General features: G+C 73.7%; 54 protein-coding genes, 1 tRNA gene and 1 pseudogene (2 of these 56 running past the window's edge). 33 read left to right on the top strand and 23 right to left on the bottom strand.

Features of this window, described 5'->3' with window-relative positions; translation table 11 throughout:
* From ACGFIG_RS04770 to ACGFIG_RS04785, 4 genes are all read left to right on the top strand, one after another.
* A protein-coding gene (locus ACGFIG_RS04770) for a dTMP kinase (protein WP_392999158.1) crosses the window boundary here: on the top strand, positions 1-724 show its 3' portion. 17 nt of this gene lie to the left of the window's left edge; only the last 724 of its 741 coding nucleotides appear in the window; the start codon falls outside the window, past its left edge; its stop codon occupies positions 722-724.
* Between the two features lie 239 nt (positions 725-963).
* Entirely contained in the window at positions 964-1,878 is a 915-nt protein-coding gene (locus tag ACGFIG_RS04775) for a MurR/RpiR family transcriptional regulator (protein ID WP_392999160.1), read from the top strand.
* Entirely contained in the window at positions 1,875-2,831 is a 957-nt protein-coding gene (murQ, locus tag ACGFIG_RS04780) for an N-acetylmuramic acid 6-phosphate etherase (protein ID WP_392999162.1), read from the top strand. The genes ACGFIG_RS04775 and murQ overlap by 4 nt, the downstream gene beginning before the upstream one ends.
* A gap of 441 nt (positions 2,832-3,272) precedes the next feature.
* Positions 3,273-4,262 carry an RNA polymerase sigma factor RpoD/SigA gene (locus ACGFIG_RS04785; protein WP_392999164.1) on the top strand — a complete coding sequence of 330 codons (990 nt, stop codon included), beginning with the start codon at positions 3,273-3,275 and terminating at the stop codon, positions 4,260-4,262.
* A gap of 72 nt (positions 4,263-4,334) precedes the next feature.
* Here the strand turns inward: ACGFIG_RS04785 and ACGFIG_RS04790 are convergent, their stop codons facing one another.
* The gene (locus ACGFIG_RS04790) at positions 4,335-5,309 is read right to left on the bottom strand and encodes an NlpC/P60 family protein (protein WP_392999166.1); all 975 of its coding nucleotides are present in this window, start codon (positions 5,307-5,309) and stop codon (positions 4,335-4,337) included.
* 500 nt (positions 5,310-5,809) lie between these two features.
* Here ACGFIG_RS04790 and ACGFIG_RS04795 point away from each other — a divergent pair, with 500 nt between their 5' ends.
* Positions 5,810-6,325, top strand: coding sequence for a DUF6232 family protein (locus ACGFIG_RS04795; protein ID WP_392999167.1), 516 nt, complete (start codon positions 5,810-5,812; stop codon positions 6,323-6,325).
* On the opposite strand, the gene ACGFIG_RS04800 is transcribed toward ACGFIG_RS04795, so the two are convergent.
* Entirely contained in the window at positions 6,322-6,651 is a 330-nt protein-coding gene (locus ACGFIG_RS04800) for a DUF3817 domain-containing protein (protein WP_392999169.1), read from the bottom strand. The genes ACGFIG_RS04795 and ACGFIG_RS04800 overlap by 4 nt on opposite strands.
* Before the next feature lie 26 nt (positions 6,652-6,677).
* A complete protein-coding gene (locus tag ACGFIG_RS04805; RefSeq protein WP_392999171.1) occupies positions 6,678-7,088 on the bottom strand; it encodes a hypothetical protein in 411 nt (136 codons plus the stop codon).
* Between the two features lie 120 nt (positions 7,089-7,208).
* Here ACGFIG_RS04805 and ACGFIG_RS04810 point away from each other — a divergent pair, with 120 nt between their 5' ends.
* From ACGFIG_RS04810 to ACGFIG_RS04820, 3 genes are read left to right on the top strand one after another with little or no spacing between them, the layout of a single operon-like run.
* Positions 7,209-7,535 (top strand): DUF6158 family protein, encoded by a 327-nt coding sequence (locus ACGFIG_RS04810; protein ID WP_392999454.1) that lies wholly within the window; start codon positions 7,209-7,211, stop codon positions 7,533-7,535.
* Positions 7,535-7,855 (top strand): hypothetical protein, encoded by a 321-nt coding sequence (locus ACGFIG_RS04815; protein WP_392999173.1) that lies wholly within the window; start codon positions 7,535-7,537, stop codon positions 7,853-7,855. Before ACGFIG_RS04810 ends, ACGFIG_RS04815 begins: the two co-directional genes overlap by 1 nt.
* Positions 7,856-7,890: 35 nt before the next feature.
* Positions 7,891-8,427 carry a DUF1360 domain-containing protein gene (locus tag ACGFIG_RS04820; protein ID WP_392999175.1) on the top strand — a complete coding sequence of 179 codons (537 nt, stop codon included), beginning with the start codon at positions 7,891-7,893 and terminating at the stop codon, positions 8,425-8,427.
* Between the two features lie 150 nt (positions 8,428-8,577).
* Here the strand turns inward: ACGFIG_RS04820 and ACGFIG_RS04825 are convergent, their stop codons facing one another.
* The 3 genes from ACGFIG_RS04825 to ACGFIG_RS04835 all read right to left on the bottom strand — a co-directional run bounded on the left by ACGFIG_RS04825 (position 8,578) and on the right by ACGFIG_RS04835 (position 10,575).
* Positions 8,578-8,787 carry a hypothetical protein gene (locus tag ACGFIG_RS04825; RefSeq protein WP_392999177.1) on the bottom strand — a complete coding sequence of 70 codons (210 nt, stop codon included), beginning with the start codon at positions 8,785-8,787 and terminating at the stop codon, positions 8,578-8,580.
* Between the two features lie 59 nt (positions 8,788-8,846).
* Positions 8,847-9,095 carry a hypothetical protein gene (locus ACGFIG_RS04830; RefSeq protein WP_392999456.1) on the bottom strand — a complete coding sequence of 83 codons (249 nt, stop codon included), beginning with the start codon at positions 9,093-9,095 and terminating at the stop codon, positions 8,847-8,849.
* Between the two features lie 382 nt (positions 9,096-9,477).
* Positions 9,478-10,575, bottom strand: coding sequence for a 3-deoxy-7-phosphoheptulonate synthase (locus tag ACGFIG_RS04835; protein WP_392999458.1), 1,098 nt, complete (start codon positions 10,573-10,575; stop codon positions 9,478-9,480).
* 318 nt (positions 10,576-10,893) lie between these two features.
* Here ACGFIG_RS04835 and ACGFIG_RS04840 point away from each other — a divergent pair, with 318 nt between their 5' ends.
* Complete coding sequence (locus ACGFIG_RS04840; protein ID WP_392999179.1) at positions 10,894-11,109, top strand: hypothetical protein; 216 nt, start codon at positions 10,894-10,896, stop codon at positions 11,107-11,109.
* On the opposite strand, the gene ACGFIG_RS04845 is transcribed toward ACGFIG_RS04840, so the two are convergent.
* Positions 11,076-11,816 carry a phosphodiesterase gene (locus ACGFIG_RS04845; RefSeq protein ID WP_392999181.1) on the bottom strand — a complete coding sequence of 247 codons (741 nt, stop codon included), beginning with the start codon at positions 11,814-11,816 and terminating at the stop codon, positions 11,076-11,078. The two genes, ACGFIG_RS04840 and ACGFIG_RS04845, sit on opposite strands and share 34 nt — an antisense overlap.
* A gap of 90 nt (positions 11,817-11,906) precedes the next feature.
* On the opposite strand from ACGFIG_RS04845, the gene ACGFIG_RS04850 reads away from it, so the two are divergent.
* The 8 genes from ACGFIG_RS04850 to ACGFIG_RS04885 all read left to right on the top strand — a co-directional run bounded on the left by ACGFIG_RS04850 (position 11,907) and on the right by ACGFIG_RS04885 (position 20,448).
* The gene (locus tag ACGFIG_RS04850) at positions 11,907-13,199 is read left to right on the top strand and encodes a M16 family metallopeptidase (protein ID WP_392999183.1); all 1,293 of its coding nucleotides are present in this window, start codon (positions 11,907-11,909) and stop codon (positions 13,197-13,199) included.
* Complete coding sequence (locus tag ACGFIG_RS04855) at positions 13,199-14,545, top strand: M16 family metallopeptidase (RefSeq protein ID WP_392999185.1); 1,347 nt, start codon at positions 13,199-13,201, stop codon at positions 14,543-14,545. The genes ACGFIG_RS04850 and ACGFIG_RS04855 overlap by 1 nt, the downstream gene beginning before the upstream one ends.
* A gap of 259 nt (positions 14,546-14,804) precedes the next feature.
* A complete protein-coding gene (locus ACGFIG_RS04860) occupies positions 14,805-15,830 on the top strand; it encodes an aspartate-semialdehyde dehydrogenase (RefSeq protein WP_392999187.1) in 1,026 nt (341 codons plus the stop codon).
* A 123-nt stretch (positions 15,831-15,953) separates the two neighbouring features.
* On the top strand, positions 15,954-16,394 hold the full coding sequence (locus tag ACGFIG_RS04865) for a PPOX class F420-dependent oxidoreductase (RefSeq protein WP_392999189.1): 441 nt from the start codon (positions 15,954-15,956) through the stop codon (positions 16,392-16,394).
* 97 nt (positions 16,395-16,491) lie between these two features.
* A complete protein-coding gene (locus ACGFIG_RS04870) occupies positions 16,492-16,908 on the top strand; it encodes a CBS domain-containing protein (RefSeq protein WP_392999191.1) in 417 nt (138 codons plus the stop codon).
* A 161-nt stretch (positions 16,909-17,069) separates the two neighbouring features.
* Entirely contained in the window at positions 17,070-17,456 is a 387-nt protein-coding gene (locus ACGFIG_RS04875; protein WP_392999193.1) for an SCP2 sterol-binding domain-containing protein, read from the top strand.
* A complete protein-coding gene (locus ACGFIG_RS04880; RefSeq protein ID WP_392999195.1) occupies positions 17,456-19,516 on the top strand; it encodes a glycogen debranching N-terminal domain-containing protein in 2,061 nt (686 codons plus the stop codon). Before ACGFIG_RS04875 ends, ACGFIG_RS04880 begins: the two co-directional genes overlap by 1 nt.
* A 173-nt stretch (positions 19,517-19,689) precedes the next feature.
* Entirely contained in the window at positions 19,690-20,448 is a 759-nt protein-coding gene (locus ACGFIG_RS04885; RefSeq protein WP_392999197.1) for a lysophospholipid acyltransferase family protein, read from the top strand.
* 141 nt (positions 20,449-20,589) lie between these two features.
* Here ACGFIG_RS04885 and ACGFIG_RS04890 read toward each other — a convergent pair whose 3' ends face one another.
* The 5 genes from ACGFIG_RS04890 to ACGFIG_RS04910 all read right to left on the bottom strand — a co-directional run bounded on the left by ACGFIG_RS04890 (position 20,590) and on the right by ACGFIG_RS04910 (position 25,544).
* On the bottom strand, positions 20,590-21,309 hold the full coding sequence (locus ACGFIG_RS04890; RefSeq protein WP_392999199.1) for a hypothetical protein: 720 nt from the start codon (positions 21,307-21,309) through the stop codon (positions 20,590-20,592).
* A gap of 73 nt (positions 21,310-21,382) precedes the next feature.
* On the bottom strand, positions 21,383-22,096 hold the full coding sequence (locus ACGFIG_RS04895; RefSeq protein WP_392999201.1) for a response regulator: 714 nt from the start codon (positions 22,094-22,096) through the stop codon (positions 21,383-21,385).
* Positions 22,069-23,208, bottom strand: a complete 1,140-nt coding sequence (locus ACGFIG_RS04900; RefSeq protein WP_392999460.1) for a hypothetical protein — start codon at positions 23,206-23,208, stop codon at positions 22,069-22,071. Before ACGFIG_RS04900 ends, ACGFIG_RS04895 begins: the two co-directional genes overlap by 28 nt.
* 25 nt (positions 23,209-23,233) lie before the next feature.
* Positions 23,234-24,412 carry a sensor histidine kinase gene (locus ACGFIG_RS04905; protein WP_392999203.1) on the bottom strand — a complete coding sequence of 393 codons (1,179 nt, stop codon included), beginning with the start codon at positions 24,410-24,412 and terminating at the stop codon, positions 23,234-23,236.
* 238 nt (positions 24,413-24,650) lie between these two features.
* Complete coding sequence (locus ACGFIG_RS04910) at positions 24,651-25,544, bottom strand: septum formation family protein (protein ID WP_392999205.1); 894 nt, start codon at positions 25,542-25,544, stop codon at positions 24,651-24,653.
* A gap of 147 nt (positions 25,545-25,691) precedes the next feature.
* On the opposite strand from ACGFIG_RS04910, the gene ACGFIG_RS04915 reads away from it, so the two are divergent.
* Positions 25,692-26,273 carry a hypothetical protein gene (locus ACGFIG_RS04915; protein WP_392999207.1) on the top strand — a complete coding sequence of 194 codons (582 nt, stop codon included), beginning with the start codon at positions 25,692-25,694 and terminating at the stop codon, positions 26,271-26,273.
* A 572-nt stretch (positions 26,274-26,845) separates the two neighbouring features.
* Positions 26,846-28,339, top strand: coding sequence for a gamma-glutamylcyclotransferase family protein (locus ACGFIG_RS04920; protein ID WP_392999209.1), 1,494 nt, complete (start codon positions 26,846-26,848; stop codon positions 28,337-28,339).
* A gap of 275 nt (positions 28,340-28,614) precedes the next feature.
* Here the strand turns inward: ACGFIG_RS04920 and ACGFIG_RS04925 are convergent, their stop codons facing one another.
* From ACGFIG_RS04925 to ACGFIG_RS04935, 3 genes are all read right to left on the bottom strand, one after another.
* Positions 28,615-29,649, bottom strand: a complete 1,035-nt coding sequence (locus tag ACGFIG_RS04925; protein WP_392999211.1) for an NAD-dependent epimerase/dehydratase family protein — start codon at positions 29,647-29,649, stop codon at positions 28,615-28,617.
* A gap of 271 nt (positions 29,650-29,920) precedes the next feature.
* The gene (locus ACGFIG_RS04930; RefSeq protein ID WP_392999212.1) at positions 29,921-30,703 is read right to left on the bottom strand and encodes a maleylpyruvate isomerase N-terminal domain-containing protein; all 783 of its coding nucleotides are present in this window, start codon (positions 30,701-30,703) and stop codon (positions 29,921-29,923) included.
* Positions 30,704-30,896: 193 nt separating this feature from the next.
* Positions 30,897-30,972 (bottom strand) — tRNA-Arg (locus tag ACGFIG_RS04935).
* 164 nt (positions 30,973-31,136) lie between these two features.
* Between ACGFIG_RS04935 and ACGFIG_RS04940 the strand changes: the two genes are divergently transcribed.
* Positions 31,137-31,838, top strand: coding sequence for a hypothetical protein (locus ACGFIG_RS04940; protein ID WP_392999214.1), 702 nt, complete (start codon positions 31,137-31,139; stop codon positions 31,836-31,838).
* A 154-nt stretch (positions 31,839-31,992) separates the two neighbouring features.
* Here the strand turns inward: ACGFIG_RS04940 and ACGFIG_RS04945 are convergent, their stop codons facing one another.
* From ACGFIG_RS04945 to ACGFIG_RS04955, 3 genes are all read right to left on the bottom strand, one after another.
* Entirely contained in the window at positions 31,993-33,030 is a 1,038-nt protein-coding gene (locus ACGFIG_RS04945) for an alpha/beta hydrolase (protein WP_392999216.1), read from the bottom strand.
* Positions 33,031-33,125: 95 nt separating this feature from the next.
* Positions 33,126-33,542, bottom strand: coding sequence for an HPF/RaiA family ribosome-associated protein (locus ACGFIG_RS04950; RefSeq protein WP_392999218.1), 417 nt, complete (start codon positions 33,540-33,542; stop codon positions 33,126-33,128).
* On the bottom strand, positions 33,539-33,832 hold the full coding sequence (locus ACGFIG_RS04955; protein ID WP_392999220.1) for a hypothetical protein: 294 nt from the start codon (positions 33,830-33,832) through the stop codon (positions 33,539-33,541). The genes ACGFIG_RS04950 and ACGFIG_RS04955 overlap by 4 nt, the downstream gene beginning before the upstream one ends.
* 156 nt (positions 33,833-33,988) lie before the next feature.
* On the opposite strand from ACGFIG_RS04955, the gene ssb reads away from it, so the two are divergent.
* The 3 genes from ssb to ACGFIG_RS04970 all read left to right on the top strand — a co-directional run bounded on the left by ssb (position 33,989) and on the right by ACGFIG_RS04970 (position 37,587).
* Positions 33,989-34,792, top strand: a complete 804-nt coding sequence (gene ssb / locus ACGFIG_RS04960; RefSeq protein ID WP_392999222.1) for a single-stranded DNA-binding protein — start codon at positions 33,989-33,991, stop codon at positions 34,790-34,792.
* Between the two features lie 174 nt (positions 34,793-34,966).
* Positions 34,967-36,046 (top strand): cobalamin biosynthesis protein, encoded by a 1,080-nt coding sequence (locus ACGFIG_RS04965; protein WP_392999224.1) that lies wholly within the window; start codon positions 34,967-34,969, stop codon positions 36,044-36,046.
* Positions 36,043-37,587, top strand: coding sequence for a cobyric acid synthase (locus ACGFIG_RS04970; protein WP_392999226.1), 1,545 nt, complete (start codon positions 36,043-36,045; stop codon positions 37,585-37,587). The genes ACGFIG_RS04965 and ACGFIG_RS04970 overlap by 4 nt, the downstream gene beginning before the upstream one ends.
* Before the next feature lie 101 nt (positions 37,588-37,688).
* Here the strand turns inward: ACGFIG_RS04970 and ACGFIG_RS04975 are convergent, their stop codons facing one another.
* Positions 37,689-38,090, bottom strand: coding sequence for a rhodanese-like domain-containing protein (locus ACGFIG_RS04975; protein ID WP_392999462.1), 402 nt, complete (start codon positions 38,088-38,090; stop codon positions 37,689-37,691).
* A 169-nt stretch (positions 38,091-38,259) separates the two neighbouring features.
* On the opposite strand from ACGFIG_RS04975, the pseudogene ACGFIG_RS04980 reads away from it, so the two are divergent.
* From ACGFIG_RS04980 to ACGFIG_RS04995, 4 genes and pseudogenes are all read left to right on the top strand, one after another.
* A pseudogene (locus ACGFIG_RS04980) lies at positions 38,260-38,977 on the top strand (uridine kinase); the annotation flags it as partial.
* The gene (locus ACGFIG_RS04985; protein ID WP_392999464.1) at positions 38,967-40,322 is read left to right on the top strand and encodes a dipeptidase; all 1,356 of its coding nucleotides are present in this window, start codon (positions 38,967-38,969) and stop codon (positions 40,320-40,322) included. The pseudogene ACGFIG_RS04980 and the gene ACGFIG_RS04985, both read left to right, overlap by 11 nt.
* A gap of 73 nt (positions 40,323-40,395) precedes the next feature.
* A complete protein-coding gene (locus tag ACGFIG_RS04990; protein ID WP_392999228.1) occupies positions 40,396-40,602 on the top strand; it encodes a hypothetical protein in 207 nt (68 codons plus the stop codon).
* Positions 40,603-40,681: 79 nt separating this feature from the next.
* A complete protein-coding gene (locus ACGFIG_RS04995) occupies positions 40,682-42,247 on the top strand; it encodes an ATP-dependent DNA ligase (RefSeq protein WP_392999230.1) in 1,566 nt (521 codons plus the stop codon).
* Positions 42,248-42,287: 40 nt separating this feature from the next.
* Here ACGFIG_RS04995 and ACGFIG_RS05000 read toward each other — a convergent pair whose 3' ends face one another.
* On the bottom strand, positions 42,288-43,109 hold the full coding sequence (locus ACGFIG_RS05000) for an SURF1 family protein (RefSeq protein ID WP_392999232.1): 822 nt from the start codon (positions 43,107-43,109) through the stop codon (positions 42,288-42,290).
* A gap of 249 nt (positions 43,110-43,358) precedes the next feature.
* Here ACGFIG_RS05000 and ACGFIG_RS05005 point away from each other — a divergent pair, with 249 nt between their 5' ends.
* Positions 43,359-44,741, top strand: coding sequence for a cobyrinate a,c-diamide synthase (locus tag ACGFIG_RS05005; protein ID WP_392999234.1), 1,383 nt, complete (start codon positions 43,359-43,361; stop codon positions 44,739-44,741).
* On the top strand, positions 44,738-45,307 hold the full coding sequence (locus tag ACGFIG_RS05010; RefSeq protein WP_392999236.1) for a GNAT family N-acetyltransferase: 570 nt from the start codon (positions 44,738-44,740) through the stop codon (positions 45,305-45,307). Before ACGFIG_RS05005 ends, ACGFIG_RS05010 begins: the two co-directional genes overlap by 4 nt.
* A 70-nt stretch (positions 45,308-45,377) precedes the next feature.
* Here the strand turns inward: ACGFIG_RS05010 and ACGFIG_RS05015 are convergent, their stop codons facing one another.
* A complete protein-coding gene (locus ACGFIG_RS05015; RefSeq protein ID WP_392999238.1) occupies positions 45,378-47,510 on the bottom strand; it encodes a transglycosylase domain-containing protein in 2,133 nt (710 codons plus the stop codon).
* Positions 47,511-47,631: 121 nt separating this feature from the next.
* Here ACGFIG_RS05015 and cobC point away from each other — a divergent pair, with 121 nt between their 5' ends.
* From cobC to cobA, 3 genes are all read left to right on the top strand, one after another.
* Positions 47,632-48,819 carry an Rv2231c family pyridoxal phosphate-dependent protein CobC gene (gene cobC / locus ACGFIG_RS05020; RefSeq protein WP_392999240.1) on the top strand — a complete coding sequence of 396 codons (1,188 nt, stop codon included), beginning with the start codon at positions 47,632-47,634 and terminating at the stop codon, positions 48,817-48,819.
* Entirely contained in the window at positions 48,819-49,934 is a 1,116-nt protein-coding gene (gene cobT, locus ACGFIG_RS05025; protein ID WP_392999466.1) for a nicotinate-nucleotide--dimethylbenzimidazole phosphoribosyltransferase, read from the top strand. The genes cobC and cobT overlap by 1 nt, the downstream gene beginning before the upstream one ends.
* A gap of 70 nt (positions 49,935-50,004) precedes the next feature.
* Positions 50,005-51,282 carry a uroporphyrinogen-III C-methyltransferase gene (gene cobA, locus ACGFIG_RS05030; RefSeq protein WP_392999242.1) on the top strand — a complete coding sequence of 426 codons (1,278 nt, stop codon included), beginning with the start codon at positions 50,005-50,007 and terminating at the stop codon, positions 51,280-51,282.
* Between the two features lie 146 nt (positions 51,283-51,428).
* Here the strand turns inward: cobA and otsB are convergent, their stop codons facing one another.
* Complete coding sequence (otsB, locus tag ACGFIG_RS05035; RefSeq protein ID WP_392999468.1) at positions 51,429-53,990, bottom strand: trehalose-phosphatase; 2,562 nt, start codon at positions 53,988-53,990, stop codon at positions 51,429-51,431.
* A 38-nt stretch (positions 53,991-54,028) separates the two neighbouring features.
* Positions 54,029-55,429, bottom strand: coding sequence for a trehalose-6-phosphate synthase (locus ACGFIG_RS05040; RefSeq protein ID WP_392999244.1), 1,401 nt, complete (start codon positions 55,427-55,429; stop codon positions 54,029-54,031).
* Positions 55,430-55,758: 329 nt separating this feature from the next.
* Between ACGFIG_RS05040 and ettA the strand changes: the two genes are divergently transcribed.
* Positions 55,759-56,106, top strand: partial view of an energy-dependent translational throttle protein EttA gene (ettA, locus tag ACGFIG_RS05045; RefSeq protein ID WP_392999246.1) — the start only. 1,329 nt of this gene lie beyond the right edge of the window; 348 of the gene's 1,677 nt are visible here — the first part of the coding sequence; the start codon lies at positions 55,759-55,761; the stop codon falls past the right edge of the window.

A 56,106-nucleotide genomic window follows, 5' to 3' on the forward strand; every position in this document is an offset into this window, starting at 1 on the left:
GGCGCGGCGCGGCAGGGCCCGATTGCGCGCCGTCGCTCTGATCGGCATCGACGGCTCGGGCAAGACCACCCAGGCGCACCGGCTCGCCGACGCGCTCACCGCGGCCGGCCACCCGGCCACCTACCACCGCAACGCCGGCGGGCGGCGCTGGCTGGGCCGCCTCGCGCACCGTCTCGGCCGCCCCGACGCCCAGCGGCTCGTCGGGCGCGGCGGGATGCTGGCGGTGGAGTCCGTGCTCCGCTGGCTGGCGATCGCCCTCGCCCTGCTCAGCTGCCTCGCCACCGGCCGGGTCGCGGTGATGGACCGCTACTCCGCCTGCCAGTACGCGAGCATCCGCGCGCACGGGGGGCAACGCTGGGAGCGGCTGGCCCGGGCGGGCTACCGGATGTTCCCGCGCCCGCAGGTGACCTTCCTGCTGACGGTCGATCCCGCCGAGGCGTACCGGCGGATCGAGCAGCGCGGCACGGACCACGAGAGCATGCGCTACCTGACCGCCGCGGACGCCGCGTACCGCGCCCTGCCGGAGTACCCGACCTTCGTGGTGGTCGACGCCGGGCACCCGCCGGAGGAGGTCTCCCGACGGATCCAGGCACACATGGCCGGCTGGCTGACCCCCGCCGACGACCGGGACGGCCGGCCGGCCGGCGGACCCGAGGAGAGACCCGCCGTCGTGCCCGAACCGCCGGGCGCGGCACCCGTCGCGATCGGACGGCTGACCGGCTGAGCCGGCCGCGTGCGGGCGCGCCGGCCGGCGGCGCGGTACGCCGGGGCGCGACGTCACCGTCCGCCCGGGGGTGGACGGATCGACAGGGGTGCCCGGCGCTTCCGCGCTGGCCCGCGGGGGTGACGCCAGTCCGTGGGAATGGCACCGTCGGGTGGAACGGCACATCCGGGCGGGCGGTACTTTCCTCAATACGGGGAGTCATGGTTGACGCTCAGGCCTGGTGAAAGTAAGTTTCATCCGTGGCGAAGAGTCCGAAGATTTCTGCGAGTCACGAGCAGGGTGGGCTGATCGTCCACATCAGCGGCCTGCTCCCGTCGTTGTCGCCGGCCGAGCAGCGGGTCGCCCGGCTGGTGGTCGCCGACCCGGCCGACGCCGCGCGTCGGACCATCACCGATCTCGCCACCGCCGCCGAGACATCCGAGGCGACCGTCATCCGCTTCTGCCGGTCCGTCGGCATGGACGGCTACCCGCAGCTGCGGATCCGGCTCGCCGCCGAGGCCGCCCGCCGCGTCGAGCCGCCGGACGCCCGGGTCGTCGGCGGTGACATCCCGCCCGGGGCCGATCTCGCCCAGATCATCGCCACCATCGCCTTCAACGACGCGCGGGCCGTCGAGGAGACGGCCGAGCAGCTCGACCCGGCGATCTGCGAGCAGGTCGTCGACGCTATCGCGGGCGCCGGCCGGATCGACGTCTACGGGGCGGGCGCCAGCGGTTTCGTCGCCTCGGACTTCCAGCAGAAGCTGCACCGCATCGGCCGTACCGCCTTCTACTTCCCCGACGTGCACACGGCGCTGACGTCGGCCGCGTTGCTCGGGCGGGGCGACGTCGCGGTCGGGATCTCGCACACCGGCACCACCTCCGACGTGATCGAGGTGCTGGAGCAGGCGCGGGCGCGCGGGGCGGCCACGGTGGCGCTCACCAACTTCCCCCGGTCGCCGATCACCGAGGTCGCCGACTTCGTGCTCACCACCGCCGCCCGCGAGACCACCTACCGCTCCGGGGCGATGGCGAGCCGGCTGGCCCAGCTCACGGTCGTCGACTGCCTCTTCGTCGGGGTGGCCGCACGCAACCGGTCCCGGGCCAGGAAGGCACTCGAAGCGACAGCCGAGGCGGTCCGGTCGCACCGGGTCGGCCCGGGACGGAGGCGGGCATGACGGCGGGCGCGGTGGAACCCCACGAGGCGACGGCCCCGGTGGCGGCTCAGCCGGTCATCCGGGTCGGTGCGCCGACGGAGCGACGCAATCCGCTGAGCGTGGACCTCGACCTCATGTCGACCCGGGACGTGCTCACGGTGATCAACGAAGCGGACCGGCGGGTGCCCGGCGCCGTCGCGGCCGTCCTCGACGAGATCGCGGCGACGGTGGACCTGGCGGTGACCGCCCTGCGCGGCGGGCACCGCGTGCACTACTTCGGCGCCGGCACCTCCGGCCGACTCGGCGTGCTCGACGCCGCCGAGCTCGCGCCCACCTTCAACTCGCCGCGGCACTGGTTCTGCGCCCACATCGCGGGCGGGTCGGAGGCCATGTGGCGGGCGGTCGAGGACGCCGAGGACGACGACCGGGGCGGCGCGGCCGAGGCCGCCGAATGCGTACGCGCCGGGGACCTGGTGGTGGGACTCGCCGCCAGCGGACGCACACCGTACGTCCTGGGGGCGCTCGCCGCGTCGCGGGCGAAGGGCGCCTCGACCGTGCTGCTCTGTGCCAACCCGGAGGCGGAGGCCGCCGGGTCGGTGGACGTCTTCATCGGGGTGGACACCGGACCGGAGGTCGTCACCGGGTCGACCCGGATGAAGGCGGGCACCGCGCAGAAGCTGGTGCTGAACACGTTCTCCACGGCCGTGATGGTCCGACTGGGTCGGGTCTACTCGAACCTCATGATCGACATGGTCGCCACCAACGCCAAGCTCCGGGGCCGGATGATCTCGATCCTGATCGAGGCCACCGGCTGCTCGGAGGAGATCTGCCGGCGGGCCCTCGTCGAGACCGACGGCGACATGAAGGTGGCGCTGGTTTCGCTCGTCTCCGGCGTGGAGGTGTCCGCCGCACGGGCGGCCCTGGCCCGCTCCGCCGACCAGGTACGCGGCGCCCTGGCCCTGCTCGCCTCCTGAGCTGACCTTCGCTCGTACCGCCGCTCCCCACCCCTGCGATCCCCGTCACGTCCGGCACGGATCCGCCGCCCGGATTGTTCACCGAGGGGTGGGGTATTACCACGGGCATGGATGAACCACCCGGCGCGCCGATGCGTGTCCTGGCAGTGACCAGGATCGCAGCCTGACGGTGACCCGGGTCGCTGTGGCCCGCGCCCTGGCGGTGCTGCCATGGTGCGGGGGACGGCGAGACATCGATCCGCCGCCCAGGTGTGGTGCCCATCGGAGAGCCGCCACATGGGGTGCTGACAGCAAACATGGACCGCGCTCTCAGCGGATTGTCAGGCATTCGTGACAGTTTCGACTCACGACATGGAATCCCCGACGCGTCTCAACTGTTGTGTAGGTGTCAGCACCGGTGGGCACAGCGGGAGTTACGGGGGAGGGCTGATGGACGTGGGGATGGCAAGGAACCGGGCAACCGGCGCGAGCGAGGGGACCGTGGGCAACGTGGACAAGAACATCGGCATGCGAACCGACGAGGTTGCCGAGGAGCGCGACCTGGTCGGTGTCTACCTTCACGAGATCTCCCGGACGCCACTGCTGGACGCCGCCAGGGAGGTCGACCTCTCCAAGGCGATCGAGGCCGGCCTCTACGCCGAGCACCTGCTCGGTGAGGATCGCGTCCCCGCCGGTGTCGACCGGGAAGACCTGGAGCGGTTGGTCGCCGAGGGCGAGCGGGCCAAGGACCTGTTCATCCGGGCCAACCTGCGACTGGTCGTGTCGATCGCCCGCCGCTACGTCCGCTCGGGCATGCCCATGCTGGACCTGATCCAGGAGGGCAACACCGGCCTGGTGCGGGCGGTCGAGAAGTTCGACTACGTGCGCGGCTACAAGTTCTCCACCTACGCGACCTGGTGGATCCGCCAGGCGATCAGCCGGGCGATCGCCCAGCAGGAGCGCACCGTGCGACTGCCGGTGCACCTGGTGGAGGACGTCAACCGGATGCGCAACGTGGCCCGGCAGCTCACCCGTGAGCTGGGCAGCGACCCGGAGCCGGAGCAGGTCGCGGCGGCCCTCGGCGTGACCGTCGAGCGGGTCAACGAGCTGGTCCGCTGGTCGCAGGACACCGTCTCGCTGGACACCCCGGTGGGCGACGACGGCGACACCAACCTCGGTGACCTGGTCGCCGACAGCGATGCGCCGTCGCCGGAGGAGATCGTCCTGACCGGGCTGGAGCGGCAGCGGATCGAGGGGCTGCTCAACCACCTCGACGACCGTTCGGCCGGCATCATGCGGGCCCGCTACGGCCTCGAGGACGGCCGGGAGCACTCGCTCACCGAGGTGGCCTCGCGGTTCTCGCTGTCCCGCGAGCGGATCCGGCAGCTGGAGATCCAGGCGCTCGGCCGGCTCCGCGAGCTGGCCCGGGCCGAAGGGCTCCAGGCGGCCTGAGCAGGGTAGGAACAACGGCGAACGGCCGGCGTCCGATAGGGGGACGCCGGCCGTTCGCCGTTTCGGGTGCGCTCAGCGCACCCGGCCGTAGCCCTGGATGGGCATCAGGTTCATGCCCCGTTTGAGTACGTTGCGCCCGGCGCTCGGCGCGTCGATGACCTGACCGCCGCCGACGTAGAGGCCAACGTGCCCGAGGCCGCTGTAGAAGACGAGGTCGCCGGGGCGCAGCTCGCTGCGGCTGATGTGGGCGACCGCGCTCCACTGCATCCGGGTGTTGTGCGGCAGCGACTTGCCGGCCGCCCGCCAGGCCGCCGAGGTCAGCCCCGAGCAGTCGTAGCCGTTCGGCCCGTCGGCGCCCCAGCGGTACGGCTTGCCGAGCGCGCCGTACGCGTACCGCACCGCGACGCCGGCCTGGCCGGAGACCGAGGGCGCCTGCTTCGCGCTGTCGGGCCGGGCCGTCGGCTTCTCCGTGGCCCGCCCGTACGCCTGCCGGCGCAGCTCGTAGAGCTCGGCCAGGTCGCGTTCGATCCGCTTCTTCGCGGCGGTCATCTCGCGGGCCTGGACCGCCTGCCGGCCCAGCGTGACCTCCAGCCGGGTCTTCTCGTCGAGCAGCCGGCGCTGGTTGCCGGTGAAGTTCGAGATCGTCGCCTGCCGCTGCCGGGTGAGCTGGTCGAGCACCTCGAGCCGGTCCAGCAGGGTGTCGGCGCCGCCGGGACGCAGCAGCGCGTCCACGGTGGTCAGGTTGCTGCCGGTCTTGTACGCGGTCACCGCCATCTCGCCGACGTCGGCCCGGCTCCGCTCGGTCTCCTGCTCCAGCGGGCCGATGCGGCTCTGCACCCGCGCCACGGCGGCCTGGTTGGCCTTGATCTCCTCCCGGAGCTTGTTGTAAGCCTCGACGACGTGTTCCAGCTGGGCGGAGGAGTTCTCGATCCGCCGGGTCAGCTCGGCGGGGGACGGTTCGGCCCGGGCGGGTACCGCCGGTGCGAGCAGCGTGGCGGACACCATGGCGATCGCCAGGGCGCGCAGCGTGTTACTGAGGGACGACAAGAGCGGAACGCTCCTCTCCCACCGGCCACCGTGGGCTGCTGAGGCCCCCGGCGACACCGGGCCGGTGCTGTCCGGGTGGACGGCGATCGACCGGGCCGGCTCGGACAACCTAACCCCGGGGCAGGAGTTGTGTCAGTTGAAGCAGGGTCGAATGTTGGCCGAGGGACGAAATTTGTTGATCACGAACCACCCCCGTTCGTGATCGACTTCTCCCGGCCCGACACGGTCCGGAGCGGCTGATGTCGGCAATCGGGCGATCCATTCCATTCGTCGTTGTCGGCACATGACTTCGGAACGTGTTCCGCCATAACCGACAAGACCGACACGGTGGCCGCAACCACCGGACCGACCGGCGGTGCGGGCCGGACACGAGCCGAAATCACCGTCCGAGCTGGCACGTGCGCCACACAATGAAGCGCGCAGCCGGGAATCCCGTCGACCGGCACCGATGCGAGACCGTCGACGGGAGCCGACCCGGCACCAGCCGCGGGAGGTAGAACGTGCACCCTCAAGGCGCCACCCGACAGGCGCGGACGACCGCGCAGGCAACCACCCTCCTCTACGCCCGCCCCGGGATCATCGTCACGGTCGACCGGTTCACCGTCGGGCGCAACAGTTGGTGGGTCACCGAGCTGACCCACCTGCAGACCGGCCGTGGCCCGCACGACCGCGTCGCGGTGCGGGCCGCCCTGGTCACCGGCGCCATGATCGGCGGCGTCGGCCTCCTGCTCGGCTTCACGGGCGGGCTGCAACGACTCACCGCGGGCGCGTACCTCGTCCTGGGTCTGGTGTTCCTGCTGCCGGTGGTGGTCGCGCTGGTCGGGGACCGGTGGCGACCGCCCGCGTACGAGCTGTGGGGCCGGCGGGGCGGGGAGCGGGTGCTGCTGTTCAGCAGCGACGACGAGCGGCAGTTCGGGCAGGTCTCCCGGGCCCTGCGCCGGGCCCGGGAGATGAACCGCTACGGCGGCTGGGAGGACCCGCTCGCCTCGACCGAGCCGTGGCGGCCCAACCGCTAGCCGGCGACCGGCTCCGGGGCCCGCTCGGGCTGCTCGGCGCCGACCCAGGAGCTGACCCGGCGCTCGGCGAAGAAGGAGACGAACGGCACCGTGCCGGCCAGCATCACCAGGACCATGCGCTTGAGCGGCCAACCGGCCCGGCGCGACAGGTCGAAGGCGGCCACCAGGTAGAGCATGTAGAGGAAGCCGTGGGCCTGCCCCACGGTCTCCACCAGGATCGGTTCGTCGAAGCCGTACTTCATCGGCATGCCGATCACGACCAGCAGGATCAGCGCCACGCCGACGATCCAGGCGATGACTCGGTACCGGGTCAGGGCTGCGCCCACCGTCGTCCGTCCTTTCGCGTCCGGCCTCAGCCGGGGTAGTCACCGGGTTTCGCGCCCGGGTTGTCGTTCAGCCATTGCAGGTAGTGGTTGTAGGCGGTCAGGTCGCCGTCCTCGCCGCCGTCGGCAGCCGCGGACGCGCGGGCGACCCGGACGGGTCGGCGTACGACCGGGCGGGTCGCGTCGGCCGGCGTGCCGGCGGAGGGCGACGCCTCCCTGGGCGCGGCGGCCGGCCCCCGCAGCGTGTGCCGGACCTCACGCCACCAGACGAAGACCACGAAACCCGCGAAGATCGGCCATTCGACCGCGTAGCCCCAGCTGATCGAGTTGCCGGCGGCGGCCCGGCTGAACTGCCACCAGCCCAGCCCCAGGAAACCGCTGACCAGCACGACCATGGCCACGTGGCGCGCGATCCACGCCGGGGTCCAGAGCCGCTTCATGGCATCGAGAGTACCGGGGGCGACGGCGGTCTCCGACGCGGCGTCGTAGCGCGGCCGGGTTTGGTGCCACCCCGTGTGGGCATCCGTCTAGACGCGAGCCCAAACCAGAGCAGGGGGTCGATCATGACGGGATCGGTACGGCAGGACGACTTCGGCAGCCCGGAGCAGCGGATGCCCGAGTGGGACGGCGACCATGTCCACGACCGGGCCTCCGGCGAGGCGGATCCGATCGACGGCGAGCTGCCCGGCGTCGATCCCGCCGAGCTGGCCGACGAGGACCTCATCCGGGAGATGCACAGCCTGCACCGCACCCGGCTGGACACCCTCCGCCACGCCGCGGACTCCGCGCTCGCCACCCACCTGCGACGCACCGCCGAGCTGGAGACCGAGTACCTCGCCCGGCACCCCGGTCGCGAGGTCGACCCGAGCCGGCTGCGGGACGTGTGATGGCGTACGCCGAGCGCGGGATGTCCGCGCCACCGGAGGTGGTGTTCAACACCGCCACGGACCCCGCCCGGGCGTCGGCGTGGCTGCCCGAGCCGCTGCGGGGCGACGGCAGCCCGGCGGAGGAGGTCAGCGTGGAGGAGCTGCGGGCCCGGTGGAGCGCCGCCGAGGACTGGTCCGCCGAGCTCCGGGTCGACCCCGCCCAGGCGGGTGGAGCCCGGATGCGGCTCGACCTGACCGGCGGACCGGACGCCGAGCGGCTGGCCGACGAGGCGCTGGACAGCCTCGCCCGGGAGGTCGCCGACAACCTGCAGGCCGGCTGAGGCCGGGATCCGACCGAGAAGACCGAGGAGACCGGGTGACCGCCCTGAAGGACAAGGTGGCGCGACTGCGCCAGGCGTACGCGCCGCACGAACACCGGCCGCTGGGCGGCTACCTGGCGGCGATGGGAACCTACGCCGGGGTGACCGCCGGCATCGCCGGTCTGGTCAAGGTCACCGGCCGGCAGGTGCCCGACCGGCCCAGCCCGGCCGACGTGGTGCTGCTCGGCATCGCCACCCACAAGCTGAGCCGGCTGCTGTCGAAGGACGCGGTGACCAGCCCGCTGCGGGCGCCGTTCACGCGGTACGACAAGCCGATCGGCAGCGGCGAGGTGATGGAGCAGGTCCGGGACCAGGGCAGCTCCGCCCGGCACGCCATCGGCGAGCTGTTGAGCTGCCCGTTCTGCCTCGCCGTCTGGGTCGCCACCGGGCTCACGGGCGGGCTGGTGCTCGCCCCCCGGCTGACCCGCCTGGTGGCGACCGCGCTGACCGCCGTGGCCGCCTCGGACTTCCTGCAGATGGCGTACGCCGTGGCCCAGCAGGCCGCCGAGGGCGGCGGCCACGACGAGGACTGAGAAAGCGGTACGACGAAGGGGCCGGCTGCGCGCCGGCCCCTTCGTCGTGTCGTCGTCCTGCCGTTCCTCGTTCCGCCGCGCGGGCGGGGATCGGGTCGGGCCCTCCGCCGCGGGGGAGGGGGTCGGGCCCCGCCTCGCCCCGGCGGGGGATCAGGTCGGGGTCGTGCCGTGGTCCTCGCCGGCCCAGCCGCGGGAGGCCTCCGGCTCGCGCTCGTCGGCGTCCGCGCCGGTGATCACGTCCCGGTCGACCGCCGTGCGGTCGTGCTCGTTGGCGAAGTCCGGCTCCGGCAGGGTGTCCCGGCCCTCGGGGGGTTGACCGAGCGCCGGCAGTTTCTCGTGCTCTTCCTCGTGGTGGGACATCTCGCTCTCCTCACTGCCTCGTCGGCCTCCGGTGCGGGAGGCCGTCCGTGCCGCCGGCGTCAGGTGACCGAACCGCCGAGCAGGTCGGCCACCTCGTCCACGGCGTACTCGCCCTCCGGCAGGGCGGCGATGCGGGTGAGGAGCTGCGCGGGCAGTTCCGCGGCGACGGCCCGGCGGTAGATGTCCGCCTGACTGATCCGCTCCTGGCCGCGATAGAGATCATCGAGCAGTTCGTCGAGGGGCCGGGTGTCCGGCTCCTCGATCACGGGCGCGTCCGTCACGGGTGCGTCGTCGGTCACGACGGTCAGCTACCCGCGTCCGAATCGGTCAAACGTCACCGCGCTCCGGCGCCGTCCGTACCCGCGCAGCTCGGCGCCGTCGTCCGTGCCCGTCCAACTCGGCGCCGCCCATGCCCGTGTCGGCGCGGAGGGTGGCCGCCGAGTTGTGACGGTGGTCATGGCGGAGGGCGGAACACCGGCGGCGGGTCGCCCGTTGACTGAGGTGTCGGTGTGTCCAGTGTCCCCGGGCCTCACCTAAATCGCCTTCGCGGAATACCGTCCGGCTGGAGCCGCGTCGCGCCACTCGCCGAGAGGCGACCTGCACACCGACACCGGTGCCGCCCCCGAGCCTCAGGGCCCGGGGGCGGCACTGTCTCTCCCGTCGCACCCGGGCCCGCCCCCGGATGCGGGCTCAGGCGGGGGTGGGGGCGGGGGTACGGCGGCGGGTGCGGACGGCGGCGGCCAGGTGGTTGAGGACCTCCTCCGTGGTGTCCCAGCCGATGCAGGCGTCGGTGACCGACTGGCCGTACGTCAGCTCGCGGGTCGGGTCGAGGTCCTGCCGGCCGGGGAGCAGGAAGCTCTCCAGCATGATCCCGACGATGCCGCGCTGGCCGGCGTCGAGCTGGGCGGCCACGTCCGCGGCCACCCTCGGCTGGTTGCGGTGGTCCTTGCCGCTGTTGGCGTGGCTCGCGTCGATCACCACGCGCTCGGGCAGGTTGGCCGCCCGCAGCAGCCCCAGCGCGCCGGCGACCGACTCGGCGTCGTAGTTGGGTCGTCCGCCACCGCCGCGCAGCACCAGGTGCCCGTCGGCGTTCCCCCTGGTGTGCAGGATCGCCGGCGTGCCCGAGACGTCGATGCCGGGGAAGACGTGCGGTACGCCGGCGGCCCGGATCGCGTCCACGGCGGTGCCGATGCTGCCGTCCGGGCGGTTCTTCATGCCGATCGGCATCGACAGGCCCGAGGCGAGCTGCCGGTGCACCTGGCTCTCCACCGTGCGGGCGCCGATCGCACCCCACGCCACCGTGTCGGCGATGTACTGCGGAGTGATCGGGTCGAGGAACTCGCAACCGACCGGGAGCCCGAGGCGCACCACGTCCAGCAGGAGCGCGCGGGCGGTACGCAGACCGGTGTTGACGTCGCCCGAACCGTCCAGCCCGGGGTCGTTGATCAGGCCCTTCCAGCCCACGGTCGAGCGCGGCTTCTCGAAGTAGACCCGCATCACCACCAGCAGGTCGTCGGCCACCCGGGCGGCGGCGGCGCGGAGCAGGTGGGCGTACTCCAGGGCGGCGGCCGGGTCGTGCACCGAGCACGGGCCGACCACCACCAGCAGGCGGTCGTCGGCGCCGTCCAGCACCCGGCCGACGGCGCGTCGCCCGGCCAGCACGGCCGAGGCGAGCGCGTCGTCGAGGGGCAGTTCGTGGTGCAGCAGGGCCGGGGTGGTCAGCGGCACGACGCGGTCGATCCGCTGATCGCTGACCCGATCGGTCTCCGGGGTCGTCACGGTGGGAATCCTTCCGCCGACCGTGCCCCGGGGCCGGTGCCCGGGTCGAGCCGGCTGCTCGTACGCAAAAGGGCAGGAACGAAAGCTCCTGCCCGGCCGGCTCGAAAGTGGTGACGTCAGATCATGGTGAAGTCACCGGCGTGCGAGCCGGCTCCCTAAACCATCGATACGAACGCGTCACGCCGCTCAGCCTACCCGACGGCCCGGGAAGTTCCACCCCGGTGTCGCCGACGGGGCGGGCGGCGGCCGGGATCGCGGCGGACCTACCGCCGCACCGGTCGCGATCATGCGGCGTGCCGGGCGTGCCGGCGGGGTATGTGTGCGGCCATGACCGACGAACAGAGCGACCAGGAACGGGTGGAGTCCCGCGCGCACCTGCTGCCCGAGGAGGCGGCGGTGGGCAGCGACGACCCCCACGCCCAGGCGGAGGCGATCCTCGCCGAGTCCGACATCCGGGAGGAGGACCGCAACGCCGCCCCGGACACCGTGCTGGAGCAGCGCACCTCCGATCAGACCGTGACCCCCGTCGAACCCCCCGACTGAGCCACGGCGCCCCGGGCCCGCTGCGAGCCCCGGTAGGTCTGCGCCCGCAGCCAGGCGATCGGGCCGAGCGCCCGCAGCCCCGGCGGCAGGTTGCCGACCGGGTCGAAGGCCAACGCCGCGTCCTCCCGGGCACTGAGCTGGGCGCCGAGTTCGACCTGGCCGAACGGCCGCCACGGCCCGACGGCGGACGCGACCGCGAGCACCAGGCGCGGCGCGTCCGCCCGGGCGGCGTCCGCCACCTCGGCGAGGCTGCGCCCCAGGTCGGGGGAGTCCGGGTCGGCCAGTGCCGCCAGGAAGAGCCGCCGCCGGCCCGCGCGCAACGGCATGATCGTGCTGTACGTCCCCGCGATGCGTCGCCGGGGCAGTGGCAGGTTCCGCAGCAGCGGCGCTGCCCCACTGGAGCTGACCAGCAGGTCGAACGGCCGGCCGGCCTCCCGGTACAGCCGTACCGCCAGCCCCAGCACGTCCGGCCAGCCGTCCGGGGTCGGTACGCCCCGGGAGAGCCGGACGGCGGCCGGGTAGCGCCCCGGATCGTCCAGCGTCGGCACCCCCGTCGGCGGTCCCGGCGTACCCCAGACGACGACCTCGCCCGCGAACGAGCGACCCGCCGGGTGCAGCAGGCGGGCCCGGCGCAGCCGGGTCAGGGCGGTGGTCGCGCGCTCGACCACGACGGCGGCCCGGTCGGTCACGGCGGAGGCAGGCGGCATGCTTCCCCGGTACCCGCCCGTCCCCGGTCGATGCCTCGCCGTGTGCGGCGCGTCCCCTTTCCGTGCAGCTGATCGGATAGCGTCGTGGCCATGCCCGACAGCGGTTACCCCTGGCCCATCGAGACCACCCGACTGGACAACGGCCTGCGCGTGGTGGTGAGTGAGGACCGCACCGCCCCGGCGGTCGCCGTGAACCTCTGGTACGACGTCGGCTCCCGGCACGAACCCGAGGGGCAGACGGGCTTCGCCCACCTCTTCGAGCACCTGATGTTCGAGGGCTCGGTCAACGTGGCGAAGACCGAGCACATGAAGCTGGTGCAGGGCTCGGGCGGCTCGCTCAACGCCACCACCAACCCGGACCGCACCAACTACTTCGAGACGGTCCCCGCCGAGCACCTGGAGCTGGCGCTCTGGCTGGAGGCCGACCGGATGGGCGGCCTGGTGCCCGCGCTGACCCAGGAGACGCTGGACAACCAGCGGGACGTGGTCAAGAACGAGCGGCGCCAGCGCTACGAGAACGTGCCCTACGGGGACTCCTGGCTGCGGCTGCTGCCGCTGCTCTACCCGCCCGGGCACCCCTACCACCACGCCACGATCGGGTCGATGGCCGATCTCAATGCCGCCGATCTGGCCACCTTCCAGGCGTTCCACCAGACGTACTACGCGCCCAACAACGCGGTGCTCACCGTGGTGGGCGACGCCTCGGCCGCCGAGGTGTTCGCGCTGGCCGACAAGTACTTCGGCGCGATCCCGTCCCGGGCGGAGATCCCGCCCGCCCCGGACGGCCGCGACGTGCCGCGTACCGGCCGGCCCGCGCTGGAGACGGTCACCGCCGACGTGCCGGCGCCACGCGTCTACGTCGCGCACCGTACCCACCCGTTCGGCAGCCCCGGCTACGACGTGACGACGGTGCTCGCCACCGTGCTGGGCAGCGGCCGGGGCAGCCGCCTCTACCAGCGCCTCGCCGACGGGGAGCGGATCGCCCAGCCCGACCTCGTCGGGGCGTACGGGGTGGACCTGGCGCACGCCCCCGCGCCGCTGATCGCCACCGCCACGGCCCGCCCCGGGGTGAGCGCCGAACGGCTGGCCGCCGGGCTGGCCGAGGTGGTCGACGAGCTGGCCACCGTCCCGGTCACCGCCGCCGAACTGGACCGGGCCAAGGCCCTGCTCAGCACGTCGTGGTGGCGGCAGATGTCGACGGTGGACGGCCGGGCGGACACGCTCGGGCGCTACGCCACGCAGTTCGGCGACCCGGCGAAGGCCGGGGAACGGCTGCCGGCCTGGCTGGCGGTGACCGCCGAGCAGATCGCCGAGACCGCCGCCGAGGTGCTCGCCGCCGCCGACCGGGTGACCCTGACCTACCTGCCCGAGGAGAAGCCCTGATGACGCTGATCGCTGACCGTCCCGGGCCGGGTGCCGCCCGCCCGTACCGGTTCCCGCAGGTGGTCCGCCGCACGGTGGCCGGTGGTCAGGTGGTCGCCGCGCACCTGCCCGGGCAGAACCTGGCCGTGGCGCTGCTGCTGCTCGACGCGGGCGCCGGCCGCGAGCCGCTCGGCAAGGAGGGGCTCGGCGCGGTGCTCGCCAAGGCCCTGGAGGAGGGGACGGCGCAGCGCGACGCGACGGCGTACGCGCTGGCCATCGAGGGGCTCGGCACCGAGCTGGTGATCGGGCTGGACTGGGACTCCTTCCAGGTCAGCGTGCAGGTGCCGGTGGAGCGGCTGAGCGCGGCCGTGGAGCTGCTCGCCGAGGCGGTGCGTACCCCGAAGCTGGACCCGGACGACGTGCGGCGGGTCCGCGACGACGAGGCGACCGCGCTGCGGATGGACTGGGCCAACCCGGGCCCCCGGGCCGACGCGGCGCTGCGTGCCGACCTGTTCGGCGCCGGGAGCCGGTGGGGCCGCCCCATGTACGGCGACCCGGAGTCGGTGGCGGCGCTGGACGTCGAGGACGTCACGGTCTTCCACTCCGAGTGGTTCATCCGCCCCGGCACGCTGATCGTCGCGGGTGACCTGGACCGGCTGGACCTGGACGCGCTCGGGGCGGCGGCGTTCGCCGGCACCGGCGGCGGGCCGGTCGACCGGGGCGGCCCGATCGAGGTGCCGGCCCGCCCCGGCCGGCGGTTCATCCTGGTGGACCGGCCCGGATCGGTGCAGTCCACGCTGCGGCTGGGCCACCCGTCGCCGCACCGGGCCCACCCCGACCACGTGCCGATGACGCTCGCCGGCACGGTGCTCGGCGGGGCGTTCACCTCCCGGCTCAACCACCTGATCCGTGAGGTGCACGGCTACACGTACGGCATCCGGGGCGACTTCGCCTCGTCCCGACGGTTCGGTCGGTTCCTGGTCAGCTCCGGGGTGCAGACGGCCGTCACCGCGCCGGCCATCGTCGAGGCGGTCGGCGAGATCACCCGTACCCGGCAGACCGGGGTGACCGAGGAGGAGCTGGAGGTCGCGCGTTCCTGGCGGGCCGGGCAGCTCTCGGTCGAGCTGCAGAGCCCCCGGGCGATCGCCTCCGCGCTGACCACCCTGGTCGTGCACGACCTGCCGGACGACTACCACGCCCGGCTGCGGGAGTCGCTGCTCGCCGCCGACGTGGCCCAGGTCTCCGCGGCGGCGGCCACGCACCTGCGCCCGGAGGAGCTCACCCTCGTGGTGGAGGGCGACGCGGCGGCGATCCGCGACGAACTCGTCGCCACCGGCCTCGGCGAACTGGTCGAACCCGCCTCCTGACCGGGCCGGGGCGGTGTGACTTGGGTCGCGCCGCCCCGGGCCGGCGCCGCGTCCCGCACCGGGACGGTCGGCGTGGATGCTGCGGCGGTCCGCCCCGCCGGCTGACGATCCTTTCGTGCCACCGGCCCTCGCGACGGTGTCGTTCCGTCCCGTGGCCGTTCCGCCGTGACCGCCGCGACGCCCCGCCGGGGCCGCCGCCGGCCCCGGTCGGTGGGAAAGCGTTCCCGGTCGGGCCGCCGGGCTGGGTAGCCTCGCGGGCATGAGGATCGGCATTGTGGGGGCCACCGGCCAGGTCGGTGGCGTGATGCGGCAGGTGCTGGCGGAGCGGGAGTTCCCGGCGGAGCAGGTGCGGTTGTTCGCCTCGGCGCGGTCGGCCGGGCGCACCCTGCCCTGGCGCGACGGCGAGGTGACCGTGGAGGACGCGGCCACCGCCGACTACTCCGGGCTCGACATCGCGCTCTTCTCCGCCGGCAAGGGCACCGCGAAGGAGCTCGCGCCCCGGGTCGCCGCCGCGGGCGCCGTCGTCATCGACAACTCGTCGGCGTTCCGCATGGACCCCGAGGTGCCGCTGGTCGTCGCCGAGGTCAACCCGCACGCCGCCGCCGTACGCCCCAAGGGGATCATCGCCAACCCGAACTGCACGACGATGGCCGCGATGCCCGTGCTGCGCCCGCTGCACGCCGAGGCGGAGCTGGTCAGCCTGGTCGTCTCGACGTACCAGGCGGTCTCCGGCGCAGGCCTCGCCGGTGTCGCCGAACTCGACGAGCAGGTCCGCAAGGTCGCCGAGCACGCCACCGGCCTCGCCTTCGACGGTGCGGCCGTGGAGTTCCCGGCCCCCCGCTCGTTCGCCCGGCCGATCGCGTTCAACGTGCTCCCGCTCGCCGGCTCGATCGTCGACGACGGCAGCTTCGAGACCGACGAGGAGCAGAAGCTGCGCAACGAGAGCCGCCGCATCCTGGAGATCCCCGGGCTGCGCGTCTCCGGCACCTGCGTCCGGGTGCCCGTGTTCACCGGTCACTCGCTCCAGATCAACGCCCGGTTCGCCCGCCCGATCACCCCGCAGCGGGCCCGCGAGCTGCTCGACGGCGCCCCCGGCGTGGCGCTCGCCGACGTGCCGACCCCGTTGCAGGCCGCCGGCCAGGACCCGACCTACGTCGGCCGGATCCGCGCCGACGAGACAGTCGAGCACGGCCTCGCCCTGTTCTGCTCCAACGACAACCTGCGCAAGGGCGCCGCGCTCAACGCGGTGCAGCTCGCCGAGCTGGTCGCCGCCGAGCGCCGCTGACCGACGTGCTCCGCGGGGCCCCGCCGGCTTCGGCGGGGCCCCGGCGCGTTCGGCGTACGGCACGAACGGGCGTGCGCCGTGGTTCGATGGGTCCGCCGTGACCGGTCGAGCGGGAGGTTTGCCGTGGCGGACGACGAGACCCAGCGGACGTTGACGGAGCTGATCGCCGGCCACCGGATGGGGGTGCTGGCGACGCTCCGGCGGGACGGACGCCCGCAGCTGTCCACCGTGATCTACGCCTTCGACACCGCCTCGGCCCTGATCCGCGTCTCGGTGACCGACGGCCGGGCCAAGACCGCCAACCTGCGCCGCGACCCGCGCGCCTCCTTCCACGTCAGCAGCGGCGACGGCTGGGCGTACGCGGTCGCGGAGGCGCGCGCCGAGCTGACGCCGGTGGCCGCCGACCCGGACGACGCGACCGTGACGGAGCTGGTCGACCTCTACCGGGCGATCCAGGGAGAACACCCGGACTGGGCCGACTACCGGCGGGCGATGGTCGCCGAGGGACGCCTCGTGCTCCGGCTGCACGTCGAACGCCTCTACGGCATCCCGCCGCGCGCCTGACCCGCCCCGCCGACGCGGCTCCGGCCCCGGGGCGCCGCGCGTTACCCCGTCCCGGTCGGCGGGTAGACGGCGGTGCCGACACCGAGAGGGGAGCACCATGACAACGGTCGGAGAGTTCATGACGACCCGGTTGGTGACGATGGACGGCAACGAGACGCTGATCGCCGCCGCCCGGGAGATGCGCGACAGCGCCATCGGCGACGTGGTGGTGACCAACGGTGACGATGTGATCGGCATCGTGACGGACCGGGACATCACGGTGCGGGGCGTGGCGGAGAACATGGACCCGAACTCGACCCCGCTCAACGCGGTCACCAGCAAGGACGTGATCACGGTGAGCCAGTACGACGACGCGGTCGCCGCCGCCGACCTGATGCGCACGTACGCCGTCCGCCGGCTGCCGGTCATCGACGACGGTCGGCTGGTCGGCCTGGTCTCGATGGGTGACCTCGCGGTGGAGCGGGAGCCGCAGTCGGTGCTCGCGGACATCAGCGCCGACGAACCGAACAACTGACGTACGCCTCGGCGCGCCGGCTCCCCGGGTGGGAGCCGGCGCGCCGCTGCGCAGGGCCATCCCGACGGGCGGGCGACTCACCCGGTCCGGGCGAGGTTGGCCCGGCACCGGACGGGGACCCCGTGCCAGGGACATTGCCCGACGGGGGAGGAGAAGACCCGATGGCGGACGCGACGACGAGGTTCCTCGAGGACCTCGACCGGCGGGAGTACGAGCCCCTGCTGGCGAAGTCCTCCGGAAGCCTGCGCCTGGACCTGCACGAGGGGGCCCAGACGACGCACTGGCTGTTGCGCATCGACCGGGGCCGGGTGCGGGTGAGCCAGGACGACCGGGAGGCCGACACGGTTGTCGGCGTCAGCCCCGCGCTCTTCGAGGACATCGCCGCAGGCCGCGAGGGCGGGGTGGCGGCGATGCTGCGCGGGGACGTCACGGTGACGGGGGACCTCCGGTTGCTGCTCCAGGTGGAGCGGCTCTTCCCCAGCCACCCGGACGCCCGTGGCCCGCACAGCCCCTACCGGCGCATGCGGGCAGAGCGGGAGGTGCAGTGATGGGGCAGAGCAACACGATCCGGATCCTGGACGGCAGCACCTTCGTGGTGTCGGAGGACACCGGCGACATCGAGGCGACGCCGAGCGAGCCGACCGGGTTCTTCGCACTCGACACCCGGTTCCTGTCCACCTGGGTGCTGACGGTCAACGGGGAGCGGCTCAACCCGCTTTCGTACGACGACCTCCAGTACTACGAGGCAAGGTTCTTCCTGGTGCCGGGGTTGGCGACGCACTACATCGACGCCAAGTTGTCGATCATCCGGGAGCGGGCGGTGGGGGGCAGCTTCCGCGAGACGCTCACCATCCTCAACCACGACGAGAAGCCGGTCGACCTGGAGATCAGGATGGACGCCGCGTCCGACTTCGCCGACCTGTTCCAGGTCAAGGACGAGATCCTCAACAAGAAGGGCGAGATCTACACGGAGGTCGAGCCCGACCGGCTGCGGCTGGGCTACCGGCGGGGCAACTACACCCGGGAGACGCTGATCTCCTCGTCCCAGGCGCCGCGCTACGACCGCAAGGGCTTCGCGTACTCGATCCACCTGGAACCGAACGAGCAGTGGGAGACCGAGATCAAGGTCGAGACCCTCGCGCTCGGCGCGGGTGGCCGGGACCTGCGGATCGGCGTGGGGGCGCACGGCGCGGAGCGGCAGGCCCTCCAGCACGACCTGGAGGAGTGGATCAAGAAGGCCCCCAAGGTCAACAGCCAGCACGACCGGGTGGCCGCGACGTACCGACGCAGCCTGGTCGACCTGGCGGCGCTGCGCTTCTCGCCGCTCTCCCTCGGTGGGGCGACGTTGCCGGCCGCCGGCCTGCCCTGGTTCATGACCATGTTCGGCCGGGACAGCATCCTGACCTGCCTGCAGACGCTGCCGTTCACGCCCGAGCTGTCGAAGACCACGCTGCGGATCCTGGCCGCGATGCAGGGCACCCGCTTCGACGACTTCCGGGACGAGGACCCGGGCCGCATCCTGCACGAGATGCGCTACGGCGAGACCGCCGCCTTCGAGGAACAGCCGCACTCGCCCTACTACGGGTCGGTGGACGCGACGCCGCTGTTCCTGGTGCTGCTCGACGAGTACGAGAGGTGGAGCGGCGACGTCGAGCTGGTCAGGGAGCTGGAGCGGGAGTGCCGGGCCGCGCTGCGGTGGATCGACGACTACGCCGACCTGGTCGGCACCGGCTACATCTGGTACGAGCGGCGCAACACCGACACCGGCCTGGAGAACCAGTGCTGGAAGGACTCCTGGGACTCCATCTCCTACCGCGACGGCAAGCTGCCGCCGTTTCCCCGGGCGACCTGCGAGGTGCAGGGGTACGCGTACGACGCGAAGCTGCGGGCCGCCCGGCTGGCCCGCGAGTTCTGGGCCGACCCGGAGTTCGCCGACCGGTTGGAGCGGGAGGCGGCGGCCCTCAAGGAGCGGTTCAACCGGGACTTCTGGGTGTCCGACGGCGAGTACTACGCCCTGGCCCTGGACCCGGACGGCCGCCAGTGCGACGTGTTGAGCTCCAACATCGGCCACCTGCTCTGGAGCGGCATCGTCGACGACGACCGGGCCGAGAGGATCGCCGAGCACCTGGTCGGGCCCCGGCTCTTCACCGGCTGGGGGGTACGCACGCTGGCCGAGGGCGAGGTGCGCTACAACCCGATCGGCTACCACAACGGCACGATCTGGCCGTTCGACAACTCGTTCATCGCCTGGGGCCTGCGCCGGTACGGCTTCGCCGAGGAGGCGGCCGTCATCGCCAACGGCATCCTCGACGCGGCCACCTACTTCGAGGGCCGGCTGCGGGAGGCGTTCGGGGGCTACCCCCGTGAGCTGACCAAGTTCCCGGTGGAGTACCCGACGGCGTGCAGCCCGCAGGCCTGGTCGACCGGCACACCGTTGCTGCTGCTGCGGACGATGCTCGGCCTGGAACCGCACGAGGGGCACCTCGCGGTGGAGCCCCGGTTGCCGATCGGCATGGGCCGGATCGAGGTGCTGGACATCCCGGGGCGGTGGGGGCGCGTGGACGCGTTCGCCCGGGGCCGCCTCGACCTGCACCGGCTCGGCGACTGAGCCACGCCGGTGCCGGCCTCCGCCAGGGCCGGCACCGGCGGACCAGCCGGCGTCCCGGCGTGCCGCGCGGTCCGATCGGCGCCGCCCGTCGCCGCCCGGCCGTTGTGTCGAAGGGCAGGTGGACACGGGGCCGCCATGGCGTGACTCCCAGGTGGGCAGGGTAAGTTCGCGCCATGCCGGAACTCGTGTACCCGCCCGTGATCGCCGCTGCCAAGACGATGTTCCGGGTCCTCGACCTGAAGATCACGATCGAGGGTGCCCACCACGTGCCGCGTACGGGCGGGGCGGTTCTGGCCAGCAACCACGTCAGCTACCTCGACTTCATCTTCTGCGGCCTGGGCGCGCACGGGGCGAAGCGGCTGGTGCGGTTCATGGCCAAGAAGTCCGTCTTCACACACAAGGTGTCCGGCCCGCTGATGCGCGGCATGCGGCACATCCCCGTGGACCGGCGGGCCGGCGCGGGGTCGTACGCGACGGCGGTCAGCGCCCTCAAGCGCGGCGAGGTGGTCGGCGTCTTCCCCGAGGCCACGATCAGCCGGTCGTTCACGGTCAAGGAACTGAAGAGCGGCACCACCCGGATGGCGTCCGAGGCCGGGGTGCCGGTGCTGCCGGTGGCGATCTGGGGCACGCAGCGGCTCTGGACCAAGGGCCGTCCGCGTACCCTCAACCGCCGGCACATCCCGATCACCATCCTCATCGGCGAGCCGATGGCCCCGGCCGACTACCCGGACGCCAACGCCATGACCGCCGACCTGAAGACGCGCCTGAGCGCACTGGTGGACCGGGCCCAGCGGGAGTACCCGGACGCGCCCGCCGGCCCCGACGACACCTGGTGGCTCCCCAGGCACCTCGGCGGCACCGCGCCGACCCTGGAGGAGGCCGTCGATCTGGAGGTCCGCCGCCGGGCCGCCGCGGTGGACCCGGACGCCTGATCCGGCGGCCTCCGCCCCTCGACCACCGGCAGTCTGCCGTCCGCCAGGCGCGGTCAGGGCCGCCCCTCGACCACCGGCGGCCTCATCACGGCCTGCCGTCTGGCGCCGGCGGCCGGGGCACCACTTCGACCGCCAGCGGCCTCACCGGTGCCCGGACGCCGCGCCGGCCGCCGGCCCGCGCCAATCCCGGTCGGAGTGCCCCCGGTAGTAGTCGTCCCGGGAGTGGAACTCGACCGGCAGCGACCCGGGCAGGGTGATCCGGCTCTCGCCGGCACCCGGCCCGGCCCCGGCCCGCAGCGCCAGCACGTCCCGCTCCGGCGGTGACAGGTCCACCAGCTCGGGGTGGGTCAGCCGGAACGCGGCCACCGCCCGGCGCACCCGCCGGGCCAGCGCGACGACCTCCTCGGCGGGACCGGTGAGGCCGAGGGCCGGCTGCTGGATGGTGCGCAGCGCGTCGCACACCACCAGCAGGTGGGCGTGCTCCCCGGATCCCGCCGTCAGCAGCTCCAGCCGGGACGGCCACTGCCAGCGGATCTGGCCGCTGACCAGGCCCGGCAGCCGGACACCCCGGCGGTGCCGCGCGCCGCCGGCCCCGTCGACCAGGGCGAGCTGGGGCGCGCCGCCGACGTACGCGATCCGCCGGTCGGTGACGGTGACCGCCACCGGCTCGGGCAGCGTCCACCGCCGCCGCGCCTCGGTCGGACCGAGCAGGTGCCCCGACGCGTGCAGCCGGTGCCGGGCGAGCACCCGCTCGCCGCCCTCGACGATCAACTCGTGCCGCCGGTCGAGCGCCGGGGCCACGTCGTCGTCCGCGTCGAAGCGGTGCGGGGCGATGAAGAAGGGGGCCGCGTCATCGTGCATCGTCATGACCTCCGGTGCCGACGCCATCTCACCACGAGCGTTGCCGACCCACGACCGGCTGTCATGACGCCCGTTAGGGGGTCGGCCGGTCGTAGGAAGCCTGTGACCGGTAGATGCCGATCTCCTCCGGCCGGACTAGGCCGTCCTCGATCGCCCGGGCGAGCAATGCCGCCTTCGTGGCGGCCGGACGCCCCGCTCGGGTGTATTTGATGCGCGCCCGGTCGACGTACTGCTTGACGGTGTGCTCGCTGATCCGCATCCGGCGGGCCACCGACGCCTTCGACATCGACTGGAACCACAGCAGCAGCGCCTCGCGTTCCTTGTCGGACAGGGCGGGTCGGTCCGGGCGGGGGTCACCCGCGATGGCACCCGCGAGCGCCGGCGGCACGTACGGGCGGTCGCTGGCGGCGGCCAGCACGGTGGCCACGCAGTGCTCCCGCCCCTCGTGCTTGGCCAGGAACGCGACCGCCCCGGCGTCCAGGGCGGCGAGCATCGTCGGCGGGTCGGTGTGCTCCGAGTAGACCACCACCCGCCGGCCGGCCGTACTCAGCTCGGCGAGCTTGTCCAGCGCCATCCGCCCGTGCAGCCGCAGGTCGAGCAGGACCACGTCGGCGTCGGGGGCGGCCCGCAGCACCGCGTCGGGGTCGTCGCCGGTCGCCAGCACCCGCAGCCGGGGCTCGGCGGCCAGCCAGACGCGGACCCCCTCGATGACGACCGGGTGGTCGTCGACGATCGCCACGCCCACGGGTCGGCCGCCGGTCACGCCCGCCACCGGGTCTGCGCCCATCTGATCTCCCCGTCCCGCTCGTAGAGGTACTCCACCCGCCCGTCGTCGCCTGGCGGCCCGGCGGTGTCGGGACCGGCCCGGTCGGGCGTGACCAGGCTGACCACCACCTCGTCGGCCCGGGCGACCACGGTCATCCGGGCCCAGCCGCGGGCGTCGGCCAACAGCGCGGTGAGCGGGTCGGCCAACCGGCGGCGTACCTGCACCGGCAGCGGCGGCGGGTCGCCGATCGTCACCAGGTCGATCGGCAGCCCGTTGCGTTCCGCCAGGTCGGCGGCGGCCCGCAGCTCGTGCAGCAGCGGGTCGGGCACGTCGTCGGACTCGGCGATGAGCCGGCGCAGCCGGGCGGCGGCCAGCACGGCCCGCCGCTGCACGGCCGGGTCGGCCGGGTCGGCCCGACCGTCGGCCAGCTCCGCGAGCACCTGCTCGGCGGCACCGCTGACCAGCGTCAGGCGGGCGCGACGCTCCTGCCGGGCCCGTTCGGCGGCGTCCCGCTCGGCTTCCGCCGCGTGCGCTGCCGCCGCCGCGCCGGCCCGCTGCCGGGCCAGCCTCGCGATCGCCGTGCCGCCCACGAAGACCGCCACCTGAAGGGTCGACGTGGCGTAGACGGACATGGCGTACCGGGCCAGGTCGGCGGGGGCGGTCGCGCCGTGGCCGAGCACCCCGGCCAGCGCGATCAGCGCGTGCACGCCCAGCGTCGCGATCAGCCCGGACGTCCGCCGCCCCCAGAGCACCATGACGAAGAACCAGCCGAGGGTGCCCCACACCCAGTTCGCGGCGGCGAAGAGCTGCCGCTCACCGGCCGCCGCGAACACCACCGCGTCGACCACGAGCAGCAGCGCGGCCAGCGGCCAGGCGGGCAGGGGCGCGCCGCGCAGCAGCCGGTAGCCGGCCAGCGCCCCGACCGCCGCCACGAGCAGCCAGCCGGCGAGAACCACCTCCGGCGCGGCGAACTCGGCCCGGGCCGCCAGCGCCGCGGGCAGCGCGATCGCCGCGTGCCAGGCCAGCGCGATGACCACGGCGACGATGCGGGCGCCGCGGTCGGAGGCGTCGGCCACGGCCGCCGCCGGGTCCGCCGAGGGCCGGCCCGTCTCCGGCGTACGCGCTGCCGGCACCGCCGTGGCGGGTGGCGCCGTCGTCTCAGTCGACACCGGGCCACTCCAACCGGATCCGGGTACCGGCGCCGGGGCGCGAGTCGATCTCCGCGCGCCCGCCCACCGTGGACATCCGGCCGCGTACCGACTCGCGTAGTCCGTACCGGTGCGCGGGGACGGCGGCCGGGTCGAAACCCGGACCGTCGTCGACCAGCTCCACCACGACGGTGTCGGCGACCCGGGCCAGCCGCAGCGTGGCGGACGCGCCCGGCGCGTGCCGGACCACGTTGGACAGCGCGGCGTACGTGCTCTCGGCGAGCGCCTCCGCGACCGGCGCCGGCACGACGCACGTCGCCAGCTCGACGGTGACCGGCAGTTCGGGCAGCCGGGCGAGCACCGCCCGCAGCCGCTCGTCCAAGGGCACCGGCCCCTCCTCGGGGGCGGACCGCGCGTCGGCCAGCGCGGTGAGGGTACGCAGGTCGGCGGCGCACCGTTCGCGCAGCGCGGCGGACGGGCCGGCGACCGCGCCCAGCCCGATCATCGTCAGGGTGGCCAGCACCGTGTCGTGCAGATCCCGGTTCTGCCGCCGCTCCGCGTCCCGCGCGGTCCGGGCGACCAGCGACTCGCGGGTGAGCCGCTGGTGCGCGACGAAGGCGTCGTCGGCCCGACCGATCCGCCGCCGCATGATGGCGGTGATCACCGCACCGCAGGCCGTCTGCACCAGCAGCGTCGCCGCGTGCGCGGTGGCCTCGTCGGGCTGACCGGCGGCGTGCGCGCCGGCCGCGTAGGCCGCTGTCACCAGCAGTCCCGCCGGTAACGACCAGCGGACCGGGGCGTTGGCCTGCGCGTTGAGGACCGTGGTGCTGGCGAGCACCGCGATCCAGCTCACCTCGCCGGGCAGCACCTCCGGGGCCACCAGCACCGGCATCGCCAGGCACGCGGCGGCGGTCAGCGCCACGTCGCCGAGCACCATCGGACGGCCGATGCCGTGTCGCAGCGCGCGGAACGCGTACCAGATTGACCAGGCGGTCAGGGCCGCGACGGCCGGGACCAGCAGCGCCGGCTCGACGGGCGCGGTACGCACCGACAGGGCGACGACCGCGCCGATCAGGCCGCAGGCCAGTCGCAGCAGCGCCGGCAGGCGGGCGAAGATGAGGGTGAACGCGCCACCGGCCGGAGTGTCCAGCGTGGTCGGCGACGTGGTCGGGGCGGTAACGGCCGGCATCGGGAAAAGAGGCGTCCTTCTGCGACAACGACCCGATCCGGGCCAAAACGGGGGATCGACGCCGGAGAATAGCACGAGCATCCGCCCGCGATCACCCTCGGTGCGTGCCGTGTCGTCGGTCGGTCAGCCTGACCGGTGCGGATCCGACCTGCCGCCGGGGCGGTGACCTGGCCGCGTTGCCCTGCCGACGCCCGTCCACCGGAGATCCTGTGCGGGCTGATCGGCACCGACCTGGTCGTCAGCCGATCGGCAGAGCCTTCGTCCCGCCGCCCGCGATCGACCGGGTCAGCTTCTTGCCGCTGGACCAGTACCAGCAGCGCACACCCCGGTCGCCGCGTGCCCACGCCTGCTCCGACGGGAACCGGTACGTGCTGCCCGTGCGGTAGCGGAGCATCCCGTCGACCGGCACCTTCGCGTAGCGGGCGATGACCGGCCGGCACTTCGCGTGGACGGCCTTCTCGTCTTTGGTTGCGTCCTCGTAGGAGACGTCGGGCGCGGTCCAGACGCCCACGTACTCGAAGCGGTGCACCTTGGTGCACGGGACCGCCAGCAGGTTCGACCACTCGTCCTCCTCGGCGCAGCCGTACCGCAGCGGGGTGGCCGCCTTCAGCACGCCACGCAGGCTGCCCGCCCGGTTGACGGCCAAGTCGTTGTCGCCGTTGGCGCCGCTCACCGGGTCGAGCTCGAAGAGGTCGCACCGGTACCACCGGCTGCCGCCCGTCCAGCCCGCCGGCGACGTGGGTGCCACCTGCACCGACAGCCGGGCGTCGCGCCACTCGCCGCCGACGAACTCCTTGGCCTTGGCGTCGCATTCGGCGAACGCGGACCGCATCGCCGCCGACCCGACGCGGGGCGGGATCGGGCGGGCGGCCAGGTCGCCGGTGAACGTGCCGACGTGGAACGTCTCGACCAGGTGCGCCTTGGCGCAGTCCACCGGCTGGTGGCTGGTCAGGTAGGCGGTCGGCTCGGCGATGACGTGGCACTCGCCGGCCTGCGGCACGAACTGGCGGGCCTCGGCCACCGGCCGCCAATCGTCGGTCAGGTCCCCGTCCGTGCCGGCCGGCGTGCCGCAACCGCTCACCGCCGCCGCGACCAGCGCCGCCGAAGCCGTGACGCCCCACCACCGTCGCATGTGGTCCTCCCCGTCCCCGTGACAACCGGCGCAGCATAAGGCACCGGGCGCCTGCCCGGTCACCCGGCGACGCGGGCACCGCACAGCCGACCTTGGCCGGCGGTGCTACCTTCACGCCATCGCCGCCGCACCGAGCCGGGAGCAACCGTGCAGAAGAGGTACGTGGGCCTGCTTGCCGTCGTCGTGGCGACGGCGTGTCTCGCCGTCGTCGGCACCCTCGGTGGCTGGTACCTGGCCGACCGGGGCGCATCCGACTCCACCTCCTCGGGCGGGGACGCCGCCACCACGGGCGCTACCGGCGGCCCTTCGACGGGCTCCGCGGAGACCGGCCCGTCGCCGACGAAGGAGCAGCCCGCGGGCCGGACGTACCGGCTCGATCAGTTGATGTACAGCCAGTCGGGCCTGACCGTCACCCTGGTCAGCGCGGAGAGCACCGACGGCAGGCTGCGGCTGAACCTCGCGTACCGCAACGGCACGTCGGTGCCGTGGCCGGTGAGCTGCCCGACCGCCGAGGTCGACCGGACCTCCTCGGAGATCGTCCTGTCGGACGGCCGGAGCGTGCGTCCCGAGTCCACCTGGTGCACCACGACCCGGCCCGGCGAGTCCTTCAGCATCGCCCCGGGCCAGCGGGTGGATAGCTGGGCCGTCTTCCCGGTGGCCGCGGAGACCGGCATGTCCTTCGAACTGGCCTGGTACGACTTCCCGACCCTCGACGTCCGACTCCGCTGATCCTCGCCTCTGGGCGCCCCGGCCGCCTCGCGTCGTGGGCACCGGAGCACTCTTTACTGTTGATCGGTCCGCGCCGGGAAGCGGCAGTAGACCGCCGTCGCGTCGTCGGCGGCGGGCCGGTCGGATTCTCCGCAGCCTGGATCCGGTATCTCGAGCAGATCTTCACCTTCAACGGCGGGCCGTTCGACGTGCGCCTGCGAGTCATCCGGCTGGCGGAAGCAGACACCAGGTCGTTCGGCAGTCGCGTAATTGACTCATCCACCAGATCGCGACGCTGCCTCACACCGTCGCTCGTGAATCGCAGTTTGCCCCTTCTTGTCAGACGACAAATTGACTTATACCCGCCCCAAGCTGCCTTGGTTGACGGTTACTTGCTCAGCTGCAAAGGTGTAGGCCGTGGTCACGGTTGTATGGAGCGCGTTGGCGGTACCGCTTCTGGAGCTACCGCGGAATTGACTGGAGGCTCGGCCGTCGAAACAGCGAAGGCCGCCGTTGGGTCAGCCTTCGAGACGCCGGCGCTGGTTCTGCCCAGTGTCCCGGAGCGACTTGATTGCAGGGGGGATCGTGTGGCGGTGTCGAGTCCCACGCTGACGCGGTTGGCGCGAAGAGTCACCGGGCGGACCTATCATCCCAGGCTGGGAACGCCCCTCTCCCTGCGGCTCGGAAAAGCCTCGCTGTTCGTCATCGTCGGATCGTACGTGACGCTGTCGGTCGCGTCGGCGATGCTTGGTGCGGTGGCGCTCTCCATGCTGCACCGGCCCAGGTGGGAGTATTCGCGCGGATTGCGGCTGACGTTCGAGGCCTTGTGGGGATTGGGGGAGTTGCTGCGCGAGGACGGCCAGCCGGCAGCATATTACCTCGTCGCGGGTGTCATTACGGTTCTCGGAGTGCTGCTGCCGCTTCTCCTGCTTGGCTCGTTCGTCTTCAAGCTCCTTCGCCATGATCCCATCAAGTGGCGTAAGAAGGCCTCATTGGAGGACGACCCCGTCTATGGTGCGCTGCTGACGATCCGGTTCTACCCGGGCACGAGTTCCGAGTTGGGGGATCTGTGCGTGCGCGTCTACGCGCGCATCGCCCTGACGGGCACCAACCCGAGATCGATCGTAAACCGCCCATTGAGAGTTCGGTACGGCGGCGAGTTGGCTGAAGAGTCGCGCATACCGTACAGCGCGTCAGGATTTCCGTGCTCGGTGCGGGTTCCCTTCTCCCGCCGGCGCACTGCCACAGCATCTGTCGTCGACGGCGTCTTCGATATTGACGGTCACGATGTGAGCAAAGAGAATCTCGAAATCATCGCCATCGTGTCGGGCGTGGTCTTGGACTCAGGTGAGAGTTTCGTCAGCGTCAAGCGCTACCTGGGTGACGAGGTCCTGGCGGGGCAGCCCCAGTGGATCGACGCAGTAGAGGGCGAAGCGCCAAAAGACTGGCTCGGTTGGGACAACTTCGAAGGTAACGCGGAATTGGTGGTATTTGTCTATGGATCCATGGTCAGTCGAGACTCGATGCTGAAGACTCTCCCGACGCTGCCTGAAGCTTGTGGCCCATCAGTGGGCTTCCTCAGCGGTTGGGCGCGAAGTTGGAACACCGGCTCCGACCCCAAGGATCAGCCCGAACGTGTCTGGCGGGGCGAGAGCGGCGACGTCTTCGAGGGCACGATCGCGAGCCTGGGCCTCGTGCCCAAAGACGGTGAGGAATGTCCCGGGGCTCTGTATCGAATATCTGTGCGCGACCTGGCGCTGGTCGACAATCGCGAGCGAGACTACAAGCGCATCAACGTCACGGGACTGGTGCGCGGCCCTGATTTGAACCCCACCGACACTGTCTTCACCTACATTCCCACCGAGGAAGCTCAGCAGCGGCTTGTCCGTGCCCGCGCAAACAACACCGCGGTGCTTTCGACCGGCTACCTCCGCTCGGTCAAGGAAGGGTTCGCAGCGCTCTTTCCGGACAGCGGGAACCTGTACGAGAGAACAACTCCAAAGTTCTACGGCCGGATCGAGACTCTGACGTTCTCGACAGCTCCGGAGTCCACCACGGCAGATCGCGACCCTCCGCTGACCAGCTAGGCGTAGGGTCCCAGCGGCGTCGTCGATGCGAGTGTCGAATCTCTGGCGCAACGCGCACGAGCGGGCGGCCTCCGGGGAGGTGCCGGCGGTCGCCGAGCGGGATCAGTGGTGCCATTGGGTGCCGGTGGCGGCGTGGTCGAGCATCGCGCGGTCGGTGACGAGGATGTCGGTGACGACTGTCGCGGATTGAGCGCATGCTGAGCCAGTCGCCGTGGGACCGCGATGCGGACGCGCGCCAGCTCGCAGAGCGCATCTCGGTCTGGCTGTCGCAAACGTCAGCGCGCCCGCTCGCCTGACTGCCGCCAGGCGGCCAACACCTGCGCTTCCCTCTCCGGGCTGATGCCGATCTCGGCGGCGCGGTCGTGGTTGCTGATTTCGCCGTTCTCCACCATCCACCGCCAGGTGTCGCGGACGGTCAGGGAGAGCGGCCGACAGCGGAGGCCGGCAGCCTGAGCCTTGGCCGTGTCGACGCGCCACACGCCGTCGAAGGTGCGCCAGAGGGGCAACTCGGACCACTGCCGGACGCCATGGCTGAGCAACACCTCATCGGGCACCCAGTCGAAGGAAGCATCGCCCCGGGTTGCGTGGGCGCAGTCCGCCAGTAGTCCGCCGAAGGTGGCGCCGCCCACCGGGGCGCAGACGTTGAACGCACCGGAGGCGCCTTCCGCGATGGTGTGTAGCGCGAACGCGGCCAGGTCGCGTACGTCGACCGGCTGGATGGTGCGGTCGGGGGAGCCGGGGGCCAGGACGTCGCCGCCGGCAGCCACCCGGCGCAGCCACCACGGCAGGCGGCCGACGTACTCACGCGGGCCGAGCACGACACCGGGGCGCAGGATCGTGGTCCGGTCAGCGCCGAACGCGGCGGCGGCTGCTGCCTCGCAGCCGGACTTCTGGTAGCCGTACTGCGTCGGTCCGTCCTCGGTGTTGGTGCCGTAGTCCGGGCCGGCGTCCGGCGGGCAGTAGAGCACCTCGGAGCGTTCGCTCAGCGGCTTTGATGGCCAGTCTCGGTAGACACTGACCGTCGACATGAAGACGTAGCGACCGGCGACGGGAGCGAGCGCGCGGGCCACGTCGAGGGTGTTCCTCGGCACGTATCCCGAGGTGTCGACCACGGCGTCCCAGGGGCCGGCGGCGGCGAGGGCGGCGACGTCCTCCGGACGGGTCCGATCACCCCGGATTGGCCGTACAGCCTCTAGGAAGGGGTCGGAGGTGCCCCGGTTGAACGTGGTGACCTCCCAGCCAGCATCGATAGCGGCCGTGACGATTGCATGGCCTACGAACCAGGTTCCGCCGAGCACTAGCAAACGCATATGTCCATCATGCCGAGCAGGGGTAATCGCCCGATCGGCGGAGGACGTCGGCAGCCAGTTGCCGAGTCGGTCACGAGATTGAGTCAAGGCGGCCCGCAAGCGGGCCGCGCCGGCCCGGCCCCGGCCTGCTGGCGACCTCCGGCCGGCATCGGTCGGGCCGGCCGGCCACGCTGAGGGACGACACGATCGGAAGACCTCGGGGCTCTGCCCCGAACCCCGGCCCTCCTCAGGGATGCCGCCGACCTTGCGGCTAATGACTTCATCCAAAGTGTTACGCGGACGGGTCCCAGGCTGCGAGCTGATCGAAGATACGACGGTCACCTTCGAACTTCAGCGAATCCAGCGATATGCGGCCGTAGAAGAACAGGACCAGGTCACTGGCCGTGCCCCGGGCGGAGGCGTCGACCATGTCCGGGTTCGGGTCCTCGCTGGCAGCCGGCGCGCCGAGGCGGGCGGCCCATGCGCCGTCGCGGGACAGCCGAAGGCGCCAAGAGTGGCCCTCGGTGGCGTAGTAATCGACGACGGCGGGTTCGTGCGGCCAGGCGACGTCCGTTGAGCAGAGGGTGAACTGGCAGTCGTCGAAACCGTCGAGGGCGGCCTCGACTGGTAGCGGCTCCGGGGTCCCCACGATGAGTTGGACATCGTAGGTGTGCACCGCGATCTCGGGCACCTGGCGTCGAGCCCATGCACCGGAGGTTTCCGGTGACTGCGAGTCACCCCAGAACGTCCAACAACCGCGGTCCGGGCCGGCCTCACGCAGCGCGCTCGTCAGTCGCTCGACGGACTCGGTCCACCAGGCCAGGAGAGCCTCGCGTTCCTGAGGCGCACCCGTGCCGTCGTCCCAAGCGGACTTTTCCGGGGGCGCGTCGGCCGGCCCGGCGGCGACGATGGCGGCCGCCCTGCGGCGGCCCATGCCCAGGTGCTGCACGAGATCGAACAGCATCCACTCCGGGCAGCTCGGCACCGGCACGTCGAGGCTGGGCGCCGCAGCGACCGCGGCGCGGAAGGCGGTCGACCGTTCGTCAATCAGCCGCAAATGATCCGAGAACGTCAAAGTTTTTTGCACTCCGGCTGTCTACCAGTGTGCTTCGACTACCGGACAGCGATTTTCGCAGCCGACGCGGCGGACCGCCCCGGCACTGATTGTCGGGCAGTGTAGGCCCTCGCAGGCAGGCTTGGCTGTACGGGGAAGGGACCGTGGTGATCGTCTCGACCGGGAGCGGGAAGCCGCTGACCTGCGGTGTGAGTGGTGCGCCCGGCAGGATTCGAACCTGCGGCCTTGGGATTAGAAGTCCCCTGCTCTATCCGCTGAGCTACGGGCGCGCGCGTGCGTGTCGCGCGAGAAGGGTACCGCCGGCCACCGGGTGACCGGTGGAACGGGTGCCGCGTTCCACGTCGCCGACCAGGGTCGCACGCGTCCCCGGTGTTGGTCACCCCGGTTCTGCCGTCGGCGCGGCCGGGGACGCGGCGGGTCGTACCCTCGGATGGTGCTGCTGGACCCGGACACCGAGAACGACGTCGCCTACGAGCTGTGTCAGCTCCTCGGCCGTGCGATCCTGCCCCTCCGCCGGACCGACGACGGGGCCGGAGACGGCGACCGGTGTGAGGGCACCGCGTTCCTCTTCACCGGGCGGGGGCGGGAACACCTGCTCACGGCCGACGCGCTCACCCACGCCGGGGCGGGGGAGATCGGGCTGCGGGCGAGCGTGACCGAGCCGGCCGGGGTGGCAGCCGAGGCGATCGTCCTGCCCGACCTCGCCGAGGGGTGGCGGCACCACGAGGATCTGGGCCTCGCCGTCATGCCCACCGCCGGCCTGCACGAGCACGCCGCAGGGGAGGGCTGGCAATGGCGTACCCAGCAGGTGCCGGACGCGATCGCGGCCGACCGGGACGCGATCGGCCGGATCGGCGCGGAGCCGGGCTCGGCGATCGTGCTCGCCCACGGCGTCGGCGCGGGCGGCGCCCGGCCGCTGGAGGTGGCGATCGAGCGGGTGGCGCGCGTGGGCGACGGCGTCCGGCTGATGGCGGAGCTGCCGGCGGGCTACGTCGGCGCGCCGGTCTTCGGCGTGCAGGCCGGCGGCGACGGCGAGCCGGGACTGTGCTGCCTGGGCCTGGTGCTGCCGGCGCGCGACGGCGGCCACCCGCTCGCCACCTTCGACCGCATCCGCGAGGCCGTCGACGCGCCGTGAGCCCGGCCGCCCGCGAACCCGACTGCCCTTGGACCAGGCTGCCCGTGAACCCTGCCGCCCGCGAGGCCGGCTGCCGCCCGCGAGGCCGTCGACGCGTGGTGAGGGCGGCGGCCCGTGGTGAGGCGGCGGCAGTAACAGAGCGGGCGGGCGGCGCTCAGCCGCCGTGGGCGCGGGCCTCCGCCGGGTCGGCCTCGTCCGCCGGCTGCCGGCTCGCCGGCGGCCGCTCCCCGGTCCGGACCGTCGGCCCGGCGTCGAAGAACGCGTCGGCCCAGCGTCCGACCTCCTGGAAGACCTTTTCGCGTACGGCGGGGCCGGAGAGGGTGAGGTCGTGCATCCCGCCGTCGAAGCGGGCCAGGGTGACGTGCCGGCCGAGACGGGGCGCCCAGCGGACCATGTGTTCGACGTCCAGGACGGCGTCGGCGAGGGCCGCCGAGTCGTGCCACTTCGTGCCCTTGAACGAGCGCGTCGAGCAGGCGAGCAGCACCGGCACCTGGATGTCCAGGCCGGCGCGGAGCTGCCGCTGGGCGGTGCGGATGGCGTTCAGCCAACCGGCCCGGACGGGGAACCCGGCGAGCGGCTTCCAGGTCAGGTCGTAGTTCCACTCGCCTCGGTGTTCCGCGTGCAGGCTCTGGCCGTACACGGTGCCGAGCCCGAACGGCAGGACCCGGCGCGGCGCGCGTCGGCCCAGCCGACCGACGGCGGCGGCCAGGGGACGGCGTACCAGCCAGGGGGCGTTGATGTCGAAGAATGGGCTGTTCAGGAAGAGGCCGTCGAGGATCCCGGCGTCGCGGCGGGCGTGCGCCCAGAGCGGCAGGATCAGCCCGCCGGTGGAGTGGCCCATCGCGAGCAGCGTGTCGTGCCCGTCGTCCTCGCGGATGATCCGCGCGGCGGCGTCCAGCTCCGGGAAGTAGTCGCTCAGGTCGCGGCAGAAGTTCGGCGTCTGGTGGGGCAGCAGGCTGCGGCCGTACTTGCGCAGGTCGAGGGCGTAGAAGTCCCATCCCCGCTCGGCGAAGAAGTCGCCCAGGTGGCCCTGGAAGAAGTAGTCGGTGAAGCCGTGCGTGTAGAGCACGGCCCGCCTGGTCGGGCGGTCGGCCCGGCGACGGACCAGGGTGGCGACCACCGGTCCCTCGTCGTCGGTGCCCAGGTCGATCGTCTGCCGCTCGTACGGCGGGCCCAGCACGTCCGGTTCCACCCCAGCGACGGTACGCCGGGAAGCTACCCGGTGGTAGCCCCGGGTGCGCCCGGCCCCGCCCGCCCGCACCCGGCGGACGGAGCCTGGCGTACGCGTCAGACGGTCTCGGACTCGGCGCGGGCCGGGTCGGTGTCGGGCTCGACCTCGGCGGCCGGCGCGGGCACGTCGCGCAGGTGCTTGTTGTGCCTCGGCTCCTGCCTGGTCTTCGCGTCGTTGAGCCGCCGCCGCAGGTCGTCGCGGACGTCGTTGAGGGCCGCGTGCAGGTCCTCCTCGGTGGAGGTGGTCACGATCTTCTGGCGGCCGGCGATCCAGCACTCCAGGGTGACCTTCTGGCCCCTGGCCTCCCGGTCCTTGACCGACACCTCCAGCTCGGTGGCGTCGGCGTGGAACCCGGCCAGCCGGGAGTCGAGCGTGCCGAACTGCTCCGCGATCCAGTTCCGGTCACCCTGCGAGAACCCCGCGCCGACCCGCAGGCACTCCGCCACGGTGGCCGGGTTGGTGACGGCGCTCATCGCCGCACCTCGCCGGAGACGATGGCGGCTGCGGTGCTGGTCATCTTCATGATCGCTGACCTCTCGTTCGTCGTGCTGTCGGCGGTGCGGTTGATCGAATCCATACCCCGCCGTACCCCGTCCGGAACGTGACCCGTGGCCCCGCCCGCCGCCGGCGCCGCGAGCGCCGCCGGCACCACCATCGTCGAGCCGATCGTGCCGGCTCCCCAGGGCCACCCGGCCCTAAGACGTGTGCCGAAGTCCTCGGTCGAGCTGGCCCTGTCGCAGGCCGACCAGGGACTTCGACGCACGCCTTAGCACACCGGGACCTTGATCAGGGTCTTGTCCACAGGCGGTCCGGTTGTCCACAGGCCGGCGCGCACCGATGGCCGCGCCCGCCCCCGAGGGCCCAGGCTCGGCACCGAGTCGACTCGCGATGGCAAGCCCGATCTCCCCCTGGAGGGACGATGTTCGACACCTACGTCACGATCGTGGGCAACGTGCTGACCGCGCCGGAGTGGCGTCGTACCACCCAGAGCAGCACCCTGGTGGCCAACTTCAAGGTCGCCTCGACCGCCCGCCGGCTCGACCGCGACAGCGGGCGCTGGGTCGACGGCAACAGCCTGCGCGTACGCGTCAACTGCTGGCGCAAGCTCGCCGAGGGGGTGGCCGCCTCGGTGATGGTCGGCGACCCGGTGGTGGTCTGCGGCCGGCTCTACACCCGCGACTGGACCGACGACGCCGGCAACCACCGCTCCCTCTACGAGTTGGAGGCGGTCGCCGTCGGCCACGACCTGTCCCGGGGCCGCAGCCGGTTCCAGCGCAACCGGCCGACGATGACGACCAGCACCGTCGAGGACGCGGAGGCCGAGCACCGGGTGCACGGTGAGGCGACCGAGCCGGTGCCCGACGAGGAGGCCCCCGTCCTGCCGGACCGCCGGCCGCTCGACGACGACTTCGAGCCCGACTTCGGCGCGTTCGCCGCCGGACGCGGCCAGCCGGCCGACACCGCCCTCGACGGCTCGCTCGACCCCTTCGACGACCCGGCGGACGAGCCCCACGGTGAGGAGCCCGACGGTCCGGAGCCGCGGTCCGGCGGGACGCCGGCGACCGACCCGGCCGAGGACGCGCCGGCCGCCCAGGACGGTCGGCGCGACGTGCCGGCGGGGGAGCCGGGCCCGTCGGCCGAGGGTTCCGAGGAGTCCGAGGCGGGCGTGTCCCCGACCGGCCGTGGCCGCCGTGGCCGGGGGCGGTTGCCGCAGCCCGCGTGACCGCCCGCGCCCGGGCGACACGACGGGGGCGGGGTGGCGCCGGCGGATCCGTCGTCACCCCGCGTGTCGCCCGGCGGCAGCCGCTGCGCGAGCCTCGTCCTGGCCGCGCGCGGCGCTCACCCGGCCGGGACGGGTGGACGCTCGGTTAGGCTGGCCGGCCGGAGGTGGTGTCGGGTGCGGCAGGTGACGCCGGTGGCGAACGTGGCGGGACTGGTCGCGGGCTACGCCCTCGACGCGTTTCTCGGTGACCCCCGTCGGTACCACCCCGTGGCCGGCTTCGGCCGTGCCGTAGGGGCCCTGGAACGGCGGGCGTACCGCCCGAACCGGCGGGCCGGAGCGGGGTTCACGGCGCTGGCGGTCGGCGCGCCGGTGCTGCTCGGGGTGGCCGCCACGGTCGCCACCCGCCGCCGGCCGGTGGCCCGGGCGGCCCTGGTCGCCGCCGGCACCTGGACGGTGCTCGGCGGGCGCACGCTGCGGCACGAGGCCAACGTGCTGGGGCGTGCGCTGCGCGCCGGCGACCTCCCGGCCGCCCGGCAGCGGCTCGGTCACCTCTGCGGCCGGGACCCGTCCCTGCTCGACGAGCCCGAGCTGGCCCGCGCCACCGTGGAGTCGGTCGCCGAGAACACCTCGGACGCGGTCGTCGCCCCGCTGCTGTGGGGCGCCGTCGCGGGGCTGCCCGGCCTGCTCGGGTACCGCGCGGCGAACACCCTCGACGCGATGGTGGGCCACCGCTCGCCGCGGTACGCCCGCTTCGGCACCCCCGCCGCCCGCCTCGACGACCTGCTCAACCTGGTGCCCGCGCGGCTGACGGGCCTGCTCACCGTCGCGCTCGCGCCGGTGGCCCACGGCGACCGGGAACGGGCGCTGCACGTGTGGCGCCGGGACCGCAACGACCATCCCAGCCCGAACGCCGGGCAGTGCGAGGCGGCCATGGCCGGCGCCCTCGGCGTACGGCTCGGCGGGCGCAACGTCTACTTCGGGCGCTCGGAGGTGCGCCCGTTCCTCGGCGACGGTCCCCGACCCGAGGCACGGCACCTGAAGCGGGCCGCCCGCATCTCGGGCGCGGTCGGGCTGGCCGCGGTCGGGCTGGCCGCCGCGTACCCGCTGACCCTCGGCCGGCTGGCGAGCGCCTTCGGTCGCCGGGCGATCAACGCGAGCGCCTTCGGTCGCCGGGCGGTGCGGGCGAGCGCCCTCGGCCGCCGGGCGGTGCACCCAGCGGTCGCGGCCGGGGCGGGGCGGGGAAACGGCCGGTGAGCGGTGGCCTGCTGGTCGCCGGCACCACCTCCGACGCCGGCAAGAGCGTCCTCACCGCCGGCATCTGCCGCTGGCTGCACCGCCGGGGTGTGAAGGTGGCGCCGTTCAAGGCGCAGAACATGTCCAACAACTCCGCCGTCGTCGTCGGCCTCGACGGCCGGGGCGGCGAGATCGGGCGGGCGCAGGCGATGCAGGCCGCCGCCTGCGGCCTCGCCCCCGACCTGCGGTTCAATCCGGTGCTGCTCAAGCCCGGCAGCGACCTGGCCAGCCAGGTGGTGCTGCTCGGCGAGGCGGTCGACACGGTCACGGCGGGCAACTTCCGCGAGCTGCGTCCCCGGCTCGCCGGGACCGCGTACGCGGCGCTCGCCGAGTTGCGGGCCGCGTACGACGTCGTGATCTGTGAGGGGGCCGGCAGCCCGGCGGAGATCAACCTGCGGGCCGGCGACTACGTGAACATGGGGCTGGCCCGGCACGCGAACCTGCCCACGATCGTGGTCGGCGACATCGACCGGGGCGGGGTCTTCGCCTCGATGTTCGGCACGCTCGCCCTGCTCGACCCGGCCGACCAGGCGCTGGTCGCCGGCTTCGTGATCAACAAGTTCCGGGGCGACCCCGGGCTCCTGCGGCCGGGGCTGGACATGCTGCGCCAGGTCACCGGCCGCCCGACGTACGGGGTGCTGCCCTGGGCGCTCGACCTCTGGCTCGACGCGGAGGACTCGCTCGCGTACGGCCGGGTGCTCGGTCGACCGGCCGCCCCACGCGGCACCGACTGGCTGGACGTGGCCGTGGTCCGGCTGCCCCGGATCAGCAACGCCACCGACGTCGAGGCGCTCGCCACCGAGCCGGGCGTACGGGTCCGGCTGACCGTCGAGCCCGCCGAGTTGGCCGCCGCCGACCTGGTCGTACTGCCCGGCTCGAAGTCGACCGTGGCTGACCTGGCCTGGCTGCGGCAGACCGGCCTGGCCGACGCCGTCCTGGCGCACGCCTCGGCGGGCAGGCCGCTGCTCGGCATCTGCGGCGGCTTCCAGATGCTGGCCCGGGCGATCCACGACGCGGTGGAGAGCCGGCAGGGGAGCGTGGCGGGGCTGGGCCTGCTGCCGATCGAGGTCACCTTCGACCCGCGCAAGACCGTCCGCCAGTCGACCGGCGCCGCCGACGGCGGCGTCCCGGTCCGCGGCTACGAGATTCACCACGGGTACGTCTCCCACGCCGACCCGGCGCTGACCCCGTTGCTGACCTGCGCGGACGGCAGCGGCGAGGGAGCCGTGGCCGGTGCCGTGCACGGCACCCACTGGCACGGCGCCTTCGAGTCCGACGAGTTCCGCCGCCGGTTCCTGACCGAGGCGGCCCGGCTCGCCGGCCGGACCGGCTTCACGGTGGCCCCCGACACCGCGTTCGCCGCCGCCCGCGAGCGCACCCTGGACCTGCTCGGCGACCTGGTCGAGGAGCACCTCGACACCGACGCGCTCTGGCGCCTCGTCGAGTCCGGCCCGCCGGCCACCCTTCCGTTCATTCCACCGGGTGCCCCGAAGCATCCCTGAACCGGTCACCCGCCACGGCCCACCCTTGAGTCGCCGCGCTACCACGCCCGACCGGGTGCCGGGAGCGGCCAGCGCAGGTCGGTCGGCGGGAGCGGGACGGGTCAGAGGCGGACGTCGGCGGGGCGGTCGGACATGGGCAGCCCCGCCTCGCGCCAGGCCTGCACGCCACCGATCATGTCGGTCGCACGGTGCAGGCCGAGCGCCCGCAGGCTCGCCACGGCGAGGCTGGAGCTGTAGCCCTGGCGGCACACCACCACGATCCGTTGGTCGTACCCCGTGGCCTCGGGGATCCGCCACGCGCTGGCCGGGTCGAGCCGCCACTCCAGCACGGTCCGGTCGATCACGATGGCGCCGGGCAGGTCGCCCTGCTCCCGTCGCTGCACGTCGGTGCGGGTGTCGACCAGCAACGCCCCGGTACGGACCGCCTCGACGGTCTGCTGCGGCGTCAGCCGGCGTACCCCGACGCGGGCCTGTTCCAGAAGGGCGTCTACGCCCGGACTCATCACGCTGTGGGACACCAGCAGATCATCGCGTCCGGTGCCGGGCCGCGCCCGACGAACGCCCCGGGCCCACCCGACGACCGCTCGTTCGGGCGACCCCCGATCGGAAACGTCCGCCGCCGACTCCGGCCCGGGGCGGTGGCCGGGGACGCCGCCTGGTTACCGTCGGCCCGTGGTGGTGGCGGTGGTCGAGGCGTACGACCGGCTGGCCCGGCGGGTGCTCGCCGGGCCGGCGCGGTTGGGGCGGACCCGGCTGGTGGCGGTGGACGGGCCGAGCGGCGCGGGCAAGAGCGCGTTCGCGGCGCGGCTCGCGGACGCCCTCGCCGCCCGGCCCGGCGGCGGCCCGGTGCCGGTGGTGCACACCGACGACCTGCTCGACGGCTGGGACGACCAGCTCACCTTCTGGCCCCGGCTGGAGGAGTGGGTGCTCGGGCCGCTGCGCGCCGGGCGGCCGGGGGCGTACCGCCGGTACAGCTGGGTCCGGCGGGCCTTCCTGCCGCGCCCGGTGCCGGTCCCGGTCGCGCCCGTGCTCGTCGTGGAGGGGGTGAGCGCGGCGCGGGCGGCCGTCGCCGCAGAGCTCAGCCTGGCCGTCTTCGTCACCGCCCCGGGGCCGTTGCGGCTGGCCCGGGCGCTGGAGCGCGACGGCCCGGGCATCCTGCCGGAGCTGCGCCGCTGGCACCTCGGGGAGCGGGCGCACTTCGCCGCCGACGGTACCGAGGCGCGGGCGGACCTGGTAATCGACGGCGCCCCGGGCCTGCCGCACGACGCCGAGCGCTACTACGTGCGTCGCCGCTGAGCGTCACCGAGCGTGCCGGCGACGGGCTCGGGCGGTGGGGTCGGTAAGGCCGGCATACGATGCCGGTCATGACCACACCGATCATGTCCGAGTCCGAGGTCCGGGCCGCCGTCGAGCGGGAGTTGCCCGGGGTACGCGCCGACCTGGAGCGCCTCGTCCGCATCCCCGGCATCGCGTTCGAGGGCTTCGACCACTCGCACGTGGAGCGCTCCGCCGAGGCCGTGGCCGAGCTGCTGCGCGGCTGCGGTCTCGACGTCGAGATCGTGCGCTCGGGTGGCCAGCCGGCGGTCATCGGCAAGAGGGCGGCCCCGCCCGGTGCGCCGACGGTGCTGCTCTACGCCCACCACGACGTCCAGCCGGTCGGCGACCTGACGCTGTGGGAGTCGGACCCGTTCGAGCCGGTGGAGCGGGACGGCCGGCTCTACGGCCGGGGCGCCGCCGACGACAAGGCCGGCATCATGGCGCACGTGGCGGCGCTGCGCGTGTACGGTGACGCGCTGCCGGTCGGCGTGGTGCTCTTCATCGAGGGCGAGGAGGAGTACGGCTCCGACTCGCTGGAGCGGCTGCTCGCCGAGCACCGCGACGAGATCGCCTCGGACGTCATCGTGATCGCCGACTCCACCAACTGGGACATCGGCGTACCGGCGCTGACGACCTGCCTGCGCGGCATCGTCAACTGCTTCGTCGAGGTACGCACCCTCGACCACCCCGTGCACAGCGGCGTGTACGGCGGACCCGTGCCGGACGCGCTGACCGCCCTGGCGCGGTTGCTGGCCAGCCTGCACACCGAGGCCGGGGACGTCGCCGTCGACGGGCTGCTCGCCCGGGGGGGCGCGAGCGTCGACTACCCGGAGGAGCGGTTCCGCGCCGAGGCCGGGGTGGCCGAGGGCGTCAGCCTGATCGGCACCGGGCAGATCACCGACCGGCTCTGGACCAAGCCCTCCCTGGCGGTGCTCGGCATCGACGCCCCGGCCACCGCCGTGGCGCCGAACGCGCTGGTGCCGGCGGCCAGGGCCAAGCTGAGCGTACGGCTGGCGCCGGGCGACGACCCGAAGCGGGCGTACGCGGCCCTCTGTGCCCACCTCGAGAAGCACGCCCCGTGGGGCGCGCAGGTCAACGTCGTCTTCGAACACGACGGTGACCCGTGCGTCATCGACGCGTCGGGGCCGATGTTCGACGCGGCCAGGTCGGCGTTCCGGACCGCCTGGGACGGCACCGAGCCGGTGGACCTCGGCATCGGCGGTTCGATCCCGTTCATCGCCACCTTCCAGGAGATGTTCCCGGGTGCGGCGATCCTGGTGACCGGCGTGGAGGACCCGCACGCCCGGGCGCACGGCCCGAACGAGAGCCTGCACCTCGGGGAGTTCGCCCGGGTCTGCCTGGCCGAGGCGCTGCTGCTCAGGAACGTCGCCGAGGCGGGCGTCGACGCCGTGCGGTGACGGAACCGTAACTTCCTGGTCAATGGGGGAGTTTGCGGTGTGTCGGACGCGGCGTTGTTATAGCCTTTCGAACATGCGTACGAATGAGGTGATGGGTCGGCTCGAGGCCGCCGTCAGCGCACTGGGGGACGTCGACGTCTCCGCCTGGCCCGAGGACACGCTCAAGGAGCAGCTCGGCGATCTGTCCGCCGTGCTGGTCGCGCTCGACACGGCCCTCTCCCGGGTCGCCGAGGAGATCCGCGCCCGCGGGCTGCGCATCGAGGAGCCCGTCTCGGCCTGACCCGCCAGCCCTGACCACCAGGGTTTTCCGGCGCCCGGGCACGGCAATGTCCGGGGTGGTGTCGGGGGTGGCTGGCAGGATGGAGACCGTGCGGTTCCTCGACCTGGCAGCCACCTCCGCAGCCGTCGGCGCCACCCGGGCCCGGCGGGCCAAGGTGGAGCTGCTCGCCACCGCGTTGCGGGCGCTCGACCCGTCCGAGGTGCCGGCGGGCGCCGGCTGGCTGGCCGGCGAGCTGCGCCAGCGGCAGACCGGGGTGGGCTGGGCGAGCCTGCGTGACCTGCCGCCGCCCGCCGCAGAGCCGACCCTGACCGTGGCCGCCGTCGACGCCGCCATCGACGAGATCGCCGCCGTGCACGGGCCGGGTTCGCAGGCCCGCCGCCGGACGCTGCTGGGCGCCCTCTACTCCGCCGCCACGGCCGAGGAGCAGCGGCTACTGACCGGCCTGTTCAGCGGTGAGCTGCGCCAGGGCGCGCAGGCGGGGCTGCTCGCCGACGCCGTGGCGCGGGCCGCTGAGGTGCCGGTCTCCGCCGTACGCCGGGCGCTGCTGCTTGCGGGCGACCTGCGCGCGGTCGCGGTCGCCGCGCTCGACGGGGGCGCGGCGGCGCTGGCCGCGTTCGGCCTCCAGGTCGGCCGCCCGCTCGCGCCGATGCTGGCCCAGAGCGCGCCCTCGGTCGACGAGGCCCTCGCCGCCACCGGCACCCCCGCCGTGGTCGACGTGAAGCTCGACGGCATCCGGATCCAGGTCCACCGCTCCGGCGACGACATCGCCGTGTTCAGCCGCAGCCTAGACGACATCACCGCCCGCCTGCCGGAGGTGGTCGCCGCCGTGCGCGCGCTGCCCGCGCGCGAGCTGGTGCTCGACGGGGAGGCGATCGGGCTCGACCAGACGGGCCGGCCCCTGCCCTTCCAGCAGACGTCGAGCCGGGCGGCGCGGCGCGCCACGGCGTCCCCGGCCGGGCGGGCCGCCGCGGCCGCCGGTGAGACGGTGCTGACGCCGTACTTCTTCGACCTGCTGCACCTCGACGGAGACGACCTGGTCGACCGGCCCGGCCGGGAGCGCTGGGCCGCGCTCGACGCCGCCGTCGACGCCTCGCTGCTGGTCGGCCGGATGGAGGTCGACAGCCCCGAGCGGGCCGGCGAGGCGTTCGCCGCCGCCGTCGACGCGGGCCAGGAGGGGGTCGTCGTGAAGGCGCCCGACGCCCCCTACGACGCCGGCCGGCGGGGCGCCGCCTGGGTGAAGGTGAAGCCCCGGCACACCCTCGACCTGGTGGTGATCGCGGTGGAGTGGGGCAGCGGCCGGCGCCAGGGCTGGCTGTCCAACCTGCACCTCGGCGCCCGCGACCCCCGCACGGGCGACTTCGTCATGCTCGGCAAGACGTTCAAGGGCCTCACCGACGAGATGCTGCGCTGGCAGACCGAGCGCTTCCTCGGCCTCGCCGTCGAGCACGGCGACTGGGAGGTGCGGGTGCGCCCCGAGCAGGTGGTCGAGATCGCGTTCGACGGGGTGCAGACCAGCACCCGCTATCCGGGTGGGATGGCGCTGCGCTTCGCCCGGGTGCTGCGCTACCGCGACGACAAGACGGCGGCGGAGGCCGACACCATCGACGCCGTACGCGCCATCCACGCCGGCCGCGTCGCCGACTGAGCGGTCGGGCGGGGCCTGCCGACGGCGGTTCGCGGGACGGTCAGGCGGCGCCCTGTGGCGCGGGCTCGGCGGCCCGGTCGACGGGCTGCTTCGGCCCCACCCCCGCCAGCCGGCGGGCCTCCCGGCGGGCCACCCAGCCGTAGCCGAAGAGGGTCATCGCCGCGAAGATCCACCACTGCACGACGTAGCCGAAGTTCTGCCAGTTGTTGGTGTATCCGACCGGCACGTCCTTGAAGACCGGGTCGGCCGCCGGGGTCTGCTCGTCCAACAGCAGGTACGCCCCGTGCACCGGATACGGCAGCTCGCTCGCCAGCCGGGGCACGCCGATCCGCCGGGTCTCCAGCTTGCCGTCCCGCCGGGTCACGGCGACGGAGCCGCTCTCGCTCAGGTGTACCCGCCCCGTCACGGTGACCTCGCCGGGTGGGGCGGGCGGCACGTCGGGCTGGACGGTCGCGTCGCCGCCCCGGGCCGGCGGGATCCAACCCCGGTCCACCAGCACGGCCGTGCCGTCGGCCAGCACGAGCGGAGTGACCACCTCGAAGCCGACCGTGCGGTCAACCGAGCGTCCCCGGACCAGGACCACGTTCGCCGGGTCGTAGCGGCCGGTCACGGTGACCCTGGTCCAGGCCTTCTCGGCGGCGGGGGCGGGGCCCGCCGTGCCGCTGCCGCCGCCCGGGGCGGGCAGCACGTCCCGCAGCGGCACCGGGTCCATCCGCAGGCCGGCGTCGATCCGCTCGTTGATCTCCGTGCGGCCGTGGTAGCGGTCCAGCTGCCAGTTGCCGAGCATCACCATCACCGCCGCGGCGACCAGGGTCAGCGCGAAGATGCCCAGCCAGCGCGGCGTCAGCAGGAACCGGTACACGCCACGAGGCTACCCCTGTGACGGGAGGCACTCGCTGCGACAGCCCCCTTCCGCGCCCGGACGCGGTGCCGACGCGCCCACCGGGCGGTGTCCCGGTCCGCCGGCCGGGCCGCAGGCTGGTGGCCCCGACACCGCCCGCTCGGGCCGCTCGGCGGCGGCCACCCGTCGGCCCGTTGGGCTATCGTCACGCGGGCGGACCGCGCGCTCGGCCCGCCGCAGGTCCCCCCGCCGCCCCGCAGGGAGTCGATGATGACCGTCGTGCCGCGCCTGGTGCTCAGCGCGCCGTCCTCCGGCCACGGCAAGAACGCGGTGGCGATCGGGCTGCTCGCCGCGTTCGCCGGGCGGGGCGTCGACGTCGCCGGATTCAAGGTCGGAGCCGACCGCGTGGACACCGCGTACCTCGGGCTGGCCGCCGGTCGCCCCGGCAGGAACCTCGATCCCCGGCTGGTCGGCGCCGACCGGATCGCCCCGCTGTTCGGCCACGGCGCGGCCGGGGCCGGGCTCGCCGTGGTGCAGGGCAGCATGGGCCTGTACGACAGCCTCACCGGCCGCCCCGAGAGCGAGTCGACGGCCGCCGTGGCCATCGGGCTGCGCAGCCCGGTCGTGCTGGTGGTCGACGTCGCCGCGACGGGGCAGTCGGTGGCCGCCCTGGTGCACGGCTTCCGGTCGTACGACGAGCAGCTCTGGCTCGGCGGCGTGATCCTCAACCGGGTGGCGTCCGCCCGGCACGAGGAACTGCTCCGCGAGGCGCTCGACGACATCGGCGTGCCGGTCTACGGCGCGCTGCGCCGGCAGGACCTGCCGTCCGTGCTGCCCCCGCGCCGGTACGGGGCGGTGCCCGCGCTCGCCGGCACCGACGAGGCCACCCGCGCGGTCCGCCGGCTCGGCGAGGCGGTCGCCGCCACCGTCGAGCTGGACCGGCTGCTGGGCCTGGCCCGTTCCGTCCCACCGTTGCCCGCCCCGCCCTGGGTGCCGGAGGCCGGGCGGGAGATCACCGGGCCGCGTCCCGTCGTCGCGGTCGCCGGGGCGCCGGGCGGCAGCTACAGCCACGCCGAGACCGTCGAGCTGCTCCGGGCGGCCGGCGCGGAGGTGGTGACGGTCGACCCGCTGCACGACGAGGCGCTGCCCGCCGGCACCGGTGGGCTGGTCGTCGGCGGCGCACTGCCCGAGTCGTACGCCGGGCAGCTTTCCGCCAACCGCCGGCTCTGCATCGCGGTCGCCGAGCTGGCCCGCACCGGGCGGCCCGTCGTCGCCGAGGGGACGGGGCTGCTCTGGCTGGCCCGGGAGCTGGACGGGCTGCCGATGTGCGGCGTCCTCGACGCGGTGGGGACGCGCCGCGAGGGCCTGGTGGTGGGCTACCGGGAGGCGACCGCGCTCACGGGCAGCCTCGTGGGGCCGGCGGGCACGGTGGTGGCCGGGCACAAGGAGCACCACGGCGTGCTGACCCCGCGCGCCGGGGCCCGGCCGGCGTGGAGCTGGGAGGGCGGGGCGCCCGAGGGCTTCGTCTGGCGGGGCGTGCACGCCTCGCAGCTGACCCTGCACTGGGCGGCGTACCCGCAGCTGGCGGCCCGCCTCGTGGACGCGGCGGCGGCCGATCCCGCGACCGTCCGGCCCGACGGGGTGCCCGCATGATCGGTCAGGTGGCGGTCCGTCGCTTCCCGGCGCTGACGGTCTCCACGCCCCGCACCGAGGTACGCGCGCTGACCGGGGCCGACGCGGCGGCGGCCGACGAGGTCTTCGGCGACCGGCAGACCCAGCGGTGGCTGCCGCTGGCCGACCGCTCCGGTCAGATCGACGGGCTCGCCTGGTGCACCGACCTGGCCCGGCAGCGGCGCGACAGCGGCGACGGCGACCACTACGCGGTGGTACGCCGGGAGGACGACCGGGTGGTGGGCTGCCTGTGGACCCGGCGCACCGACTGGGGCGCCCGGTGCACCGAGGTCTCGTACGCGATGGCGGCGCACGCCCGGGGGTTCGGCCTGGCGGTCGAGGCGGTGGACGCGCTCGCCATCGCGCTGATCCTCGAACACGGCTTCCAGCGCGTCGAGCTGCGGGTCGCCCCCGGCAACCTGGCCTCCCGTCGGGTCGCCGAGAAGGCCGGCTTCAGCTACGAGGGGCTGCTGCGCAACGCCGGCTTCGTCCGGGGCGGCCGGGTGGACCTGGAGGTCTGGTCCCTCGTCCACGCCGACCTGCGCTGACGCCGTCCGCCATCCGGCCCTGACCACCCGCGGCCGACGAGGGCTGCCGTCCGACCCGGCACGGCCGGGGTCAGCCGACGATGCGGTCCGAGGGCGGGGTGAACTGGCGGGTGGGCTGGCCCTTGAGGGCGTCGCGCAGGGTCTCCGCCACCGCGCTGATCGGGATCTGTGACTGGCCGTCGCCGACGGCGTTGAACGGGTTGTCCGGGTCGGAGATGAAGCTCGCCGCCGCCAGCTCCGGGGTGTAGCCGACGAACCAGGCGGACCGGGTGCTGTCGGTGGTGCCCGTCTTGCCCGCGACCGGGCGGCCGACGGTGCCCCGCACGCTGTCCGCGGTCGACCAGCCGCCGCAGCCGCCACGGGCCGGGGTGTCGCCGGTCGGGCAGCGCGCGGCGTCGGTGGCGGCGCGGGCGGCGTCGGCGTTCACCACCTGTCGGCAGCGGGGCTTGGCGACCTCGCGTTCGATCCCGGAGGCGGTCTTCCAGGTGGTCGGCCTGCCGTCCCGGTCGTAGATCGCCTGCACCGGGATCGCCTCGCAGTAGCGGCCGTCCGCGGCGATGGCGGCGTACGCGTTGGCCATCTCCAGCGGTGTGGCGTCGGAGACGCCGAGGGTGAACGCGCCCCACTTGTTCGCCTTCGCCGGGGAGGCGTGCTCCCGGTCGACGTCGGTACGCCAGCGCAGCCCGAGCTGCTCGGCGAGGCGGACCGCCTTGTCCGCGCCGATCTGCTCCTCCAGCCACACGAAGTACGTGTTCACGGACTTGCCGAAGCCGGACCACATGGTCTGGTTGCCGCTCATCGCGCCGCTGGCGTTGGACGGCGACCAGCCGTCGTAGACCTCGGAGCGGTACCGGTACGGGGCGTTGAACGAGGTGGACAGGGGCAGGCCCGCGTTCAGGGCGGCCAGCATCGGGAACATCTTGAACGTCGAGCCGGCCTGGTAGCCGGGCAGGTCGCCGCCGCCGAGCAGGGGCGCCACGGTGTTCGGGTAGTTCGCCTTGACGTTCGGGCCGGCCTCGGGGTTGGAGCTCTGCCCGTTCTCGCTCAGGTCCAGCGAGTACGTCCGGTTGACCGCCATCGCCTTGACCCGCCCGGTGCCCGGCTCGGAGACCACGATGCCGTTGGCGAACGGGCTGCCGGTGCTCTCCTTGCTGCCGACGTTCCTCTCCGCCGCCTCCTGGATCTTCGGGTCCAGGCTCAGCACGATCCGGTAGCCGCCCCGGCGCAGCTTGTCCATCCGCTCCAGCCGGTTCTCGCCGAACGCGGGCTGCGCGCTCCACCAGTTCTTCAGGTAGTCGCAGGCGAAGCCCCAGCTGTTCCACTTCTCCGGCACCGAGGCGCAGTCGTTCGGCGGGTAGCTCAGCTTCAGCCGGATCGGCTCGGTCTTCACCTGCGCGACGGCGTCCGGCGAGAGGTAGCCGAGCTGGGCCATCCGGTCCAGCACGTAGTTGCGCCGGCCGGTGGCGTCCTTCTGGTCGGAACTCGCCGGGTCGTACTCGGAGGGGGACTTGACCAGGCCGGCGAGGGTGGCCGCCTCGACGGGGCTGAGGTCCTTGGGGGCCTTGGAGAAGAAGATCTCGCTGGCCGCGTAGATGCCGTACGCGCGGTGCCCGAAGTACGCGGAGTTGAGGTAGCGCTCCAGGATCTGGTCCTTGCTCAGCTCCTTCTCCAGGTCCATCGCCATCCGCATCTCCTTGACCTTGCGCAGGCTGGTCTGCTGGGTGGCCTCCTGCACCTCCTTCGGTGTCCGCGCGCTGTCCCGCAGCGCCATCCGCACGTACTGCATGGTGAGGGTCGAGGCGCCCTGGGAGACGCCGCTGGAGCGGGCGTTCGCCACGAAGGCGCGGGCGACGCCCTTCGGGTCGACGCCCCGGTGCTGGTAGAAGCGGTTGTCCTCGGCGGCGACGATGGCCTGCTGCATGTTCGGCGAGATGTCGGCCAGCTTCGTGTACTGCCGGTACTCCTCGTAGAACATCGTCAGCACCGTCTTGCCGTCCGGCGCGTAGACGTACGACGTCTCGGCCGGCAGCGCGGTGGTGAGGATCTTGGTCTTGTGTTCCATGGCGTGCGCCGTGACCTTGGCGCCGAGACCGGTGGCGGCGGCCACCGGGTACGCCACGGCGGCGACCACGATTCCGGCGATCAGTCCGGCGCGGAGGAGAGGAACGAGACGACCAGCGGCAGCAAGGGGTCGGTTGCTCACACGCTCAAGTTATGACATTTCCGATTCGTACCTGAGAAATATTCATAAACGCCCGTGTGGTGATGCGGCCCACGCCGGGATCGGCTGTCCCGGGCGCGACCTTCCCGGCAGGATCGCGGACATGCGTGGTCAGCCGACCCAGACCCTTCCCGACGCCGAAGCCGACGCCGAGGCGGGATCCGACCCCGGATCCGAAGCGGTAGCCGAAGCCGAAGCCGAGGCCGCGGCCGAAGCCGAGGCGGGAGCCGACTCCGGACCCGGGCTCGGGCCCGACCTCGGCCACCACGGTGACGCCGAGGTGGGGCCGGGACTGGTCGACCTCGCGGTCAACGTGCGGCGCGACCCGATGCCGGACTGGCTGGCCGATCCGATCACGGCCGCGCTCGGCGACCTCGCCGCGTACCCCGATCCGGGGCCGGCGCGGGCCGCCGTCGCGGCCCGGCACGGCCGCCCGCCGGCCGAGGTGCTGCTGACCGCCGGCGCGGCCGAGGGATTCGTGCTGCTCGCCCGGGCGCTGACCGGCGTACGCCGACCGGTGGTGGTGCACCCGCAGTTCACCGAGCCCGAGGCGGCGCTGCGGGCCGCCGGGCACCAGGTGGAGCGGGTGCTGCTCGACGCGGACGACGACTTCCGGCTCGACCCGGCCCGGGTGCCCGCCGACGCCGACCTCGTGATGATCGGCAACCCGACCAACCCGACGTCGGTGCTGCACCCCGCCGCCGACCTGGCCGCCCTGGCCCGACCGGGCCGGGTGCTGGTGGTCGACGAGGCGTTCGCCGACACCACCGCGACCCCCGGCGTGACCGGCGAACCGGAGTCGCTGGCCGCCCGGCGGGACCTGCCCGGCCTGCTGGTGGTCCGCAGCCTCACCAAGACCTGGGGGCTGGCCGGCCTGCGGATCGGCTACCTGCTCGGCGAGCCCGCGCTGCTGGAGCGGCTGGCCGCCGCACAGCCGCTCTGGGCCGTCTCGACCCCGGCCCTGGCCGCCGCGTCGGCCTGCGCCACGCCCGTCGCGGTCGAGGCCGAGCGCGCCATCGCCGCCCGGCTCGCCGCCGACCGCGACCACCTGGTCGCCCGCCTGTCCGCCCTGCCCGGCGTACGCGTCGCCGGCCGCCCCGCCAGCGCGTTCGTGCTGGTGCGGCTGCCCGGGGCCGCCGACGTGCGGCTCGCCCTGCGGCGGCGCGGCTGGGCGGTGCGCCGGGGCGACACGTTCCCCGGTCTCGGCCCGGACTGGCTGCGCGTCGCCGTGCGTGACCCGGCCACCACCGACGCGTTCACCGAGGTACTGGCGGAGATCCTGGAGGCATGATGCTGGAGACCACGATCGCGGCGATCCGACCGCCGGACGAGTCGGCGATGGCCGCCGCCCGCGAGTTGCAGGGGCGGCTCACCAAGCCCGCCGGCTCGCTCGGTGCCCTGGAGGAACTCTCCGTACGCCTCGCCGGCCTGGCCGGGCACTGCCCGCCGCCGCTGCCCGAGCCGGCCGCCGTCGCGATCTTCGCCGGTGACCACGGCGTGCACGCCCAGGGGGTGACGCCCTGGCCGCAGGAGGTCACCGCGCAGATGATCGGCAACTTCCTGGCCGGCGGCGCGGTGGTCAACGCGTTCGCCCGGCAGGCCGGTGCCTCGGTCACCGTGGTCGACGTCGGCGTGGCCACCCCGCTCCCGGTCGCCGATGCTCCGGCCGCCGTCGGACCGGCGGGCACGGAGGCCGCCGGCGCCCCGGCCACCGGCGCGGCGCCCCGGCTGGTGGCGGCGAACGTCCGCCCCGGCACCCGGGACCTGGCGGTGACCGCCGCGCTGACCCGCGACGAGGCCCGTGCGGCCGTCGAGACCGGCATCCGGGTGGCCGACGAACTGGTCGACGCCGGTGCGGGCATCCTGCTCACCGGCGACATGGGCATCGGCAACACCACCCCGGCCGCCGCCCTGATCGCCGCGTTCACCGGCTTCGACCCGGCGCAGACGACCGGCCGGGGCACCGGGGTCGACGACCCGACGTACGCCCGCAAGGTGGCCGTCGTGCGGGCCGCGCTGCGCCGGCACGCCCCCGACCCCGCCGATCCGCTGGGCGTGCTGGCGGCCGTCGGCGGCCTGGAGCACGCCGCGCTGGCCGGGCTGGTCCTGGGCGCCGCCGCCCGCCGGACGCCGGTGCTGCTGGACGGGGTGATCGCGGTCTCCGCGGCGCTCGCCGCGGCGGCCCTCGCGCCGCACGCCGTGGCCGCCATGGTGGCCGGGCACCGCTCCGCCGAGCCGGGCGCCACCGTCGCGCTGCGCCGGCTGGGCCTGGAGCCGCTGATCGACCTCGGGCTGCGCCTGGGCGAGGGCACCGGCGCGCTGCTCGCGCTGCCGGTGGTCACCGGGGCGGTCCGGGTGCTGCACGAGGTCGCCACCTTCGACTCGGCGGGGGTGGCGGAGAAGTGAGTGGACCAACCCGCCGGCCCGGTGACGCGGCGGCGCGGACCGCTGCCGGGACGCGGCGCGGGGTGGCGGCGTGAGTGGCAACCCGTACCCGCTCGGCCTGCGGCTCGCCGGCCGACGGGTGGTCGTGGTGGGCGGGGGAGCGGTGGCCACCCGGCGGGTACCGGCCCTGCTCGACGCCGGCGCGCAGGTCCTCCTCGTCGCGCCGGAGCTGACCCCCGCGCTGCGCGCGCACGCCGACGCCGGACGGCTGCACTGGGCGCCGCGCCGGTTCGCCCCCGACGATCTGGACGGCGCGTGGCTGGTCCAGGTCGCGGTCGACGACCCGGTCGCCGCCGCGTCGGTCAGCGCCGCCGCCGCCGAGCGCCGCATCTTCTGCGTACGCGCCGACGACCGCGCCGCCGCCACCGCCTGGACGCCGGCGGTGACCCGGCACGGGCCGGTGACCGTGGCGGTGCTCGGCGGGGGCGACCCGCGCCGGGCGATGGCCGTCCGCGACGCGGTCCGCGCCCTGCTGGACGTCAGGAAGGGCATGCCCGCGGCAGGGGAAGGGACCCCTCCTTCCCCGAAGGGCGGGCGGGTCGCGCTGGTGGGGGCCGGGCCGGGCGACCCGGAACTGATCACCGTCAAGGGCTGGCGGCTGCTCACCGAGGCGGACGTGGTGGTGGCCGACCGGCTCGTGCCCGGCCTGCTCCTCGACGAGCTGCGCGCCGACGTCGAGCTCGTGGACGCCTCCAAGATCCCGTACGGTCCGTCCCGCGCGCAGGAGGAGATCAACCGGATCCTCGTGGACCGGGCCCTGGCGGGGAGGTTCGTGGTCCGGCTCAAGGGCGGCGACCCGTACGTCTTCGGCCGGGGCGGCGAGGAACTGCTGGCCTGCGCGGCGGCGGGCGTGCCGGTGACCGTGGTGCCCGGCGTGACCAGCTCGATCGCGGCTCCGGCCGTGGCGGGCATCCCGGTCACCCACCGGGGGGTGGCCCACGAGTTCACGGTCGTCTCCGGGCACGTCGCGCCCGACTCGCCGGCCTCCCTGGTCCGCTGGGACGCGCTGGCCGGGCTGCGCGGCACGCTGGTCGTGCTGATGGGGCTGAAGAACCTCGCGGCGATCACCGCGACGCTGCTCGCGCACGGCAAGCCGGGCGAGACGCCGGCCGCCGTGGTGCAGGAGGCGACGACCGGGGCGCAGCGGGTGCTGCGCTCCACGCTCGGCGCGGTGGCCGCCGACGTGGTCGCCGCCGGGCTGCGCCCGCCCGCGGTGGTGGTGCTGGGGGACGTGGTCGACGCTCTCGCCGACGGGGCTGGGCTTGAGGGATTTCCGGGGAGCCCGCTCGCTCCGGGCGGTCAGGCTTGATCCCTCCGCGAGCGGGCTCCCCGGAAATCCCCGGTGGGCGTTGCCCGTAAGGCGGCTCGGATTCGACCGGGCTGGTCTGGCCTCGGCGGACGAACGACGGCGGCCGGAGACTGGGGAGTCTCCAGCCGCCGCTCTCGCTGGTCAGGTCACTGCTTGAGCATGTTGTCCAGCAGCAGGGCGCAGCGGATCAGACCCAGGTGGCTGTAGGCCTGCGGGTGGTTGCCCAGCCCGCGCTCGGCCAGCGGGTCGTACTGCTCGGGCAGCAGGCCGGTCGGGCCGGCGGTGTCCACCATCTGCGAGAACAGCTCCTCGGCGTCGGTACGCCGCCCGGTGCGCAGGTACGCCTCGATGAGCCACGCCGTGCAGATGTGGAAGCCGCCCTCGCGCCCGGGCAGGCCGTCGTCCCAGTGGTAGCGGTAGACGACCGGGCCGCTGCGCAGGTCCGCCTCGATCCGTAGCACCGTGGAGAGGAAGCGCGGGTCGTCGCCGGGGAGCAGGCCGGACAGCCCGATCCACAGCGACGAGGCGTCCATGTCCTCGTCCCCGTACGCCACGCTGTAGGCCTCGACGGTCTCGTGCCAGCCGTACTCCAGCACGTTGGCGCCGATGCGGTCGCGCAGCTCCACCCACTCCGGCCGGTCCTCGCCGCCGTGCTGGCGTACGACGTGCAGCGCCCGGTCGACGGTCATCCAGCACATCACCTTGGAGAAGATGTGGTGCCGCGGGGGGAGGCGGGCCTCCCAGATGCCGTGGTCGGGCTCGTGCCAGCGGCGGCGGACCGCCTCGACCATGTTGTCGAGCACCCGCCACTCGTCCTCGCGTACGGAGCCGCGGGCGTCGGCCACGGCCGCGATCAGGTCCGCGATGGGGCCGAACACGTCGAGCTGGAGCTGGTGGTTGGCGAGGTTGCCGACCCGGACGGGCCGGGAGCCGGCGTAGCCGGGCAGGGTGTCGATGACCGCCTCGGCGCCCAGCTCGTAGCCGTCCACCGTGTAGAGCGGGTGCAGCCGCTCCGGGTGCCCGCCGGTGCGCTCGATGCACCCGTCGACCCAGCGCAGCAGCGCCTCGGCCTCCTCGATCGAGCCCAGGTCGACCAGCGACCGCGCGGTCATCGCCGCGTCCCGCAGCCAGCAGTAGCGGTAGTCCCAGTTGCGGACGCCGCCCAGCTCCTCCGGCAGCGAGGTGGTCGCGGCGGCCAGGATGGAGCCGGTGGCCTCGTGGCAGAGGCCGCGCAGGGTCAGCGCGCTGCGGACCACCAGGTCGCGGGCGGTGCTGGGCAGCCGCAGGGTGGCGACCCAGTCCTTCCACGGCTGCTCGGCGAGGGCCTGCCGCTCGTGCACCGGCAGCCGGTGGTGTTCCAGGCTGTGCGTGCTGAAGCGCAGCTCCAGGACGACCTGCCCGCCGGCGGCGGAGAGGTCGACGACCGCCTTGGCCGTCTCGTAGCCGCCGTCGTTGGTGACCTGCCACTCGACGCCGGGGGAGTAGAGCGCGACCGGTTCGTTGGAGCCGAGCACCAGCAGGCCGTCGCCGACGGGCTGCAACTGCACGGCCACCTGGCCGAACTCGGGCCGGGGCGCGAACTCCAGCCGGGCCCGGCCCGAGCCGGTGAGCACCCGCACCAGGGTCGAGTCGCCGGTCACGACGGCCGGGCCGTCGGGCGTGGTCTCCTTGGCCGGCTTGTCCAGCCAGTCGGTGACGGTCAGCCCCGACCAGCGGGTCTCGACGGTCATCGTGCCGGAGCGGTAGCGCTGGCCGAGCGGGATGCCCCCGCGCTCCGGCGCCACGCTGAAGTGCCCGGCCGGGCTGCCGCCGACCAGGTCGGCGAAGATCGCCGCCGAGTCGGGCTTGGGGTGGCAGAGCCAGGTGACCTTGGCCTCGGGGGTGAGCAGGGCGACCGTGCGCCCGTTGGCCAGCATCGAGTGGCGCTCGATGGGCACCGCCCGCTCGCCGAAGAGCCAGTGCCGGCGGGTCTCCAGCAGCAGGCCGAGGGCGCGGGCGGCCTCGATCGGCTCGGCGACCCGGTAGCCGGCCTTGGTGTCGCCGGGACCGATCTTGATGCCGACGTCCGGCCCGTGCAGGTTGCCGAAGGCGTTCTCGTCGGTGACGTCGTCGCCGATGAAGAGCACCGCGCTGGCGGAGAGCTGGGTGCGCAGCTGGTCGACGGCCGTGCCCTTGTGCGTGGCGACGACCGACAGCTCGATGACCTCCTTGCCCTGGGTGACCGTGACGCCGTCCCAGGTGGCGGGGCCGCTGCGGACCGCCTCGACGGCCGCCGCCGCGACCTCGGGGGCGACCCCGCGGGTGTGCACCGCGACGCTCGCCGGCTTGCGCTCCAGCCGGATGCCCGGGTGGGCCGAGGCGATCTCGCGCAGGGTGTCGCGCAGCCGGGTGCGTACCGCGATCAGTTCGGGAGAGAGCCGCTCGACGAAGCCGATGTCGAACTCGGAGCCGTGGCTGCCGACCAGGTGGACCTCGCTGGGCAGCCGGGAGAGCGCGGCGAGGTCGCGCAGGGCCCGTCCGGAGACCACCGCCACGGTGGTCTGGGGCAGGGCGGCCAGGGCGCGTACGGCCGCCACCGACTCCGGCAGCGGCACGGCCTTGCTCGGGTCCTCGACGATCGGCGCCAGGGTGCCGTCGTAGTCGCAGGCGATCAGGAGCTGCGGTACCCGGGCGATGCGGCCGATGGCGGCGCGCAGCTCCGGGTCCATGGTGCCGGCCGCCGGGGTGACGATCTCGCTGGCGGCGTTCACTCGACCTCCGCTTGAGGCACACCGAGTTCGGTGAGGAAGGACTTCGCCCAGTGCCCCACGTCGTGGGTGCGTAGATGGCGCTGCATTGTCCGCATTCTGCGGCGGGCCTCCGGCTTCTCGACGTGCACGGCCCTCAGCAGGGCGTCCTTGACCGCGTCAGGGTCGTGCGGGTTACACAGGAACGCCTGGCGCAGCTCGGTGGCGGCGCCGGCGAACTCGCTGAGCACGAGCGCACCGCCCTGGTCGGCGCGCGATGCGACGTACTCCTTTGCTACCAGGTTCATTCCGTCTCGCAGCGGGGTCACCATCATCACGTCGGCGGCGGCGTACATCGCGGCGAGTTCAGTGCGACTGTACGACTGATGCAGATAATGCACCGCCGGCACGCCGACCCTGCCGAATTCGCCATTAATCCGACCAACTTCCCGCTCCACCTTGACGCGAAGCGCCTGGTAGTGCTCCACCCGCTCGCGGCTGGGCGTGGCGACCTGCACCATAACCGCGTCGGGAACTGTCAACTTTCCGTCAGCCAGCAACTCGCGGAAGGCCTTCAGCCGCAACTCGATGCCCTTGGTGTAGTCGAGCCGGTCGACGCCCAGGATGATCGTCTTCGGGTTGCCCAGCTCCTCGCGGATCTCCTTCGCCCGCGCCTGGATCGCCGGATCGGCGGCCAGCCGCTCCATCTCCTTCGTGTCGATGGAGATCGGGAACGCGCCGGCCTTCACCTGGCGGCCGTCGACCTGGATCATCTGCCCCTCGTAGCGCAGCCCCAGCAGGTGCCGGGCCAGCCGGACGAAGTTCTGCGCGGCGAGCCGCTGCTGGAACCCGACCAGGTCGGCGCCGAGCAGGCCGCGCAGGATCTCGGTGCGGAACGGCATCTGCATGAACAGCTCGATGGGCGGGAACGGGATGTGCAGGAAGAAGCCGATCCGCAGGTCGGGCCGCAGCTCGCGCAACATCGCCGGGACGAGCTGGAGCTGGTAGTCCTGCACCCAGACCGTCGCGCCCTCGGCCGCGACCTCCGCCGCGGCCTCCGCGAAGCGGGCGTTGACCAGGCGGTACGCCTCGCGCCAGCGGCGCTTGTAGGCCGGCGTCTCCACCGCGTCGTGGTAGAGCGGCCAGATGGTCGCGTTGGACTGGCCCTCGTAGTAGCGCTCCAGCTCCTCGGCGCTCAACGGCACCGGGTGCAGCCGGATGCCCTCCAGGTCGAAGGGCTCGGGGGCGGCGCCGGTGCCGCCGGCCCAGCCGACCCAGGTGCCCTGGTGCTCGGCGAGGACGGGGTGCAGTGCGGTCACCAGCCCTCCGGGGCTGCGACGCCACTGCCGTCCCTCGGGGGTGCTCACCTCGTCGACCGGTAGCCGGTTCGCCACTACGACAAAGGAGCTGCGGACGGTCACGTTCGGCCACCTCCGGGTGCTGACGGGTCAACCGCGAATGAGCGTACTGAGCGTAGCTGCGGCTTCTGGGGCCCCGTGCCGGAGTCACCTACCCTTCCCACGATGGTCCAACCCCTTACGTGATCTTGTCGATACCCCTGTCGGGAAGCAGGGGTGGCAGGTCGCGTCCGGTGCGTCGGGGCGGGGTGATGTGGGCGCGGCGCCGCGTACCTGTCAGGATTGAGGATGGCGTGCGTGCGGCCGGCCACCGGCCGGCGGCGGCGGGCGGAGATCGCAGCCCGCGCCCGCGCCCGCCGACCCAGCCGCAACCTACGGAGGTAGCCCGCACCGTGGCCCAGTACATCTACGTCCTGGAAAAGGCGCGCAAGGCGCACGGCGACAAGGTCGTGCTCGACAACGTGACGCTGAGCTTCCTGCCGGGGGCCAAGATCGGTGTGGTCGGCCCGAACGGCGCCGGCAAGTCCAGCCTCCTCAAGATCATGGCAGGCCTGGACCGGCCGAGCAACGGCGAGGCCCGGCTGATGCCCGGCTACACCGTCGGCCTGCTCGCCCAGGAGCCGCCGCTCAACGATGCCAAGACCGTGCTCGGCAACGTCGAGGAGGCGGTCGCCGAGACCAAGGCCAAGCTGGAGCGGTTCAACAAGATCGCCGAGCAGATGGCCACCGACTACTCCGAC

Source organism: Micromonospora sp. NPDC049048, from assembly GCF_043197615.1.
Taxonomy (GTDB): domain Bacteria; phylum Actinomycetota; class Actinomycetes; order Mycobacteriales; family Micromonosporaceae; genus Micromonospora.

Coding starts and splice junctions, on each gene's coding strand:
- ACGFIG_RS04995 (WP_392999230.1), top strand. CDS start 40,682: ATGGAGACCGTGCGGTTCCTCGACCTGGCAGCCACCTCCGCAGCCGTC.
- ACGFIG_RS04875 (WP_392999193.1), top strand. CDS start 17,070: ATGGCGGACGCGACGACGAGGTTCCTCGAGGACCTCGACCGGCGGGAG.
- ACGFIG_RS04870 (WP_392999191.1), top strand. CDS start 16,492: ATGACAACGGTCGGAGAGTTCATGACGACCCGGTTGGTGACGATGGAC.
- ACGFIG_RS04880 (WP_392999195.1), top strand. CDS start 17,456: ATGGGGCAGAGCAACACGATCCGGATCCTGGACGGCAGCACCTTCGTG.
- ACGFIG_RS04990 (WP_392999228.1), top strand. CDS start 40,396: ATGCGTACGAATGAGGTGATGGGTCGGCTCGAGGCCGCCGTCAGCGCA.
- ACGFIG_RS05010 (WP_392999236.1), top strand. CDS start 44,738: ATGATCGGTCAGGTGGCGGTCCGTCGCTTCCCGGCGCTGACGGTCTCC.
- ACGFIG_RS04825 (WP_392999177.1), bottom strand. CDS start 8,787: ATGTCCCACCACGAGGAAGAGCACGAGAAACTGCCGGCGCTCGGTCAA.
- ACGFIG_RS04785 (WP_392999164.1), top strand. CDS start 3,273: ATGGCAAGGAACCGGGCAACCGGCGCGAGCGAGGGGACCGTGGGCAAC.
- ACGFIG_RS04840 (WP_392999179.1), top strand. CDS start 10,894: ATGACCGACGAACAGAGCGACCAGGAACGGGTGGAGTCCCGCGCGCAC.
- ACGFIG_RS04925 (WP_392999211.1), bottom strand. CDS start 29,649: ATGCGTTTGCTAGTGCTCGGCGGAACCTGGTTCGTAGGCCATGCAATC.
- ACGFIG_RS04905 (WP_392999203.1), bottom strand. CDS start 24,412: ATGCCGGCCGTTACCGCCCCGACCACGTCGCCGACCACGCTGGACACT.
- ACGFIG_RS05005 (WP_392999234.1), top strand. CDS start 43,359: ATGACCGTCGTGCCGCGCCTGGTGCTCAGCGCGCCGTCCTCCGGCCAC.
- ACGFIG_RS04910 (WP_392999205.1), bottom strand. CDS start 25,544: ATGCGACGGTGGTGGGGCGTCACGGCTTCGGCGGCGCTGGTCGCGGCG.
- ACGFIG_RS04805 (WP_392999171.1), bottom strand. CDS start 7,088: ATGAAGCGGCTCTGGACCCCGGCGTGGATCGCGCGCCACGTGGCCATG.
- ssb (WP_392999222.1), top strand. CDS start 33,989: ATGTTCGACACCTACGTCACGATCGTGGGCAACGTGCTGACCGCGCCG.
- ACGFIG_RS04845 (WP_392999181.1), bottom strand. CDS start 11,816: ATGCCGCCTGCCTCCGCCGTGACCGACCGGGCCGCCGTCGTGGTCGAG.
- ACGFIG_RS04885 (WP_392999197.1), top strand. CDS start 19,690: ATGCCGGAACTCGTGTACCCGCCCGTGATCGCCGCTGCCAAGACGATG.
- ACGFIG_RS04855 (WP_392999185.1), top strand. CDS start 13,199: ATGACGCTGATCGCTGACCGTCCCGGGCCGGGTGCCGCCCGCCCGTAC.
- otsB (WP_392999468.1), bottom strand. CDS start 53,990: ATGGACCCGGAGCTGCGCGCCGCCATCGGCCGCATCGCCCGGGTACCG.
- ACGFIG_RS04950 (WP_392999218.1), bottom strand. CDS start 33,542: ATGAGCGCCGTCACCAACCCGGCCACCGTGGCGGAGTGCCTGCGGGTC.
- murQ (WP_392999162.1), top strand. CDS start 1,875: ATGACGGCGGGCGCGGTGGAACCCCACGAGGCGACGGCCCCGGTGGCG.
- cobC (WP_392999240.1), top strand. CDS start 47,632: ATGCGTGGTCAGCCGACCCAGACCCTTCCCGACGCCGAAGCCGACGCC.
- ACGFIG_RS04850 (WP_392999183.1), top strand. CDS start 11,907: ATGCCCGACAGCGGTTACCCCTGGCCCATCGAGACCACCCGACTGGAC.
- cobT (WP_392999466.1), top strand. CDS start 48,819: ATGCTGGAGACCACGATCGCGGCGATCCGACCGCCGGACGAGTCGGCG.
- ACGFIG_RS04985 (WP_392999464.1), top strand. CDS start 38,967: ATGTCCGAGTCCGAGGTCCGGGCCGCCGTCGAGCGGGAGTTGCCCGGG.
- ACGFIG_RS04895 (WP_392999201.1), bottom strand. CDS start 22,096: ATGGGCGCAGACCCGGTGGCGGGCGTGACCGGCGGCCGACCCGTGGGC.
- ACGFIG_RS04860 (WP_392999187.1), top strand. CDS start 14,805: ATGAGGATCGGCATTGTGGGGGCCACCGGCCAGGTCGGTGGCGTGATG.
- ACGFIG_RS04890 (WP_392999199.1), bottom strand. CDS start 21,309: ATGCACGATGACGCGGCCCCCTTCTTCATCGCCCCGCACCGCTTCGAC.
- ACGFIG_RS04975 (WP_392999462.1), bottom strand. CDS start 38,090: ATGAGTCCGGGCGTAGACGCCCTTCTGGAACAGGCCCGCGTCGGGGTA.
- ACGFIG_RS04815 (WP_392999173.1), top strand. CDS start 7,535: ATGGCGTACGCCGAGCGCGGGATGTCCGCGCCACCGGAGGTGGTGTTC.